The following is a 57671-nucleotide window of genomic DNA, read 5'->3' as shown; positions in this document are numbered from 1 at the left end:
GAACTGCAGGCAAGCGTCTTCCCAAGGCAGACCGAGGAAGCTGACCAGGCGTTTTGCTTCGCCTTCCAGGTCATCCACCACGTGCTCATAGTCCACTTCGATGAATCGATCGGTTGGCAGGACCTGGGCCCAATGGGCCATCAGCTTCTGATAGTCGGTGTAGAACGCACCAAGCTCCGCCAGATCGTAGGCGAACGGCTGTTCACCGCCGAATTGCTTGGTGTAGCACGATAGGCACGTGTCCACCGGATCGCGCCGGCAATGGATGATGCGCGCGCCCGGCAGGATCAGCGGAATCAGCCCCGCATAGATGAAATTGCCCGGCATCTTGTCGATCAGGCGTCGCCGACCTTGTGCCAACGGTTCGATACGGTTCAGGTAGGTTCGGCCCATGCGCTGCATGTCCTCCGGGGTCAGCACCTGCGCGATGTCGGGAAACAGACCGGCGCCCTCCACCACCTGCCGCAGCGCTGAAAGCTCGCCCGCACCCATGACCTGCGAGTGCGACGACAGGATCTGCTCGACCAGCGTGGTACCAGAGCGCGGCATGCCGATGATGAATACCGGCAGGTCAGACTGCGTGCCAGCGGGAGCCAGGCGCTCCATCCGTTCGGCGGTGAAGACTTCAGAGATGCGCTGCATCCATTGCCGGGTCGCCCTGGCGTCGTAGCTAAACGTCGCACGCTTGCGCTGGTTCGCGTTATGCAGGTGCACGAAGGCGCGCGGCGCATCGTGCAGGTCGAGATAGGCCTTGCCCAACGCGAAATGCGCCGAGATGCGTTCGTTCAGCGGCTTCGGTGTTTCGTTGGCAAGCCAGCCTTCAATGGCCCCGACATCCGGATCGTCAGCACGGAATGTCTTAGCCTCGGCGCGAGCCGTGAGCACTCGAATGGAACCGGGATACATCGACAGCGCCCGATCGAAGGCTGCCCGAGCGGCCTCCTTCTGACCGGATTCCATCCAAAGCGTGGCGCTTCCCACCAACGCCTCTTCGGCCACCGTGCCTGGCAACGTTGCGGCCTGCTCGAAATGCGCGAGCGCCTCGTCGGCTTTGCCCTGCGCCTGAAGCACCTGCGCCAGTGCGTGATGGGCTTCGGCACTGCGCGGCGCCAATGTCATGGCTTGCTGCGCGCAAGCGAGGGCGGCGTCCAGGCGCTCAAGTTGCATCAACGCTTTCGCACGGGCGGTCAAACCGGCGGGATGCTGTGGCGCGAAGGCCTGCAACGCGTCCAGCACCTGGAGCGCTGCGGCATGCCGATGGCGCGTCACCTCCACATCGGCCAGGTTCAAGTAGGCATCGATCAGACGCGGGTTGAGCTCGATGGCCAGGCGCGCTTCTGCGGCAGCCTGGTCGTACTGCCCTTGCGCGGTCAGCAGGAAAGCGAGATTGCTGTGTGCCTCGGCATAGTGCGGGTTCAGCGCCAACGCCTGGCGGTAGTGCTGCTCGGCTTGGCCGAGCCTGTCCAACCGTCGATACGTATTGGCCAGATTGTTGTGCGCCTCGGGTGCATCAGGCGTGAGCTTCACAACCCGTTCCAGACATGCGAGGCTCTGCTCCAGCTTGCCTGCTTCCTGCAACAGGATGCCGAGATTGCTCCAGCCCGGAACGAGCGATGGGTCCAGTGCCACCGCGCGTTCGGCAGCTTCCTGTCCTTCAGCCAGCATGCCCTTCTGGCGATACATCTCTGCGAGGTTGCTTGCGTAGATGGCGGGCGCACGTGGTGCCATGCAAGCCTGGCGCAGGTGGGCAATGGCCAGATCCAGGTTGCCGTAGGCATGCGCCATGAGCCCGAGCAGATGCAGGGCATCGGCCTGGCCCGGCCATGCGGCCAGCACATGCTGGCAATAGATTTCCGCTTCCGCCGCCTGGCCTGCGTTCCAGTGCGCATGTGCACGGTTGAGCGCTTCGGGAATGCTGATTGGATCTGTATTGGGCGCGCTCGACATGCGGGACTCCAAGGGCTCACTCGATGAGAGTAAGAGCGTGATCGTACTAGAAGGAAAGGCGCGCCTTCCCGCAAGAAAACGCGCTCTTCGGTACCTCTTTTCCCTGCTTAGAACAACTGGCGCAGACGCACGCTGCCCGTCTGCAAAACGAAAACCCCTGCCCGCCTGCGGCTCATAGCGCGCGCTCAGTTGGTTACCGGAAAGAGTCCGCGCCCACCGAGCGAGAGCGTTGATGCAACCGGGTGCTCATTGTTTGATGGGGGACGCGTCTACCACCCCATAAAGCAATGAGCGCGCTCTCCCTTTCGGGAGGCGCGCCATTGGCGTATCACTTCAAGTCGTTAGAACAACTGACGCAGTTGCAGGCTGCCGGCATGCGACACGTACCCGCTACCCACTTGCAGCGAGTAGCGCGCGCTGATGCTCAGGTTGTTCGCACGCAGCAACTTGACACCGGCAGAGAGCACAGCCGAATCCGTCACTGGGCTGGCACCCAACGACGTGAAGCTGGTCTGGCCCGTCGGGTCTGCCGCAAAGCTGGCCTGCGTCTGAGTGCGCGTGTTGTTGTACTCATGGCGCCATGCGACCTGCAGTTCCGGCACGAGCGTGCCGTACGAGGTTGCGAGCTCGCGCGAGAACTTCACGCCAAGGTCGCTGGTAACCGACGTCGTGTGCGACGCGCCCACCGATAGCGCCGCGCCATTGCCCCCCGATTCGGTGTAGCCGTTCTGGCGCAGGTAACCATACGTCAGGCTTGCCAGCGGCGTAACCGTGGCAACAGCCGTGGCGAACGGGTAACCGGCTTCTGCTCGCGCCACGTACTGCGTGCCGCTGAAGCTGCCATTGGCGTTGCCCGAGAAGCCGGCAAAGTTGACGGCGCGGGTGGTGTCGTAGTGCTGCTGCACGGCACCCGCTGACAAGTTTGCATACCACGGGCTGCCCGTGTAGCTGGCGTAGCCCATCAGGCCGAACGAATTCACACGCGTCGAGTTGCCATCGGTGTCGCCCGTGTTGCTGATCTTGGCGTTGCTGTAGCTGAACACACCGCCCGCACGCCATGCGTCGCTGACCGCGTGATCGACGCCGAACAGCAAGCCGCCGAAGTTGGCGCTGTAGCCGTCCACCTGATCGCGCTGGCCCTGGTGTGCGTGGCCGCCAAATGCCTGGCCCCACACGCCCCATGCCGGAGCCGCTTCACCGGTCGAAACACCGCTCAGGCCACCGGCCTGGGCAAGGCGCATGCTGTCGGCATGCGTGGAGATGATGTTGAGCACATCCAGCGTCGGTGCCAGTGCGGCCTGGGCCGTCGACCCCTGCGACACCGGGTTCAGTTGCTTGCCGGCGTGGTTGGCGGCGTCGCTGCTGCCCAGGTTCAGCGCCATCGAGGCGTTGTACAGGTTCAGCAGACCCGGATCGCTGATGCCCGTGTACTGCGACAGACCCGTGAGCGCCGCTTGGGCGTTCGGCACAGTCGCCAGGCTGGGGACCGGTGCAGGCGCGGGAGCCGGAGCAGGTGCCGGCGCAGGTGCCGGCGTGGGGCTCGTGGTCGGGATCAGATCTGCGCTGACCACGGTCACCACCAGATCGCTGCGGCCGTTGGCTGTAACGTTGGTGCCTGTCAGGACACTGTTGTAGCCGCGGATCCCATACCGCAGCGTGCCTTCGTTGTAGTTGGTGCCGGTGCTGGACGCATCGACGATCACATAACGCTGACCCGCGGCAAACGGATACGGATTGACCTGCGCAAACGAAACGGCCGAACCCGCGGCAAGATTCACTGCACCCGAAACCACCAGTCGACCGTAGCCACTGTCGCCGGTGAGCGAGCCGTTGGTCACCGCACCAGTGTTCACGCCAATCTGCAGCGTACCGGCCGCACTCTGGCTGTAGGTGCCGGTAATGGTGATCGGGTTGTTGACTTGCAGGACCGCGCCCGTGTTGCTCACCGCCACCGAACCGGTGGAGGCGGCACGGGCCGTGCGAACGCTGGCCGGGTTGATGGGAGAGGGGAGCACGACACCGATGTTGTCATTCAGCACCAGGTTGCCCGAAGCGAATACGACGCCCGCGCTGGGGCTGACGATGCTACCGATCGTTCCGCCAAAGCCGGTCAGGGTGCCGAATGTCGTGCCCGTTCCACCATTGATGTTCAGATCTTGAGGGCTCCCGTTCGTGATATTGCCGGCAATCACGCCTGAGTTGGTGATCGGGCCGATCGACCCGGCGTTGTTGATGGCATTGCCAGCGCCGGTGATGGTGCCGCTGTTGTCCAGCGCGCCGATCGTCCCGCCGTTGAGAATGCCGGCGACAAAGGGCATGGTGCCCACTGTGCCACCGCTGATCGTTCCGCGGTTGACCAGCGCGCCGATCGTGCGTGTGTTGTAGAGGCCTGGGGCGCGACCGCTGATCACACCGCTGTTGGTCAGCGAGTTGATCGTTCCTTCGTTGCTGACGCCGACACCGCCACCACTGATGCTGCCGCTATTGGTGAGCGAACCGATCGAGCCCCCGTTGAAAACGCCGGCATTCTGGGGACCGGTGCCCGAGGGGAGGCCAAGAATGGTGCCGCTGTTGCTCAGCGTCTGGATCGTGCCGAAATTGTTGATACCTTCGATGCCACCGCTAATGAGGCCGCTCGCGTTGTTGGTCAACCCGATGATCGTACCGCCGTAGTTTGCGACGCCAACGGAGTTGGCACTGGTACCACTGATGGTGCCGCTGTTCGTCAACGTACCGATCGCGGCACCGTTGAGGATGCCGTTCACACCACCTTGGATAATGCCGCTCGCAGCGTTGTTCAGCGTGGTGATCGCACCGCTGTTGGAAATGCCTAAGCCGCTACCCGTACCCGCGCCATTGGTGCCGGTTCCGTTGGTGCCGCCGGTTCCGCTGATGATGCCGGTGTTGCTGAGCGAGACGATGGTCCCTTGGTTCTGAATGCCGAAGCCGTTGCCGCCGCCGCCGCCGGCAGCGCCCGTGCCGCCAGCGCCACCGTTGCCACCCTGGCCAAGGATGGTGCCCCCGTTGTTCAGCGTCGTGATCAGCGCGCTGTTGATCAGGCCCGTGCCGCTACCGCCAGCGCCGCCTACACCGCCGGGCACGCCAGAACCGCCGGCGCCGCCGTTACCGCCGACGCCCATGATCGTGCCGTTGTTGTTCAGCGTGGTGATGTTGCTTGCCGCCAGGCCAAACGCGTTTTCGCCCCCACTCCCTGCCCCGCCGGGCCCCGGCATTGGCGGCATGGGAGGCGGCATTATGATTCCGCCGGCCTTGCCGTTGCCCCCCGCCTGGCCGATCGCACCGATAACGCCGCCGGCCGCGTTGTTCAACGTATCGATCGAGCCACCGTAAGAGGAAATTCCGGCATTGCTCCCGACGATCGAGCCGCTGTTGCTGAGCGTGCCGAGCGTGCCATCGGTCCCCAGCGCAGTGCCAGCGCTCGAAACGCTGCCGCTGCTGGTTACCGTGTAGTTGCCGGCGCCCCAGAACTGCGAGGTGGTGAGCGCAGTGCTGACGGTCGTATCGGCCGCAGCGATGGCCGGGACCATGCTGGAGAGCGCTGCCGCGATTGCCAGCGTCAAGGTGCTCTGTTTAGGAAACTGATTGCGTTGAGCCATTGTTTTCGTACCTGAGATAGGCGGTTGAACGGCCAATTCGAGCGGCGCCCCGCCACAGGTGTTGAGGCTCAAGGTCTGCCTGTCGGTTTCCCCCGAGCCTCAACACTGTGCGGTTTGCTTGCGTCGAACGACTTCCCCGTTTCGCAATCCGGTACGTTCCGGCAAATGGCGCTGTTATGTTCTGCGCGCCTCTGCAAGCCACGTTCTTGGATCAGGCAAACCTGCCGGCTGGCTCTGTTCTGACGCGGCACCGGATGCCGCACGCGAGCGTTTGACCGACAGCCCTGAGCCGCTACCGACTCCCCCCGGACTGCTGACACATGTGTGTCGGACCCGATAGTGACGATTTTTTTTGGGCCAGTCTTGACCGTGCGTCTCAGTTTTTGAAAAGTTCCGCGCGGCGTGGAAATATCGATAAGATCCGAGCGCCATCGCCCGGAACCCTTTGCATGCACCCACGCACTCCCGCGACGCCAACGCGCACCACCACGCACCAGGACCGTGCATGAGCCGGATCATTTTTGCGTGGGAGTTGGGTGAGAACCATGGGCATCTGTGGCGCCTGCTGCCGATTGCCCTGGCGCTACAAGCGCGTGGCCACGAGGTGGTGTTCGGGCTGAAATCGATGGCCTCGGCCCAGCGCTATCTGGCGCCTCACGGCATTCGCTGGTTTGCCTGCCCAACGCCGACGAACGTCACAACGCTGGGCCGCGAGATTGCGACCTACGCCGACATTCTCGCCACCTATGGCGCCACGCAGCCCGATCTTCTGGGGGGCATGGTGCAAGCCTGGCAGTACCTGTATGCCACGCTCCAACCGGATCTGGTCGTGGTCGACCACGCGCCGCTTGCGCTCCTGGCCGCCAAGCGCGCAGGCATCGGCACTGTCCAGGTCGGCACTGGCTTTACCATCCCGCCCACGCTCTCTCCGGCACCGTGTTTCCGCCCCTGGGAAGCGAGCAACGCTGAAGCGCGCGCGCAAACGCAGGCTGCGGTGGAGCGCAACATCCAAGCGTTGTTCGATTTGCCACAACCGCTCACGACGTTACTCACCGCTGACCACACCCGGCTGTTGACGCTACCGGAGCTGGACCACTACGCCCTGTTGCGGCCGCCTGGCACCACCTTTCTCGGCCCGATACCCGAGCCGGACACGGGCGAACGCGTGCAATGGCAGCAACCCGACAAGCCGCACGTCTTCGTGTATCTGCAAGTGCAGCCCTGGCTCGATACCGTGCTGACAGCGCTGGAAGCCTCCGACGCCGAAGTGATTGCGGTCATCCCCGACCTCAGCACGGAGACGGCAAACCGCCACCGCGGCCTGCGGCTCTATCGGCAGCCCGTCCGGCTGCTCCCCTTGCTTGCCGGCTGCACGCTGGCCATCACCCACGCGGGCCACGGCACGGCATTGAACTGCTTGCTGGCCGGTTTGCCGATGCTGCTGCTCCCGCAGCACATCGAGCAACTGATGGTCACCGAGCGCGTGGCCGCCATGGGCGCAGGCCTTGGCATCCTGCCCGCGTATGTGGAGACCGGATTCCGCGCGGTGCTCCACGATCTGTTGGGCAATCCAAAATACCGTGACGCAGCACGCACCATTGCGGTGCGCTACCACAGCTTGCCGCGCGATCGCACCTTGGAAGAGGTGACCGGATTGATGGAGGATGCGCTGGTGCAGCGCCGTTAGGTGCCGCCAAGCACTGCGGAGTGTTGGTCCCGTGCCTCACCCTTTGTGGGGGAGCGCTGCGTCGCACGCGATTTATTCGATACAGTCCCAGCGATAAAAAGCGGTACATAAAAGCAGCACCACAAAATACTCACGGGACGGGGACGCTCTTGCATGAAACACTGCCCGCTCACGGCTGACGTTCGCCTGCCGTGTGACGCGCCGCCATGGTGGGCCGATTTCGAGACTCCGCGATGCGCGCTGCATTGAACGACGATGCGCTCCACACTGCGCCACCACTCAGCCGCCTGTTGTTGCCCGGGCAACCGACGCTCGCGCCCGGCATCGTGCACAGCGATTTCAGCGTTCAAGGCGACGCACGAAAAAGCTTTCTGGCATGGCAGGAGCGGATGAGCCCGGTCTACGACATACGGCCTCCGGGCAAGCAAGCCGAGGATACGTTTGATGCATCACTGTCCCGCTACACGATCGACAACCTGAGCCTCATCGACTTTCTCACCGCGCCAAATCTGGCCGTGCGATCGTTGGGTCGGGTCTCGACCGAGAGCGTTCGCGATGTCACGTTCAGCATCTTTCTTGAAGGGCCGCCGTCGCAGTTTCTGGGCAACAAGCCGCGCACTGAAACGCAGCCCGTTCCGGGCGTGCCAAGCATCCTCGCACTGGACATGGATCAGCCCTGCACCATCCGAAGCTTTGAGGGCCGGCTCCTTCTTCTTTTTGTGCCGCGCGCGCTGGTGGAACAGTTGTTTCCTGATGCGGCGTCGCTACATGGCCGCTGGATTCACGCCGCCACCCCGCTGACGCGCCTGCTGATCGAGCATGTCATCGCGCTCAGGCGGCAAATCGTTGGGCTGAATAAGGAAGAAGCGCATCAGTCTTTTCTCACGGCGGTGGAGCTGATCCTTGCGGCCTTCGCCCAGCAGGCGGGCTTTGCCGGCAACGCCCGCGCGGCGGTACGCGCTGCCGTCTATGGCAAGGTGCGGCGGCATGTGGAAATGCATCTGCGTGATCCGAATCTGTCGCCTGAAAGCGTGTTGGCATCGCTGCATTTCTCACGCGCCAGCGTCTATCGACTCTTCGAGCATGAAGGCGGCCTGGCCGCGTATATCCGCAATCGCAGGCTGCGGATGGCGGCCGACGAGTTGGTGCGCCTGCCGCACCGGGGCATACAGGACGTTGCCTCGGGATTGGGGTTCAACGATGCGTCGAGCTTTACGCGTGCATTCCGTCGCGCGTTCGACATCGCGCCGCGCGAATTGCACGAATACGCACCGTTGCTCCGGCGCGATCACACACAACAAACGCGCTTCATATAGAAGCATCGTCAGTGCCATAAAACGCCTGCAAGGTCACTTTGCGCCCAAGGTGTTGGTCCTGAGCCTCACCCTTTGGTGGGGGGCGCCGCGCTGCGCGCGGTTTCTTCGATACAGTCCCAACCATAAAAAGCCGTACATAAAAGCAGCACCACAAAATTCTCACGGGGCGGAACTCTCTTGCATGGAACAGTGCACGCTCACGCCTGACGTTCGCCCGCCGGGTGAATCTTCCATCGTTCACAGCCACTTCGACGTGCGGACGCAAACGCATCAGCAGCCGCTGCTGGCGTGGCGAGAGCGGGTCGGCCACGTCATCGACGTCCTCCCGTCGCGCGCCGATCTTGAGAGGCCGTTTCACGCTGCCATCGATCGCTACAAGGTCGACGATCTGGTGTTCACCAATTGCCGGTCCGATGCGATGGTGCTGGACCGTTCGCTCGCGCGCATCTCGACCGACCCGATCCGCGACTACGCGTTCCACGTATTTCTGGAAGGCGGTGTCACTGATGTCGCCGTGCGTTCGTCTTCGTCGCGCGGCAACATGCCGACGGCTGGCAGCATCCTCACACTGCACATGGGCCAGCCTGTGCGCATGCAGCGCAGCGCTTGCCGGGTCGCCACCATCTTTGTGCCGGGCGCACTGGTCGGAGAGATCTTTCCCGACCCCGAAGCCATCCACGGCCGCGTGATCGCGAACACGACGCCGCTCACGCAACTGATCTTCGAGAACGTGATCGCACTCAGTCAGAACATTGCAGACATGAGCGCACACGCGGCGGGCAATGCCATTCGCACGAGCACGCAACTCATGGTCTCTGCATTCGGCAAGCAAGCCCAACTGAGCGGCAATGCGCGCGCGGCAGCGCGGGCTGCCATGTTCGGTCGCGTGCGGCGCTACATTCAAGCCCATCTGCGTCAGGAAGACCTTTCGCCAGAGAGCGTGCTACAGGCGCTACAACTGCCTCGCCAGACGTTGTATCGCCTGTTTCAGCACGAGGGCGGCCTGGGTGCCTACATCCGCCACCTGCGTCTGCGCGAGGCGGCAAGCGAACTGGTCCGGCACCCCTACCTGACCGTGACAGACATCGCGTTCGGGCTTGGCTTCAAGAGTTCGTCCGATTTCACGCGCGCGTTCCGTCGTGCATACGACATGGCACCGCAAGACTTCCGGGCGCTGTCCGGCAAAACGTCTTACGCGCGGCCAAAGGTTTCGCGCAACGAGCCGATTGCAATCAGTACATAAGCAGCGGTTTCAGGCCGCAGCGCGGCGCTCCTTGAACGCGAGCACGGCAACGAAGCTCACCAGGCATGCGGGCGCCACATACCAGGCAGCGGATACCGGGTCACCCGTCCACTTGATCAGCCCGGTGATGATGAATTGCGCGGTGCCGCCAAACAGCGTGACGCCCAGGGCATGCGAGATCGCAAAGCCGCTGGCACGCACCCGCGCCGGAAACGCTTCAAGAACAAGCAACGCGCCGATGCTGGTGCCAAGCGCCAGCAAGACGCTGATCACCGCAGAGCCGAGCAGGACGGCCCGCGGACTCTGTGCATGCGTCATCATCGCGAAGACCGGGTACGCCAGGACCGCCGTCGTGCCCGATGTGATGAGCACCATTGGCTTGCGGCGTGGTAACCGGTCTGCCAGCAGGCCCGACAGCGGCGACACCACCACCAACAGCAACGTCGATAACGTCGACGACATGAACCCGATGATGGGGGGCATGTGCAACACCCGCGTCACGTAGCTCGGCATATACGTAATGACTGCGTAGACCGGTACCGTGCTCCAGATTTTCGCCAATGTGGCCAGCGCCAGCGTGCCGCCGTGCTCCCGGCACAGTTCGACAAACGGTATGGCAGTGCCGCGATTGGAGGCGGCAGGAACGGGACTATCGACAAGCCGACGACGCAGGTACAGACCAGCGGGCACGATCGACAACCCGATCAGAAAAGGGATGCGCCAACCCCACTGCGTCAGGCTTGCCGGCGACATCGTGCTCGTGAGCAGTGTGCCGAGCAACGCGCCAAGCAACGCGGCCGCAGCCTGACTGGCGTATTGCCAACTGACCAGAATCCCGCTTCGTGATGGTGGCGCAGCTTCCATCGCGAACGTCACGGCCGTCCCCACTTCACCGCCGGCGGCAAAGCCTTGCAGCAACCGCCCGACGATGATGATGAACGGTGCCGCCACGCCAATCACTGCAAACGGCGGACATACGGCAATCGCGGCCGTCCCGATGGCAGTCAGCCAGATGGTGATCGTCATGGCGGCTCGGCGGCTGACCCGGTCGGCGTAAGCGCCGATCACCATGGCACCGAGCGGTCGCATGAAGAAGCCGACGCCAAAGGTACCGACTGCCAACAACAGCGACGTCATCGGATCGGTGGCCGGAAAGAACTGGTCTCCGATCATCACAGCGAAGTAGCTGAACACCGTGAAGTCGAACAGCTCAAGACAGGTGACCAGCGACGTCGCAATGACGACCTTGAGCATCTCGCGGTGGGAGTTAGCGTGTGCGGCGCGCAAATCGCGTGTCATGGGTGGAAGGCGCCATCCGTATTGTTGTTCTCGATTCAGCTCGCGCGAGAAGTCTTGCTGTGGTCGCTGTATCCGAAACCAATCGATACCTTACACGCCGCCACTGCAGGCGCAAAGTATCAATTCTCTGGCGCTGTCGGGGTACCGCTGCTCAACGTCCAAAGACACTGGACAAGCCGGTATCGGGAGCGAATCAAGCGTCTCAGAGTTTGTTGACCAATCGCAGCAGCACCACATGCACCGGCCTCAAAACCCGGCCCTCACACTGTCGAAATCGAATGTTTGAGATCGACACACGCGCCGAAAACTGCGGCACTCAGCCGAGGGGCGATCGCCGCATGCATTGGACCGACATGCGCCGTGCGTGCGCGCTGTATGGAGCATTTCTGGCAGGCGAGTACGGCGGCGCTTCGTTGTAAGTCAACCCCATTCGATCACGGAGCCAGATCGGCGGGCGTGTCGACATCGCGCAGGATGCCCGCGTCATCGGAGTCAATGCGGACGAGCTTGGCGGGATCGATCAGCCGCCGAGCGCCCTCGTCGCCGTCGAGCGACGTCAGGCCAGCGAAGAAGTCGGCGCCGAAGCCGATGGGGTGGCCCCGCTGCCCGGCGTGAAAGGGCGCCACACAAGAGTGCGAGTCAAGTGCGTTGGCAACTTGGGTGATGGTCTCGGGTGCAATCCACGGCATGTCGGCCAGGGCGATGATCCACCCGCCGGCTTGCGGGCGCGCGGCCACACCGCCTGCCAGGCTGGCGCCCATGCCACGAGCAGCATCAGCACAGCGCAGGACTTCGCAGCCTGCTTCGCCCAGTAGCGCGGCCAACTGATCGACCTGCGCGCCATGCGTAGCAGCGGCGGGCACTACTGCCACCACGTCACCCAATGCCTGCTTCAGATGGCGCGCGGCCTGGACCGCCACAGGGGTTCCGTCGGGCAGCGGGGCAAGCAGCTTGTTGGCCACGCACGCCGCATCAAAACGGCTGCCGCGGCCTGCGGCCAGCAACACACCAACAACAGGCCGCTGCTGCATCAGACCACCTCGGTCTTGAGGGTGACTTCCACGTTGTTACGCGTGGCGTTCGAATACGGGCACACCTGATGCGCCTGGGCCACCAGTTTCTCGGCATCGGCTTGCGACAGACCGCTGATCCGTGCGGTCAGGCCCACCTTCAGACCGAAACCGCCCTCCTCCCGCGTACCGATACCCACATCGCAGTGGATCTCGATGTTGCTCGGATTGAGCTTGAGCATGCTCTTCGCGACGAAGTCGCACGCCGAGCCAAAGCAGGCGGCATAGCCGGCGGCAAACAGGTCTTCAGGCGTGGTGGTGTTGGGCTTGCCGGGGCCGCCCATGGCCTTGGGCACCGACAAGTCGTGCGAGACCTGGCCATCTTCGGTCTGTGTGTGGCCGTTGCGGCCGCCTGTGGCTTTGGCGTGGGCGGTGTACAGGATATTCAATGCCATGACATGCTCCTCCGGTGGGTGAACAACGCAATCGCGGACGCAAGAATCGGTCCGCAAAACTGAGCGGATACGGCTGCAAGAACAAGAAAGCCGGCACACATGACTGCATGCCGGCTTCCATCACATCACGCGATGATGGCAACTAGACCGTGTCGAACGGCAGCTTGCGCTGACGCTTGCCGGTCAGGGTGAACAACGCGTTGGCTACCGCCGGTGCAATCGGCGGCGTGCCGGGCTCGCCCAGACCGGTCGGGTTGTCTTCCGACGGCACGAAGAACACGTTCACCGGCGGCGCGTCCGGCATGCGCACGGGCGGGAAATCGGTGAAGTTGCTGTTCTTGGTGGCGCCGTTCTCGATGTCGATGGCAAAGCCGGGTTGAATCATCGCCAGACCGAACACGCACGCACCCTGGATCTGCGCTTCCGCGCCCATCGGGTTGACCACGCGGTTGGCATGCACGCCGGCCGTGACTCGATGCACGCGCGGCTTGCCCTGGTCGACCGACACCTCAACCACATACGCCACCACAGATTCGAACGACGCATGCACCGCCACGCCCCAGGCCTGGCCCTTGGGCAGCTTGCGCTTGCCGTAGCCGGACTTGTCGACGGCGAGTTGCAGCGCCGCACGATGGCGTTCGTGTTCTTTGCCGGTAAAGCGCGCAAGGCGGAAGGCCACGGGGTCTTGCTTGGCCGCGTGCGCAACCTCGTCGACCATCGTTTCCATCACGTAGGCCGTATGCGTGTGGCCCACGGAACGCCACCACAGCACCGGCACGTTCACGTCCGGGTGATGCACCGTCAATTGCATCGGGAAGCCGTAGTCGTTTTCGACCACGCCCTCGACCATGGTTTCATCCACACCGTTCTTGACCATGAAGGCCTCGAACGGCGTGCCCTTGAGGATCGACTGACCGACGATCACGTGGTCCCAGCCGACGACCTTGCCGCTGTTATCCACGCCCACGTTGACGCGGTGCAGATGCATCGGGCGGTAGTAACCACCGCGGATGTCGTCTTCGCGGCTCCAGATCACCTTGACGGGGCCGTTGTGCCCGGCTGCCGCATAGGCCTTCGCCACGTTGGCCGCTTCCACTACGTAGTCCGACGTGGTGATCGCGCGCCGGCCAAAGCCGCCGCCCGCCATCATCGTGTTCAGCTCGATCTTCTCGGGCGATACGCCGAGCACCTTGGCGATTGCGCCCTGGTCGATGGTCTGGAACTGCGAGCCCACCCACACCTTCGCGCCCGTGGTCTTGCCACCGTCTTTCTGCAGATCGATCGTGCAGTTCAGCGGCTCCATCGGCGCGTGCGCGAGGTACGGGAATTCGTAATCGGCCTGGATGCGCGTGGCGGCAGATTGGATTGCGCTCATGTCGGCAGCCTTGGCCACCGTGCCGGGTTGGCCGGCGAGCTTCTTGTACTCCGCCATCAGCGCGGGCGTGGACACCGTCGAGCCTGCGTCTTCCCACGTGACTTGCAGCGCGTCACGGCCCTGCTTGGCGGGCCAGTACCCGTCAGCAATGACGGCCACGCCCGTGCCGCCCCGATCGGTCGGGATCTGAAGCACATCGACCACGCCCTTCACTGACTTGGCCGCAGCCACGTCGTACTTGGCCACCTTGCCGCCAAAGCGCGGCGGGCGGGCCAACACGGCGACCTTCATGTTGGGCAGGCGCGTGTCGAGGCCAAATTTGAGCGAGCTGTCGAGCTTCGCACGTGCATCCAGACGTGGCGTCGGCTTGCCGACAATGCGGAACTGCGACGGGTTCTTCAGCGTGACCTGCGCGGGCACGGGCAGCGCCATCGCCGCCTGGGCCAGTTCGCCATACGTGGCGCGGTGGCTGCCAGATGTGACCACGCCATTGGCCGTGCGGCATGTCGACGGATCAACCTTCCAGCGTTCCGCCGCCGCCGAGATCAACATCGCACGTGCCCGGCCGCCCAACTCGCGGTATTGCTGGAACGAGTGGTTCAGCGCGGTCGAACCGCCCGTCATCTGAATACCGAAGCCCGGGTCCTTGTACGCGTCGGCTGCAGGCGCCAGCATGCCGCGCACGTTGCGCCAGTCCACGTCGAGCTCTTCGGCCAGCGCCATCGGCAATGCCGTGTGCACGCCCTGACCGAACTCAAGCCGGTTGACCGCCACGGTGACTGTGTTATCCGGCGCGATGATGATGAACGCCTGCGGCGGTGAAGGCGGCTTGGCCTTGGCGTCCTGCGCGCCGGCCAGCATCGGAGCCACACCCAGCGCCAGGCCGCTGCCGGCCAGCGTCGTGAGTTTCAGAAAGCTGCGGCGATCAAACGTTGCCGAACCAGCATCCGCAGACGCCGGTTGATGTTGCGCGCCGCCACCGGCCAGCGCTTCAAGATTTCGAATACGCATCGTGAATTCTCCGGTGGGGCTCAGGCCAGCGATTTCGCTGCATCGTGAATGGCCGCGCGAATGCGTTGGTACGTCGCGCAGCGGCACAGGTTACCGGCCATCGCGCTATCGATATCGGCGTCGGTCGGCTTCTTCTTGGTGCGCAGCAAACCCACCGCGCTCATCATCTGGCCGCTCTGGCAGTAGCCGCATTGCGCCACATCGTGTTTGACCCACGCATCGAGCACGGCCTTGCCGACCTTGTCATCGGCGATGTGTTCAGACGTGGTGATCTGCTGGCCGGCCACCGCAGAGATCGGCAGCACGCAACTGCGCGTGGGCTGGCCGTTCAGGTGCACCGTGCAGGCGCCGCACGAGGCAACACCGCAACCGAACTTCGTGCCAGTCAGACCGAGGTTGTCGCGCAGCGCCCAGAGCAGCGGCGTCGACGGATCAGCATCAACTTCCACTGGTTTGCCGTTGATGTTCAACGTGACCATTGGGGGATTCTCCTTGTGGGGCGTGAGGGAGTCTTGCCGTTATAGCCCCTTTGATATAGCGGGCGGGCGGCATGGACGGGGTGTATTAAAGCAGGTTCGGATGGGTTCTGCTGGCGCCCACGTCACATGGTTCCTAGCGGGTGGCACACGTTTTCGTCGGCTCTCGACCCGGCGTTTCATCTGCCCCAAAAAACCGTCCAGAACCCGCCCAGCCAGCTTGACAACACCCCGCCTTCCCCATCAGTATCGCCGCATGCACTTCCAGCAGACCACCCTCCCAACCGCTCCTGCCCGCACCCTCTCGTGCGTGCGCGGTCTGCTATCCGCTTCTCTACTACGCGTGTAAGCGCGTAGATCTCTCTTCCCCCTCGTTCCGGTATTTGACCGGTCCGTGCCGTAACCGGCGACGGACCTTGTGTGTGGCGCAGTCTGTGCGCCGAATCGTTGGAGCCTCTCATGCCTGCCTCGATCCCGCTTTCGCTACGACTACCGATCGGTTGCCAGACCACGCGCCCGTGGCTGTCTGGCCGCCACATCCCAAACCCGATTCCGGCCACCCTGGACGCTGCCCGCGCGGCCGTCCCCGTTGTACGAAACCGATCTCGATCTCCTAGGACGCACAGACCATGTTGAAGAACCCCAACACCAAATACCGCCCCTTCCCCGCCATCGCCATCGCCGATCGCACCTGGCCCAACAAGACCATTACCCGTGCCCCGATCTGGATGAGCACGGATTTGCGCGATGGCAACCAGGCCCTGTTCGAGCCAATGAACGCCGAGCGCAAGATGCGCATGTTCAAGATGCTCGTGCAGATCGGCTTCAAGGAAATCGAAGCCGCTTTCCCCGCCGCCTCCCAAACCGACTTCGACTTCGTTCGCGAACTGATTGAAGGTGGGCATATTCCCGACGGCGTGGCCATCGAAGTGCTCACGCAGGCGCGCGAAGACCTCATCCGCCGCACGATGGAATCGCTGCGCGGCGCCAAGCGCGCCATCATCCACGTCTACAACGCAACCGCGCCGGTGTTTCGCCGCACGGTGTTCAATACCGACCGCGAGGGCGTCAAGCGCATTGCCATGCAAAGCGCCAAGCTGATCCGCGAGATTGCGGAAACGATGCCCGAGACGCAGTGGACGTACCAATACAGCCCGGAAGTGTTCAGCGGCACCGAACTGGATTTCGCGCTGGAGGTTTGCAACGCGGTAACCGAAGTATGGGAGCCGACGCCCGAGCACAAGATCATCTTCAACCTGCCGGCCACGGTGGAGATGGCTACGCCAAACATCTACGCCGACCAGATCGAATGGATGCACCGCAACCTGGCGCGTCGCGATTCAATCATCCTCTCCGTGCATCCGCACAATGACCGCGGTACGGCCGTGGCAGCGGCTGAACTGGCCGTGATGGCCGGTGCCGACCGCGTGGAAGGTTGCCTGTTCGGCAATGGCGAGCGCACCGGCAACGTGGATCTCGTCACGCTTGCGTTGAACCTGTACTCGCAGGGCGTGGATCCGGAGCTGGATTTCTCGCACATCAATGACGTGGCACGTACCTGCGAAGAGTGCACGCAACTGCCGGTGCATCCGCGTCATCCGTACGTGGGCGATCTGGTGTTCACGGCGTTCTCGGGCTCGCACCAGGACGCAATCAAGAAGGGCTTTGCGGTGCAGAAGCCCGATGCACTGTGGGAAATGCCCTACCTGCCCATCGACCCGGCTGACGTGGGCCGCACGTATGACTCGATCATTCGCGTGAACAGCCAGTCGGGTAAGGGCGGCATCGCGTATCTGCTGGAATCCGGCTATGGCGTTGCCATGCCGCGCCGACTGCAGGTGGAATTCAGCAGCACCGTGCAACAGCTGACCGATGAGAGCGGCCGCGAAGCCACGGGCGCCGACATCTGGGCGCTGTTCCAGCAGACCTATCTGCGCGGCGACGGCGCGATCGGCTACGTATCGCACCGCCTGACCGAGCGCGATGACGGCAGCCAGCACATCCGTCTGGTGGTCAACATTGACGACCACGAGCACATCTGCGAAGGCACCGGCAACGGGCCGCTGGACGCGCTGGTGCATGCGCTGTCGCACGTGCTGGCGGCCCCCGTGTCGATCCACCATTACGAGGAACGCGCGCTGGGCCAGGGTGCCAATGCCGATGCCATCGCGTTTGCAGAAATGGCCGCACCGGGCGTGGCGGGCAGCGTATTCGGCGTGGGCGTGGATGCCAACCTGACAACGGCATCGATTCGCGCCGTGGTGGGCGGCGTCAATCGCCTGATCGCACGGGCCGGTAACGGCATGCTGCGCAGCGGCAAAAGCGAGGCGCAAGCGGTGTAACGCACAAGTCGGGCTCACGCTGTGGAGCGCGAGTTGCTAAATTGGAGAGATGGGTCTCGGGCCCTGCCCGGGCTCATCCCTTCCCAAGCGCGCCAGCGTGCACATCCACTGCCACAGGAGAACCGACATGACCACTCGTCCGACCGCGAAAGAGAATGCCAAGCGTTTTGCCAGTGTGATCCAGGCGCTGCAGGCATGCGAGGCCGCTTGCACTCATTGCGCGACGGAATGCAGCAAGAATGGCCACGCCGAAGCCATGGCCCGCTGCATCAGCTTGTGCACGGATTGCGCGGAATACTGCGCCCTCACGCGCAAATTCCTGGAGCGCAACAGCGAATTCGCAGAGCTGCTGCTGGAAGACTGCGCCGAGATCTGCTCTCAATGCGCGGAAGAATGCGATCATCACGGCCAAGGCCATTGCAGCGCCTGTGCAACTGCCTGCCGCGCCTGCCTGGACGCCTGCCTGAAAGTCGCGGGCGTTGAAGCGGTCACTGCCGAGCCGACTGTTTTCTGATTCTTTTTTCAACGCGTATGAAAATTGGCGAACTCGCCCAGCGCACGGGCATCAGCATCGAGACCATCCGCTTCTACGAAGCGCAGGGCCTGCTGCCCCCGCCGGCGCGCGCCGCCAACAATTACCGCGTCTACACGCCCGAGCATGTCGAGCTGCTGGCCTTCATTGCGAAGTGTCGGTCGCTCGACATGGCACACACGGAAATCCGCCGCTTGCTCGAGTTGCAGGCCAATCCGCAGGCCTCGTGCGAAGAGATCAACAACCTGCTGGACGAACACCTGCGTCACGTTGAAGCGCGCATCGCCGAGCTGACCGATCTCAAAGGCCAGATCGAGGCGATCGGGCAACGCTGCACGACGGCCGCATCGGTGGCTGAGTGCGGCGTGCTGCAATCGCTGCACGAAGAGCCCGTCGCCGCCAATCATCACGGCCTCAGCCACGAACATGGCGAGGGCGAACACGCGCACCGGCATATTCGCGGCGTGCATCGCTGAGCTGTCTTTTCCCATGCCGGGCACATCACTTTGACGTGCGCTTTGACGTGCGATACTCGCCGCATTTCACGACACGTGGGTGAGGCGGATGAAGACGAAACCGGCTGCGGCGGCACGATTCCAGCATCGACAACGCGCAGCCTGCGCGGCGCTTGGCGCGATTGCGTCTGCCGCGGCAGTCACCGCGCAGGCAGCGACGCCTTCGCGCATCACCGATGTCACGTTGTATCCGGATAGCGCCACGGTCGTGCGCACGGCCACGGTGGCCGCAGGCGCCCGCACCGTAGAACTGACCTGCCTGCCGATGACATTCGACGCAGACAGCCTGCGTGTGGAAAGCGACAGCAGCATCCGCGTGGGTGATGTGCGCGTGGAGAGCATTCCCAGCGAAGGCAGCGGCTGCGCCAGAACGACGCTGGACACACAAATCCGCACGCTGGAAGACCAGCGCGCCGCGCTTGGCGTGCAGATCCAGGCGAATGCACTGTCAGCCAGCTATCTGAAAGCCGTGAGCGAACGCACCGGCGGCGATGGCCGCGCACCGGCCACGGATTTTTCCACGCTCGGCCGCGCGACCGACGCACTGGCACGCAACGCGCAAGACATCTTTACCCGCCAGGAACAACTGAAGAAGCGCGATGCCGAATTGAAGGCGCAGCTCGACGCGCTGCAACGCACACACGGCTCGGCATCCAGCACGCTGCGCACGGTGCGCATTGCGGTGGCGGCACCGCGCGGCGGTGAGTTGCGCGTCAGCTATCAGACCTCGCGTGCAGGCTGGCGTCCGGCGTATCAGGCGAGTGTGGATTCTGTGCGCTCGAATGTCGTTGTCGAGCGGCAGGCCACGCTTGCGCAATCCACCGGCGAAGACTGGCGCGGCGTGCATCTGCGCCTGTCAACGGGCCAGCCGCGCAACACTCCGCGCGGGCCGGAACCGTACGCGTGGCAATTGGATATTCAACCGCCGCCGCAGGCGATGCCCTACCCCGCTGCACCTGCAGCGGCGATGGCGCCAGCGCCTAAGGCCAGATTCAGCCGGAACAATGAGCAACGCGAGGCCGATGGCGAACCGCTGTTCGAAGTGAACGCCGTCCAGACCGCGTTTGCCACCGAGTTCGATGTGCCGGGCGCAGCCGAACTGCCATCCGACGCGCAGAAGATCACCCTCACGCTGGCCAGCGAAACGCTGCCCGCCAAACTGGCGGCACGCAGCACCCCGCGCATGGATACCACTGCGTACCTCGTTGCGACGGTGGACCGCCCAGAGGGCATCTGGCCCGCAGGCAACATGCAGTTGCGCCGCGATGGCGCGGTAGTTGGCAGCACACAGTGGAATCCGGCTGGCGAGGACCAGAAGGTCACGCTGCCCTTCGGCCGTGACGATCTCGTGAACGTAGTGGTGGAAACGCCGAAGACCTTCCAGCGAAGCGTGGGCCTGCTCGACAACCGCAACGAGCGCCAGCTGGCGGCGCTCTACACGGTGCATAACCGGCACCGTGACGCGATCGACGTGCAGATCCTGGAAGCCACGCCGGTCAGCCAGTCCGACGACATCAAGGTGCGCTCCACCTTCTCGCCGGAGCCCGCCAAGCGCAACTGGGAACGCCGCCGCGGCGTGATCGCATGGGAGCAGACGATCCCGGCCGGCGAAAGCGCGCGCTTTTCGGCCGACTACCAGATCACCTACCCGAAAGACGCGCGCATCACCGGCTTGCGCTGATCGCGTTGCCCCGCGCGTGCCGGCAAATCAGGCGCGCGTGCGCATCACGCGCAGGCCGTTGAACACTACCAGCAGGCTCGCGCCCACATCGGCGAAGATCGCCATCCACAGCGTCGCGTCGCCCATCACGGCCAGCGCCAGAAACACCGCCTTGATGCCCAGCGCCAGCACAATGTTCTGACGCAGCACGGCCACCGTGCGACGGCTGATGCGGATGAAGCTGGCGAGCTTGCGCGGGTCGTCGTCCATGATGGCCACGTCGGCCGCTTCCAGCGCGGTGGCGGTACCGGCGGCGCCCATGGCGAAACCGATATCGGCACGCGCAAGTGCCGGGGCATCGTTGATGCCGTCGCCGACCATGCCGACGAAGCCGTGTTGTGCGGCCAGCTCGCCCACCACGCGTTGCTTGTCGGCGGGGAGCTGCTCTGCGTGCACGTTGTCGATGCCGACCGTCTTGGCGATGGCCCGTGCGGCGCGGCGGTCGTCGCCGGTGAGCATGACGGGCGTCACGTCCAGTGCGCGCAATGCGGAGATGGCTTCGGCGCTTTCGGCGCGCTCGCGGTCACGCACGCCGAACAGCGCCACGACACCGTTCGCATCGCACAGCGTGACAGCGGACATGCCCACCGCTTGCAACGACTCGGCAGCAGCACGCCAGGCCGACGTGTCGAAGCCACGCTCTGCGACAAGCGCCGCGTTGCCAAGATGCCAGCGCACACCGTTGAGCGTGCCCGCCACGCCACGGCCCGGCAGCACCGACAGGTCTTCCACCGCATTCGCATCGACCGCACCGTGCGCCGCAGCGGCCTGCACGATGGCCACGGCAATCGGGTGCGTGGTGTTGGCATCCAACGCTGCGGCCACTGCCAGCGCATGCAACTGCGTGGCGTCGGGTGCGGCGTTCAGATCTGCGACGGCGCGGCGTGTGCCGTCGGGCAACATCACCGTATCCAACACCGGGCGGCCGGCGGTGAGCGTGCCGGTCTTGTCCAGCGCCAGCGCGCGCAGGCGCCGGCCGCTTTCCAGATACACACCGCCCTTCACGACGATGCCGCGGCGCGCAGCAGCGGCCAGGCCACTGACCACCGTGACCGGGGTGGAGATCACCAGCGCGCACGGGCAGGCGATCACCAGCAGCACCAGCGCGCGATACGTCCACGCCAGCCAACCGTCGGCCGTGACCAGCGGGCCGATAACGGCCACCGCGAGCGCCAACAACATCATTGCGGGCGTGTAGATCGAAGAGAACTTGTCGACAAAGCGCTGCGTGGGCGCGCGCTGCGATTGCGCTTGCTGGATGGCCCCGGCGATACGCGCCAGCGTGCTGTCCGCAGCCACTGCCGTGGCTTGCGCCTCGACCACGCCGTCGGTCACGATGGTGCCGGCGAGGATGCTGTCCCCAACGGCTTTTTCCACCGGCAGGCTTTCCCCCGTGACGGGCGATTCGTCCAGCGCCGCGCGACCGCTGACGATGCGCGCGTCGACCGGCACGCGGCTGCCGGTGCGCACACGCAGGCGCGCGCCAACGGCAACGGTGTCGACAGCCACGTCGCGCCAGCCGCCCGTACCATCGGCCAACTCCGCGGTGTCTGGCGCGATGGCGGTGAGAGCGCGCACAGCGTCGCGAGCACGCACCAGCGCGCGCGCCTCAATGGCTTCTGCCACGGCAAACAGAAAGATCACCATGGCGGCTTCGGCCCACTTGCCGATCAGCAGCGCGCCGATGACGGCCACCGCCATCAGGAAGTTGATATTGAACGTGAGCGCGCGCAAGGCAATCCAGCCCTTGCGCAGCGTCGGCCCACCCGCCAAGGCGATGGAGGCAAGCGCCAGCGCCAGCACAGGCCAGGCGTGATCGCCAAGCGACCAGGCGATGGCCTCCGCCCCGAACGCGGTCACGCCGCCGATACCGAGCAGCCACGTCCGGCGCGAGATGCGGGCCGGTTCCGCAGGTGCTGCGGCCAGGCGATCGTGCTGTTCAAGCACCTCGCCATCCATGCCGATGGCACGCAGCGCCTCCAGGAAGGGAGCCACATCGTCAACGGTGTGGTGGATGGTGAGATGACGCTCCAGCAAGTTGAAATCCAGCGCGACAACGCCGTCGGCGCTGCCGAGCTTGGCGCGGATCATGCGCTCTTCAGTCGGGCAATCCATCTGCTCGATGCGCACGACGGTGCGGCCAGTGGCGGCTGCGCGTGCCTCGACATCGACGGGGGCCGCGGCTTCGGGCGCGTGGTCGTGATCCTGATCGTCGTGGTCGTGACCGTGATGATCGTGGCCATGATCATGCGCATGTTGGGCGGCGTCCCTTGCGACCGGTTGCGCATGACCGCAGCAACCGCCGCAGCCAGAGGCTTCCGGCGTGGCGTGGTCGTCGACAGGCAGGGTGGAGGCGAGATCGGGTTTCATGCCTCCATTCAAAACCCTGAAGAAGCTTCAGGGTCAAGCCCCCCATTCCGCCGATTTCAGATGAGGTCCTTCATCCACTTGGTGACGATGGCGCGGGCTTCCGGCCAGTCACCGAGACCCGATTCGGCATTGATATGGCCGCGCGCGCCCAGGTTGACGGGCTCCGCACCCCACGTTTCGGCTTGGCTGTGGCTCCACGCTGCGTCGCTGAACGGGTCGTCGGTGCTGAAGACGAGCACCGCGGGAAATGGCAAACGCTGTTGCGGAATGGGCCTGAAGTCGGCCAGCTCCGGCGGCATGTCGGCGCGATCGAGCTGCGGTGGAGCAACCAGCAAGGCCCCGCGCACCCGCACAGCACGAGCCGACGTGGCCGCCCAATGCGCCGTCAGCACGCAGCCCAGGCTGTGCGCCACCAAAATGACGTCGCCGGGCGCCGCGCTGACTTCGGCTTCCAGCGCGGCCACCCAATCCGCACGCTTGGGGGCAAACCAGTCGCGCTGTTCGACACGGCGATCACCATGCAGGCGTTCCCAGCGCGATTGCCAATGCTCGACGCCGGAGTTCTGCCAGCCGGGGAGGATCAGGACGGTCGGGGTAGCGCTCACGGTGTCTCCGGCAGGGATGGGTGGAATTGGGGATGCGAGACATTCTGCCGGGATTTGGCGCGCGGCGTCGGCGGCACTGATCGGCGAATCCGCATAATCGATCCAAATATTCTGTTTCACAGGCAGATCACCAACTTCTACAGTCGCTCCTAAATCCCGCCAACAGGGATTCCGAATCCTAGGGTCCATCGACCCCTCACTCGGAGGAGACCATGCTCGCACTGCTCGGGCTGCTGACCATCGTTGCGCTGTTTGTCGTCATCCTGACCAAACGCATGTCGCCGCTGGTCGCGCTCATCGCCATTCCCGTCATCGCCGCGCTTGTGGGCGGCTTCGGGCTCAACACCAGCAAGTTCATCATCGGCGGCATCAAGGACGTCGCGCCCGTGGCGGGGATGTTCATCTTCGCCATCCTGTATTTCGGCATCGTCACCGACGCCGGCATGCTGGACCCGATCATCGACCGCATCCTGCGCACCGTGGGCAGCCGCCCGCCGCGCATCGTGGTGGGCTCGGCGCTGCTGGCGCTGCTCATTCACCTGGATGGCTCAGGCGCGGTGGCGTTTCTGATCACCATTCCCGCCATGCTGCCGCTGTACGACCGGCTCGGCATGGACCGCCGCATCCTTGCGTGCGTGACGTCGATGGCGTGCGGCGTGAACTTCCTGCCGTGGACGGGGCCGATGATCCGCGCATCCGCATCGCTGCATATGCCCGTCACGGACATCTTCAATCCGTTGATTCCGGTGCAGATTGCGGGGCTCGTTTTCGTGTTTGCGTGCGCATGGCTGCTGGGCAAGCATGAGGAAAAACGCCTGGGCTTGGCCAACCAAGCCGGCGGCGCGCAAGTCGTCGCACGCCCGCTGTCGGACGCGGAACAAGCGCTGCGCCGCCCACGCAATTTCTGGATCAACCTCATCCTCACCGTCGTGGTGATGGGCGTGATGGTGAGCGGCAAGGTCGATCCGGTGGTGATGTTCATGCTGGGCGTGGTCGCCGCGCTGTTGATCAACTACCCCAACGTCGACGAGCAACGCCAGCGGGTGGACGCCCACGCCAAGGCCGCCCTGATGATGGCGAGCATCCTGCTGGCGGCGGGGGTGTTCACCGGCATCATGAGCAAGTCGGGCATGCTCACGGCAATGGCGAAGACGGCGGTCGATTTCATTCCGCCCGGCATGGCGCACCACATTCCGGTGGTGCTGGGCGTGTTGTCGATGCCGCTGTCGCTGCTGTTCGATCCGGATTCGTTCTACTTCGGTGTGCTGCCCGTTGTGGCCGAAGCATCGAAGATGCTGGGGGTTGCGCCGGTGCATGTGGCGCAGGCCGCCGTGCTCGGCCAGATGACCACCGGCTTCCCCGTCAGCCCGCTCACACCCGCCACCTTTCTCGTGGTCGGCCTGTGCGGTATCGAGCTGGCGGACCACCAGAAATTCTCGATCCCCTTCCTGTTCGGTGCCTCGCTGCTGATGACTGCAGTGGCCGTGGTGCTGGGCGTGCTTCCATGGTGATGGCATGAAGACCGAGTTGAAGACATTCCGCATCGGCGGCGGCGCCGGTTATTCGGGCGACCGCATCGAACCGGCGCTGGAACTGGCAGAGCACGGCGACATCGACGTGCTGATGTTCGAATGCCTGGCCGAGCGCACCATCGCGCTCGCGCAGCAGGTGCGCCGCAAAGACCCATCGAATGGCTACGACCCACTGCTCGAAGCGCGCATGCGCGCCGTGCTGCCCGCCTGCGCGGCACGCGGCATCCGCATCGTCACCAACATGGGCGCCGCCAACCCGCAGGCGGCTGCCGAGCGTACGCGCGACATCGCACGTGAGCTGGGCCTCAAGCTGCGCGTGGCGGCTGTGACCGGCGACGATGTGTTCGATCTGCTGCAGGCCCGCGGCCAGGATTTCACGCTGATGGATGGCGGCGCACCGGTCGCATCGCTGCAGGCACACATGGTGTCGGCCAATGCGTACCTCGGCGCGCAGGGCATTGTCGATGCGCTGGCGCAAGGCGCGGACGTCGTCATCACCGGGCGCGTGGCCGATCCGGCGCTCGCGCTCGGGCCGCTCATCCATGCGTTTGGATGGCGCATGGACGACTGGCATCGCCTGGGCTGCGGCACGCTCGCCGGGCATCTGCTCGAATGCGCGGGGCAAATCACCGGCGGCTACTTTGCCGACCCCGGCATCAAGGACGTACCCGACCTCGCACGTCTGGGCTTCCCCATTGGCGAAGTCGGTGAAGACGGCTCGGTGCTCATCACCAAGGTCGCCACGGCCGGCGGCCTCGTCACCGAAGCCACATGCAAGGAGCAGTTGCTGTACGAGATCCATGACCCGGCGCGGTACCTGACACCTGACGTGGTGGCGGACTTCTCCAACGTGTGCATGCACGGCGGCGGCAAAGACCGCGTCGTCATTGAAGGCGCCAGCGGCACACCACGCACGGGCCAGTTGAAGGTGTCGATCGGCTATCTCGACAGCTACATCGGCGAAGGCCAGATCAGCTATGCCGGCCCGAACGCGGTCGCCCGCGGCAAGCTGGCACTCGACATCGTGCGCGAGCGATTGGCGCTCACGGGCGTGCAGATGACGGAAACGCGCTTTGAACTGATCGGCGTGGATGCACTGCACGGCGCTGCCCTTTCCCGCACCGATGCCGAACCGTATGAAGTGCGCGTGCGCGTGGCCGCGCGCACCGAGTCGATGGCCGAAGCCGTACGCATCGGCAACGAAGTGGAAACCCTGCTGACGTGCGGCCCGTCCGGCGGCGGAGGCGCGACCAAGAGCGCGCGCGAGATCATCGCCGTCGCATCGACGTTGATTCCCGCTGAACTCGCCCCGCACGCCGTGCACATTCTGGAGAGCTGACATGCCCCGCACCCTCCGCGACCTCGCCCACACCCGCGCCGGCGACAAGGGCGACATCTCGTGCATCTCCGTCATCGCGCTTCGTCCGGAATGCACGGAAGAATTTGCCTTGCTTGAACAACACGTCACGGCCGAGCGCGTGCGCGCGCATTTCGCTGACCTTGTTCGCGGCGATGTCGAGCGCTACGTGCTGCCGCAGCTTGGCGCGCTCAACTTCGTGCTCCACGGTGCCCTGGCCGGCGGCGTGACGCGATCCCTGGCGCTGGATGCGCATGGCAAGTCGCTCGCAAGCGCGCTGCTCACGCTGGAGATTCCAGGCTAAGCTGGCGCACCACGCCCGGCATCGCCATGAACCTCTCCGTCAAGCAGCTCCGCGCCTTTGCCGCGCTGCGCGAGCACAAGAACTTCACGCAGGCGGCACAGACGTGCCACTTGTCGCAATCGGCCTTCAGCGCGCTGATCCAGAACCTGGAGGCCGACGCCGGCGTGCGCCTGTTCGACCGCAACACGCGCCATGTTGAACTGACCCCGGAGGGCGAAGCCTTTGCCGAATCGGCGCTGCGCCTGCTGGCTGATTTCGAGGCGACGTTCTCGGAGTTGCGCGATCGCGCCGCCGCACGCACGGGGCGCGTGACGGTGGCCGCCTTGCCGTCGATCGCGGCGGGCATTCTGCCGGGCGTGCTGGCCGCGTTTTCTGCCCAGCATCCGGGCATTCAACTGGCGCTGCACGATCAACTCTCGGACCCGTGCATCGACATGGTCCGGCGCGGCGCGGCGGACTTCGCCATCGCGGCCATGGGCGCCGACATGGCGGGTCTGGCCGCACAACCGTTCTGCACCGACGACTTCCACCTCGTCTGTCACCAGGATCACCCGCTGGCGCGCAAGCAGGCGCTGGCCGTGGGCGATCTCGTCGATACGCCGTTCATCCACCTCGCGCGCAACACGAGCATCCGGCAATACCTCGATGCGGCGTTGCACCCGACCAAGCTGCGCAGCGGCATGGAAGTCGAACACCTGGCCACGGCGGCTGCGCTGGTGGCGGCCAACCTGGGCATCACCGTCATTCCCGCGCTGGCGCTGTTCCAGTTCCGCCTGCCAGAGCTGGTGGTGCGGCCGCTGCCCCTGCCGGGGCTGGTGCGCACGCTGTATGTCATCCGGCGCGACGGACGCAGCCTGTCGGTGGCGGCGCAAGGGCTGCTGGACTTGCTGCTGGCGCACCCCGCGCGCACGACAGCGCCCGTTTGATGCGACGCAACCCGGGCACATCCGGGGTGCAGCATCGCCCACCTGCGCTGCTACAGTGAGGCATTCCATTCCGATTCTGCGGAGCGCCCCATGCATCAACGCATTCTTGCCGCTTTCGACGGCACCCATGAAGCCCACCTGGCGGTGGAAGAAGCCGCCGCCCTTGCCCGTGCATTCAACGGCCGGGTCCGGGTCGTCTGGGCGATCGGATCGCCGGCCATGCCGGAGTCGCGCGAAATCTACAGCGTCGACAAGTTGCGCGAAGAGGCGCACCGGACGGCCAGCGCATCGCTGGTCGAATTGCAGCGCCTGTTCGACGCTGACGGCACCGCTGCTGAAACCGGCGTGCTGATGCTCGACTCCACCGACGACGACATCGGCCACGCGCTCGAGCACGAGGCCGAGCGCTGGCAGGCCGACACCATCGTGGTGGGCTCGCACGGCAAGCACGGGCTCGCGCGCCTTCTGCTGGGCAGCGTGGCCGAGCGCACGGCGCGCCTGTCGCACCGCACCGTCATCGTGGTACGCGCCCAGCACCCGGACCACGCTGCCGGCTGATCTTGTCTGAAGTCGAATAGCCCCACTATGCAACTTGTTGCATAGAAAAACGCGGCTGTGCTATGTTGCGTCCCACGTTGATGCAATCCGTTGCACTTTCTGCTCAGGAGCCAGCATGCCGCAGCCGATTCCCCAGACATTGAACGCCCCCGCGCAAGCCACGCTCGAGGCCTGGCATGCCATGCTCGACAGCGGCAACATGGACGATCTCGACCGGCTGTTCGCCGACGACGTGGTCTTCCGCTCACCCGTGGCGCATACGCCCTACCCGGGCCGCACGGCGACCACGCTGGTGCTGCGCACCGTCAACACCGTCTTTGAAGACTTCGAATACCACCGCAGCTTCGCCACCGACGACGGCGCCAGCGTGGTGCTGGAATTCAGCGCCAACGTGAGCGGCAAGGCGCTCAAGGGCATCGACATGGTGCGCTTCAACGCTGAAGGCAAGATCGTCGAGTTCGAAGTCATGGTCCGCCCCGCCACCGGCTTGCAGGCACTCGGCGCTGCCATGGGTGCAAAGCTGGGCGACAAGATCGGCATGCTCAAGGCCGGCGCCTGAATACCCATCCCCCAATTCCGAATTCCAACCAAAACCAACGGAGACTGCCATGTCGCTGCCCCCGATCCTGCAAAACCGCCTGTCCGTGCCCGTGGTGGGCTCGCCGCTGTTCATCATTTCCAACCCCGACCTCGTGATCGCGCAGTGCAAGGCGGGCGTGGTCGGCTCGTTCCCGGCGCTCAACGCACGGCCGGCCGAGCTGCTGGAGACCTGGCTGCAGCGCATCACGACGGAGCTGGCCGAATACGACGCGCAGCACCCCGACAAACCATCGGCACCGTTTGCCGTCAACCAGATCGTGCACAAGTCGAACGACCGTCTGGAGCACGACCTGGCGCTGTGCGTGAAGTACAAGGTGCCCATCGTCATCACCTCGCTGGGTGCGCGTGAAGACGTGAACCGCGCGGTGCACAGCTACGGCGGCATCGTGTTGCACGATGTCATCAACAATAAATTTGCGAAGAAAGCGATCGAGAAAGGCGCGGATGGCCTGATCGCGGTGGCGGCGGGCGCGGGCGGCCATGCGGGCACGACCTCACCTTTTGCGCTGATCCACGAGATACGCGAATGGTTTGACGGCCCGCTGCTGCTGTCGGGTGCGATCGCCAACGGCAATGCGATCCTGGCGGCATTGGCAGCCGGTGCGGATCTGGCCTACGTCGGATCCGCGTTCATCGCCACCGAAGAAGCCAACGCGATCGAGGGCTACAAGCAAGCGATTGTGGAAAGCACCGCCAGCGATATCGTCTATACGAACCTGTTCACTGGCGTGCACGGCAACTACCTGCGCAAGAGCATCGAAGGCGCCGGCCTGGACCCAGACGCGCTGCCGGAATCGGACCCAAGCAAGATGAACTTCGGCTCGGGCGGCGGCGCAAAGGCCAAGGCATGGAAGGACATCTGGGGCGCCGGCCAGGGCGTGGGCGCGGTCAAGCGCGTGGTGCCGGCGGCAGAACTCGTCAAGCGATTTGCCGAAGAGTTCGAAGTGGCCCGCCGTCGCCTGAACAACATCGAAGCCCTGCGCGCTCCGGCGGGTGACAAGACGACGGTGTAAGCAGTTAGGCCATCAGGCCGTCACAGGGGCTGGCTCCAGCAACGGCAGCACATCGTCTGCCCACGCGAGCCAGCCTTCTTCGTAAACGATGCCGCGCTGAAGCACCGCGTGCTGCAACTGCTGCGCACGTGTGAGATCAGCCCGCGAAAAATCGCGCTTCTCGATCTCGCGGAAGGTGTTCAGGCGCGTGCGGTGCTGCTCGATCAGGCGCTGCATCTCGTCGGCAAAACCGAGGGGGCCGATCACCGCTTCGGCACGCAGCTTCACCAGCACTTCCTCACGGTTGTCCGACGACACGGTCGGCTCCAGCACCCAGCGTGCGAGTTCGTCCCGGCCGGGCGGCAGCACGGTGTACGTCTTCTTGCGGCTGTCCTCCTCTTCTTCCACGCTCACCCAGCCAGCCTCGGCCATGCGGCCAAGCTCGCGGTAGATCTGCTGATGCGTGGCGCTCCAAAAATAGCCCATCGACTTGTCAAAGCGTCGAGCAAGCTCGTAGCCCGACGAGGGCTTTTCCAGCAGGGATGTCAGCAGTGCGTGTTGGATGGACATGGTGGAGTTTTTTTTGTAAGCCGTTGATTCTAAATGCAGAGCGCCCCTCAGGTGGAAGATTTTTTCCCACCAGATCAGGGCTTTCCTTGGTAATAAAATCAATGACTTGCCACGGCGTTTTGAACGCTGATTGCGCCCCCGCTCACGCTCGGACTCTTCGCACGGATGGGACGTATTTGGCAGTCCCTCGCCACCAACGTTAGTGCAACGTTCCCACTTGGCAGGCCCCTGCGGCCGTATTACGTGCATCCAGCAGCCACGTGAGCAAAGCCCGGCGTTACCCACCCTGCGGAACACCACCACAAGTTGCCGCCGTTACGATTTCAGAGGTTTGATCATCAGTCGTCGCGGCCCGGCCCCCTCCTGGGCTAACTTGTCCAGCGGATTGCGCAGGCGGCACCGGTCGATCGACAAGCAGCCACAGCCGATGCAATCATCCAATGTGTCGCGCAGCTTCTTGAGTTGAGCGATGCGCTCGTCGAGATCACTGCGCCATGTCGTCGACAATCGCGACCAAGCTTCGCGGTCCGGAATGCTGCCCTTCGGCAGTTTGTCCAGCCCGGCCGCTATCTCAGCCAACGAAATTCCGACACGCTGCGCCACACGCACAAACGCTACGCGGCGCAAAACGTCGCGCGAATATCGGCGCTGGTTGCCGCTCGTCCGGTGACTCTCGATGAGGCCCTTGGCTTCGTAGAAATGCAGTGTTGATACAGGCACGCCGCTGCGGCGGGATACCTCTCCCACGCTCAACGAGAGCGAAATACCCATTTCTTCCAAGGGATGTTTTTTCATGCGCGAACCTCTTGACCTCAACCTGACTTGAGATTTTAGAGTACGGCGGTATCTCCTAGCCATTCCTAATGACGAGGTTCCGCATGACATCCGCACAAGCTTCCTACGACTCACATACAGCGGTTTTCCGCATCAGCCGCTTTGCCGTACCGCCTGCCGCGATGCCGGCTTTCATGGAGCGCATCCAGCAAGCGAGAAACCTGCTTGCAGCCCAACCAGGTTGCTTGAAAAGCTCAGTGCTGACGCACCCCCCTGGCACCGTCGAGTTCAACGTTGTGTCCATCGTCGAATGGGCCAGTCTCCAAGCCATGGAGAGCGCCAAATCCGCGATTGAGGCGCAGCAGGTTCAGGAGGGGTTCGATCCGGAAACGTTCCGACGTGACCTCGGCATCAGCGCCGATACGGCTGTTTATACGGCCGCCACACATTAAAGAAATCGCGGCGCTGAGCACCTCGGGTGTTTTTGCGCTTTGCGAGAGCGCAGCGCCTCACTCTGCAGGCTGCGTGGACATGAAATCCTGCGCCGCTTTCACCAGCCACGTCCGCAGGGCTTGCAGCGGCGGATAGTCAGCACGGCTCGTGGGCCAGGCGAGGTAGTAACGCTCGGCGCTTTCCATCTCGGGCACATGCGGCAACGCCCGCACCAGGTCGCCTTGCTGCAGCTCGTGGGTGATCAGAAAACGCGGCAGTAACGCCACGCCCAGGCCGGCAACTGCAGCTTGCGCGGCCGTGGCAAATTGGTCGAACAGCATGCCCTGGGGTTCGGCACCTGTCACGTGGTGGCTGGCCAGCCAACGCGGCCAGGCATCGGGGCGCGAGGCCAGGTGCAACAGCGGCGCATGCAGCAGATCGCGCGGCTGCGCAAAGTCGTAGCGGGCCAGCAATGCCGGGCTGCAAGCAGGCACGACGGTTTCGCTCATCAGCAAGGCCAGTTCCGCCCCCGGCCAGTGCGGTGTACCGAAATGGATGGCCGCGTCCACCGCTTCCAGTTGAAAGTCGAACTGCGACAGCCGCGTCGTCAGATTGATGGTGATGCCGGGGTGCGCGTCAAAAAACGCCGGCAGGCGCGATGCCAGCCAGCGGGTGCCGAACGTCGGCAGGATGGCCAGATTCAAGCTGCCGCCCTGCGGATTGGCGCGGAACCCGACCGTGGCGCTGGAGATGCGCATCAACGCACCGCGGATTTCCTCCGCATACGCCTGGCCCGCCGCGCTCAGCCGCACGGTCTGGCGTTCACGCACGAATAGCTCAGCGCCCAGGCGATCTTCCAGCGCGCGGATCTGGCGGCTGACGGCGCTCTGCGTCAGGTGCAGCTCGGCAGCGGCAGCCGTGAAGCTCTGGTGGCGCGCGGCGGCCTCGAACGCGCATAGCAGGGACATCGGCGGCAGAAAGCGGCGGGACAGGAACATGGGGCGCAGGAGTTGTGCGGTGCAGAAGTCGCTCAATCATTCTAGTTTGGAATGACCTAGGGCCGGATTATCGTTTGACCGGCGTTCCTTGGCCAACCTAGCATGGCCTCGTCCCTGCCAAACCCCATTCAGTCATGAGCACTGTGCATCAACCTCCGGCGTCGAACTTCATCCACGCGAACGAAATCCGCTCCCGCTTTTCGCGCGCCATGTCCGCCATGTACCGCGAAGAAGTGCCCCAATACGGCACTCTGGTCGAGCTGGTATCCGACATCAACGCTCGCACGCTGGACGCCCAGCCCGCGCTGCGCGCGCAGATGGCACAGTCGGGCGAGCTGGAGCGGCTGGACGTCGAGCGCCACGGCGCCATCCGCGTCGGCACGGCAGCCGAACTGGCCACGCTGCGCCGGCTGTTTGCCGTCATGGGGATGGAGCCGGTGGGTTACTACGATCTTTCGGTGGCTGGCGTGCCCGTGCATTCGACGGCGTTTCGCCCGGTGGCCGATGCCGCGTTGCTGGCCAATCCGTTTCGCGTGTTCACGTCGCTGCTGCGGCTTGAACTGATTGCCGACGCTGCCCTGCGCGACAAGGCCACTGCCATCCTGACGCAACGGCAGATCTTTACGCCGCGCGTGCTGGAACTGATCGCCCAACGCGAAGCTGACGGCGGTCTGGCCGACGCGGATGCCGACGCCTTTGTGCGCGAGGCGCTGGAGACCTTCCGCTGGCACAGCACCGCCACGGTCGATGCCGAGACGTATCGCGCGCTGCAAGCCGCCCACCGCCTGGTGGCCGACGTGGTGTGCTTCCGCGGCCCCCACATCAACCACCTGACGCCGCGCACGCTCGACATCGACGCCGCACAGGCCGCCATGCCCGCACGCGGCATGGACGCCAAAGATGTGGTGGAAGGTCCGCCGCCCCGCAACTGCCCCATCCTGCTGCGCCAGACCAGCTTCAAGGCGCTGCAGGAAGCCGTGCGCTTTACCGACGATGCCGGCGCCCACACGGCGCGCTTTGGCGAAATCGAGCAGCGCGGTGTGGCCCTCACACGCAAGGGCCGCGCGCTATACGACCAACTGCTGGCCGAGGTGCGCAGCATGGGCAATGCCGGCAGTGCCGCACCCAACTACGAAGATCGGCTAGCCCAGGCGTTCCGCGCCTTTCCGGATACCCATGAGGCGTTGCGTGCGCAAGGGCTGGCGTTCTATCGCTACACCCTCACGCCAACGGGCCATGCACACGCCGACAGCGCAGCGGCGGCCGATGCGTCGTTGGATGAACTTCTGGCCAAGGGCTGGGTACAAGCCGATCCCATCACGTATGAAGACTTCTTGCCGGTGAGCGCGGCAGGCATCTTCCAATCCAACCTGGGTGGCGAGGAGCAAAAGCAGTACCAAGCCCACGCCGCACAGCAAGCGTTTGAGGCTGCGCTGGGTGCACGCGTGCATGACGAAATCGCCTTGTACGAGGCGGCGCAGCAGCGCTCGATCGATCAGGTGCGCGCCGTGCTGCGCGGCACGGCCCTCGTGGATGCCGCATGACCGGCCTGCACACACCCGCCGCCATGCCGGGCTTTGCCGCCCCGTTTGCAAACCCGGCCGGCTCACCCATCCGCGAACTGTTTCCGTACCTCAGCCAGCCGGGGATGATCTCGCTGGCAGGCGGGTATCCGTCGCCGAGTCTGTTCGATGCCGAAGGGCTGGCGCAAGCCGCCGCCCAGGCCGTGGCGGGCGATGCGCAAGCCCTGCAGTACGGCGCCACTGAAGGACTGCCCGTTCTTCGCACGGCCCTCGCAGCGCTGATGGGCGCACGGGGCATCCAGGCCAGCGCCGAGCAGATGATGGTGACCACGGGCTCGCAGCAAGCGTTTGACCTGCTGGTGCGGGCGTTGATCGAACCCGGCGATACGGTGTTGGTGGAAGTGCCCGCCTACCCTGCCACGCTGCAAGCCTTGCGCCTGGCACAAGCCCGTATCGTGCCCGTGCCGATGGACGAACACGGCCTGCAGACCGATGCGCTGGCCGACCTGCTGCACCGGTTGCCCGCCACGCAGCGCCCCAAGCTGCTCTACACGGTGCCGAATTTTTCCAACCCGCGCGGCACGCTGCTGTCTGCACAGCGGCGCGAAGCCCTCGTGCAGTTGGCCTGCACCCACGGCTTCTGGGTGGTGGAAGACGATCCCTACGGCGAGCTGCGCTTTGAGGCACCGGAGGGCAACGCCGCTGCGATGCCTCCAACCTTGCGTGCCTTGGGCGATCGGCTGGCAGCAGACGGCATGAACCCGGTGGTGTATCTCTCCAGCCTGTCCAAGACCGTTGCTCCCGCGCTGCGGATCGGCTGGATGCTGGCCGACAGCAGCCTGCTGCGCCGTTGCGCCATCGCCAAACAGACGGTGGATCTGTGCACGTCGCCGCTGGCGCAAATGGTGGCGGCCCGCTATCTGGCAAGCGGCCGCTATCCAGCCACGGTGCAGCGCGCCCGCATCGAGTATCAGCGGCGCATGTTGGCCCTGGTGCAAGGCATCGCCACGCAGCTGGATGGCCATGTGCAATGCGCCGCGCCGGCAGGCGGCATGTTTGTCTGGGCGACGTTCGCGCAGTCGATCGACCCGCAAGCGCTCTTTGATGCCGCCGTGTCGCAGCAGGTGCTCTATGTGCCGGGCACGGCGTTCTACCCGGACAACGCACAACTCAACACCATGCGCTTGTCGTTTGCCGCGCCCGAGGTGCCGCAGATCGAGCAGGCCGTGCGGCGGCTGGCTGGGGCGGTAACGCTGTCCATGCGTTGATAGCGCCCTCAAACTGACAACCTTCATCGCCATTGCCATGACACCCGACAACCTGATTCCGGCCTTGCGCGACATCGTGGGCCCCGCCCATGTTCTGACCGGCGACGACTGCGCCGAATACGAATCCGATTGGCGCCAGCGCGTGCGCGGCAAGGCGCGGTGCGTGGTGCGGCCGGGCTGTACGGCGGAAGTGGCCGCGGTCGTGCGCGCGTGTGCGCAAGCTGGAGCGTCCATCGTGCCGCAGGGCGGCAATACGGGCCTCGTAGAAGGCTCGGTGCCCAATGCCAGCGGCGGGCAGATCGTTGTGAGCCTGCGCCGCATGCAGACCGTGCGCGCCATCGACGCGGCCAACATGACGATGACGGTGGATGCCGGTTGCGTACTCCAGTCACTGCAGGACGTGGCAAGCGAGGCGGGCATGCTGTTCCCGTTGAGCCTGGGCGCGGAAGGCAGTTGCACGATCGGCGGCAACCTGGCGACCAACGCGGGCGGCACACAGGTGCTGCGCTATGGCAATGCGCGCGAGCTGTGCCTGGGGCTGGAAGTTGTTCTGGCTGACGGGCAAATCTGGGAGAGCCTGCTAGGCCTGCGCAAGGACAACACCGGCTATGACCTGCGCAATCTGTTCATCGGCAGCGAGGGCTCGCTGGGCATCATCACGGCGGCCACGCTGCGCCTCTATCCGCAACCGGCCGCGCAGTTGACAGCGTGGGCAGCCGTGCCTTCGCTGCAAGCAGCCACGGCGTTGCTGGCCTTGTCGCACCGGCATCTGTCTGCCGCGCTCACAGGCTTTGAAGTGATGAGCCAGGAAGGGCTCCGGCTGGTCGACTCGCACTATCCACATCTGCGCGTGCCGATGTGGCGCGACACGATGTGGTGCGTCTTGCTGGAAGCCTCCGACAGTGAGTCAGAGGCGCACGCCCGGGCGCAGTTTGAACACCTGCTGGAAACCGCGATGGAAGACGGCATCGTGACCGACGCGATCATCGCCGAGAACATCCGGCAGGCGCACGACCTGTGGCACATCCGCGAGAGCATCACCCTGGCCCAGGCGGCCGAAGGGCCCAACATCAAACACGATGTCTCGGTGCCGATCTCGCGCATTCCCGACTTTGTGGCGCAGACCGATGCGCAACTGCAGGCTCTGGCGCCCGGGCTGCGGCTCATCAACTTCGGGCACCTGGGCGACGGAAACCTGCACTACAACGTGCAGCCGCCGGCGGGGGCGGATGCCGCGGCCTTCGTTGCCGCGCATGAGGCTGCGATTGGCGATGCGGTGTACCAGTCCGTCCACCGATTTGGCGGTTCGATCTCAGCCGAGCATGGCATCGGCTCGCTCAAGCGCGATCACCTTCCGCATTACAAGGCGCCGGTGGCGCTGCAATTGATGCGGACCATCAAGCAGGCACTTGACCCGCAAGGCTTGCTGAACCCGGGTCGCGTGCTCGCATGATCGCCTGGTCAGATCAGATGGCGCGATAGGTGTCGCTCACGGCCATTGATTGCATGGGCCGGCGCAGCGTCGGATCAAACGGATTGATCTGCGTGGTCAGCCGATTGGCCTCGCGCAGCAGCATGTCGTAGACGATGGGCAGGCGCTCGGCGCTCAGGCGGTTGGCGAGCGTCCCCACAGAAAGCGCGGCGACGACATTGCCATTGCGATCGAACACCGGCACGGCAATGCCGGCCATGCCTTCGAGCAACCCGTCCGTCTTGGCGCTGTAGCCGAGTTCGCGCGCCTTTCTGACCTCGGAGCGCAGATAGACCTCGTCGTACACGCTGTAGTGCCGGATGCGCGGCAAGTTGTAGCGCAGCACCTCCTCCTGCTCGGCCTCGGGCAGGTGCGCCAGGATCACCAGGGCGCCCTGCCCCACTCCGAGTTCGATCCGGCCGCCCACGTCGCCGGTGAAGGTGCGAATCGGATATTGGCCTTCCACGCGATCCAGACACACCGCATCAAAGCCCGAGCGCACCAGCAGCAACACTGTGTCGCCCAGGCTGGCATTCAGCCGCAGCAGGGCCGGCCGGGCGACCGAGCGCAAGTCGTTCACCGCACCGGCCTGGGCCGCCAGGCAGAACAGGTCCAGGCTCAGCCGGTACAGCTTGTTCTGCTGATCCTGCTCGACCATGCCTTCTTGCGTCAGCCCCTGCAGCAGGCGGTGCGTGGTGGCGGGGGTCATTCCCAGGGTTTTGGCCAGGTAGGTGACGCGCACACCTTGGTGCTGCTGCTCCGCCATGGTGCGCAGGATCTGGAAGGTGCGGTGCATGGCGCTGCGCTGATGCGCATCGTCTTCGGAATCTACGGACATAAAGCTGGAACGGACTGAATTCGGTTGATCGATTGTATTCCGATAGTCGGAATAAATACGATAAATATTCCAACTACAGCGTATACACCTAGGCTGGAACGATGTTTTGGCACAGGTGTTGCAATAGCATAGCCATATTGTTCAAACAGAAGCGTCTGGCGACGCCCCCAAGTCGCAAAGGATGACCGATGAGTTTTCTGCGCCTCAACCATGTCTCCAAGCAGTACGGCGACCTGCGGGTCGTTCAGGACTTCAACCTGAACGTGCACAAGGGCGAGTTCGTCTCGCTGCTGGGCCCATCGGGCTGCGGCAAGACCACGACCCTGCAGATGATTGCGGGCTTCGCGGAGGTGACGGAAGGCTCGATCGAGCTGGACGGCCGGGACATCACCCGTGCCAAGGCCAACGCGCGCGGCCTGGGGATCGTGTTCCAGACCTACGCGCTGTTCCCGCACATGACGGTGCGCGAGAACGTGGAATTCGGGCTGGAGATGCGCAAGTGCCCCGCAGCAGAGCGCCGTGAGCGCGCCATGCAGACGCTGGCACTGGTGCACCTGGACAAGCACGTTGATCGCTACCCGCGCGAGCTGTCGGGCGGCCAGCGCCAGCGCGTTGCCCTGGCGCGGGCGCTGGTCATCAAGCCGCCGGTGCTGCTGCTGGATGAGCCGCTGTCGAACCTGGACGCCAAGCTGCGCGAAGAGATGCAGTTCGAGCTGCGCGAGATCCAGCGCAAGGTCGGCACGACCACCATCATGGTCACCCACGATCAGGCCGAAGCCATGTCGATCAGCGATCGCGTGGTCGTCATGGAGGCGGGCCGCATCACCCAGGTGGATACACCGCTGGCGGTGTATGAGCATCCGCGCAATGCGTTCATCTCCACCTTTGTCGGCAAGGCCAATCTGCTGCATGCCGCGGTGGTGTCGGGCACCGACGGCGAACTTCGCGCATCGATCGGTTCCGTGCAACTCGCGCTGCCGCCGGGCATGCCGGTGGGCAGCAAGGTTGTGCTGGCGCTGCGCCCGGAAAAGATGACGTGCACCGCCGACGGCGCCGGCCGCTGTGAAGGCCGCGTGACCGAACGCTTCTTCCTCGGCAACCAGTGGATGTACACCGTCGACACGCCGCTCGGCGCGATGCTGGTATCCGCCGTCAACGATGGCGATGCCCCGCGCGAAGTGGGCCAGACCGTCGGCGTGGATTGGCAGGACCGCTATGTCCGCGTGATCGGTACCGAGGGGCATGCAGCATGAGCCGCAGACCGACCTGGGTGCCATGGAGCATGACCGGCCCAGCGCTGGCCCTCTTTGCCGTGATGCTGTTCGTGCCGCTCGCGCTGAGCGTGATCCTGTCGTTCAACGTGTTCGATGCCGACAAGGGCCCCATTGCGGGCACCTTCACGTTCGTGCACTACCTGCACGTGGTGCAAGACCCGTACTACTACGAGATCTTCTGGCGCACGCTGCGCGTCTCGGCACTCGTGACGCTGGTCTGCATCCTGATTGGCGCGCCCGAGGCCTACATCCTGAGCCGGATGCGCAAGCCGTGGCGTTCGATCTTTCTGCTCGTCATTCTGGCGCCGCTGCTGATCTCGGTCGTGGTGCGCGCCTTCGGCTGGAGCATGCTGCTCGGGCCCGAAGGCCTGATCAACGCCGCGTTCAAGGCCGTTGGCATCGGCCCGGTCAAGCTGCTGTACAACGAGACGGCCGTCGTGATTGCGCTGGTGCACGTGATGCTGCCGTTCATGGTGATCCCGGTGTGGACCTCGCTGCAAAAGCTCGACCCGTGGGTGGAAAACGCCGCGCTGTCATTGTCCGCATCGCACTTCACCACCTTGCGCCGCGTGGTGCTGCCGCAGGTCATGCCGGGCATTCTGTCGGGCAGCCTGATCGTGTTCGGCCTGGCGGCCAGCTCATTCGCCATTCCGGGCCTGCTGGGCGGGCGCCGCGTGAAGATGGTCGCCACGCTCATCTACGACGAATACCTGAACGAACTGAACTGGCCGCTGGGCGCAGCCATCGCGCTGATTCTGCTGGCGGCCAACCTCGTCATCATGCTGGGCTGGAACCGCATGATTGAAGGGCGCTACAAAAGAACGCTGGGCTGAAGGAGCGCACATGCAAAAGAACGGACCGCTCGCGCTCATCTTCAACGCGCTCGTCATCATCTTCATGCTGGCACCGCTGGTGATCGTGTGTATCGTCGCCTTCACGCCTGAAGAAACGCTCACACTGCCGACCCATCATTTCTCGCTGCGCTGGTTCGATCAGGTGCTGCATCACCCCGACTTCGTGCAATCGTTCTGGAACAGCCTGTGGCTGGGCCTTGCGGCGGCCACGCTGTCTACCGCGCTGGCAGTGCCGGCCGCCATGGCCATCGTCCGCTACCGCGCGCCGGGGCTGCAGTATTTGCAAGCCGTGTTTCTGTCACCGCTGATCATTCCGCACCTGGTGCTGGGCGTGGCGCTGCTGCGCATGTTCTCGCTGGTGGGCGGGCAAGGCAGCTTCGGCTGGCTGATCTTCGCCCATGCACTGATCGTCACGCCGTACACCATGCGGCTGGTGATGGCAGCGCTGGTGGGCTTTGACCACTCGGTCGAGCACGCCGCTTATTCGCTGGGTGCGAGCAGCTTCACGGTGTTCCGCCGCATGACGTTGCCGATGATCCTGCCGGGCATCACGGGCGGGTGGCTGCTGGCCTTCATCAACAGCTTTGATGAACTGACCATGTCGATCTTTGTGGTGTCGCCCGCCACCGTCACGCTGCCGGTGCGCATGTACATGTACGCCACGGAATCGCTCGACCCGATGATGGCCGCCGTCTCGGCGCTGATCGTCTTCCTCACGCTCGCGCTGATGCTGCTGCTGGACAAGGTCTACGGCCTGGACCGCATTCTGATCGGCAAGCATTGAGACACAGATCACGATGAACGCTCCTGCAAATCCATCTGCCCGCGCGCAGCTCCAGCGCCTCAAAGAGCGCAATCGCCCCGCGGTGCCCTTTGTGCTGGATGGCCGCCCCGCCGAAGCGCTTGCCGGCGACACCGTCCTGACGGCCGTGCTCACGCAAACACGCCAGTTGCGCTTGAACGAATTCAGCCAGCAGCCGCGCGCCGGTTTCTGCCTGATGGGCGCATGCCAGGACTGCTGGGTGCGTCTGGCCGATGGCAAATCGCTGCGCGCGTGCCAGACCATGATCGAACCCGGCATGCACATCTGCACGCAACCGGCTGGCAGCGAGGGAGCCGCGTGATGACGCAACCCGCCCCCACGCTGCAGCGCCAGTCGCAGGCGGATCTGCCGCCCGTCATCATCGGTGCGGGGCCGGCAGGTGTGCGTGCGGCGCAGACGCTGCTGGCGCACGGCCTCAAGCCCATCGTGCTGGATGAAGCTCCGCGCGCCGGCGGTCAGATCTATCGCCGCCAGCCGGATGGCTTTGCCCGGAGCGCGGCCGATCTGTACGGCACCGAAGCCGCGCGTGCGCAGGCCGTACATGCCGCCTTTGACCAGCTCCAGCCACAGATCGATTACCACCCGCAGACCCTGGTGTGGAATGCCCAGCCCGATCTGCTCGACCTGCTGCATGTGCCTACGCGCGCGGTCAGCAGCCTGCCGTGGCGCGATGTGATTGTCGCCACCGGCGCCACAGACCGTGTGCTGCCGATCCCGGGTTGGACACTGCCGGGCGTCTATACGCTGGGCGGCGCGCAAGTCGCGCTCAAGTACCAGGGCTGCGCGATTGGCGATGCCGTCGTGTTTGCAGGCGCCGGCCCGCTGCTGTATCTGGTGGCCTGCCAGTACGCCAAGGCCGGCGCAAACGTCGTGGCGGTGCTGGACACTGCCCCGGCCACCGCGCGCTACAAGGCGGCGCCGGCCATGCTGGGCCAGCCTGGCGTCATGGCCAAGGGCATGGCGCTGGTGGGCTGGCTCAAGCTGCACGGCATCCCCATGCATCACGGCGTGCGTTTGCTGCGCGCGGAAGGCGATGCGGCGTTCGAGCACCTCGTCTGGCAAGACAGCGCAGGCCGCGAACAACGCACGGCTTGCTCTGCTGTGGGCATGGGTTACGCACTGCGGCCCGAAACACAGCTCGCCGATCTGCTGGGCTGCGCGTTCGAGTTTTCTGCACTGCACCGCTGCCATGTGCCGCGCATCGACGCCATGCGGCGCAGCTCGGTCGCGGGCGTGTATCTGGCAGGCGATGGCGCGGGCATCATGGGCGCCGATGCAGCCGAGTACTCGGGCGAATTGGCAGCGCTCGCCCTGTTGCAGGATCGGCAAATCACCGTCGACACCAATCGCTTGGCTGCGCTGCGCCAGCGTCTGCAGAAGATCGAGCGGTTCCGCCACGCGCTGGAAGTTGCCTTCCCCTTTCCCGATGACTGGGCCGCGCACGCCAGCGACGACCTGGTGGTCTGCCGCTGCGAAAACGTCACCGCGGGCACCCTGCGCCAAACGGCCGCCGAATGCGGCGTGCACGAGCTGAACCGGCTGAAGGCGCTGTGCCGGGTGGGCATGGGCCGCTGCCAGGGCCGGATGTGCGGCGCAGCGGCAGCGGAAATCCTGGCGCACGCGCAGTCCGTTCCGCTGGCACAGGTGGGCCGGCTGCGCGGTCAGGCACCGATCAAGCCGCTACCGCTGGATGTGACCGAGGCAAGCGAACCGGAGGGCCACCATGCGTGAGCAGCTTGCGTGCGACGTGGCCATCATCGGCGGCGGCATCATGGGCAGCGCCACCGCGCTGTTCCTGCGCCGGCGGGGGCTGGCCGTCACGTTGCTCGAGCGCGACCTGTGCGGTTCGCGCTCAAGCGGCGTCAATTTTGGCGGTGTGCGGCGTCAGGGGCGCTCCATTGAGCAATTGCCGCTGGCCCAGCGTTCGCACCAGATCTGGGGGCGTCTGACCGAGTTGATCGGCACCGAGGCCGAGTACGAGCGCAGCGGGCACTTCAAGATCGCCCGCAGCGTGGCCGACATGGAATCGTTGGCGAGCTATGCAGCACGCAGCGAGGGCTTTGGCCTCGGGTTGCAGCTCATTGAAGGCCAGGCTGCGCTGCAGAAATATTTTCCGATGGGCGGCGATCAGATCGTCGGCGGCTCGCTGTGCCCTGAAGACGGGCAGGCCAATCCGCGCCTGCTGTCGCCCGCATTTGCGCGCGCGGCGCACGCGGCAGGCGCCGATGTGCGCGAGCACGCGCCGGTGCAATCGGTCGAGCACGATGGCGCCCGCTTCGTCATTCATGCACGGCAGCATGACCGCGATCTGGAGGTCAAAGCCTCCGCGCTCGTCAACTGCGCCGGCGCCTGGGCAGCGCAGTTTGCAGCGCAGTGGGGCGAGCCCGTGCCGATGTTCACCATCCCGCCCACCATGGGCGTGACCGAGCCGCTGCCGTTTTTCCTGCCTTGGAGCCTGGGCGTGGAAGGCGGCGGCATCTACTGCCGCCAAGTGCGGCGCGGCAATGTGGTATTCGGCGGCGGGCGCGGCTACGTGTTGGACGACCAGCGCGCGCGCTCGTCGCACGTGGCGATCCTGCGCCAGTTGCCGCAGTTGGCTGCCCTGCTGCCGCAACTCACAGGCGCCCACATCATCCGCACGTGGAGCGGCACGGAAGGCAACCTGCCCGACGACCAGCCCGTGATTGGGCCCAGTGCCCGCCGCCCCGGCCTGTTCCACGCCTTTGGCTTTGCCGGCGCCGGCTTCCAGCTCGGGCCAGGCGTGGGCGATGTCATGGCCGAGCTGATTGCCGAAGGCCGCACCACCACGCCGATCGAACCCTTTTCCATCCAACGCTTTCTGCAACCCGCAGCTTGATGCACTTGATGCCCCAGGAGACCACCATGCTTGTGAAACACGCGAAAACATCGTTCACGTCCATCATTGCAGCGGCTGCCGGAACCGCGCTGCTCGCCGCCGGCGCCGCCCACGCCGAAACCAAGACGCTGTACATCGGCATGAACGGCGGCAACATGGAACGCACCTACACGCAGTTCGTATTCCCGCCGTTCGAGAAGGCCAACAACGTCAAGGTCGTCGTCGTGCCCGGCACCTCGACCGACATCCTCGCCAAGGCCCAGGCGACCAAGGGCAAGGCGCAGATGCACGTGATGACGCTGGACGACGGCGTCATGTTCCGCGCCATCGGCATGGGGCTATGCGAAAAGCTCAAGCCTTCGGCCAACCTGTCGGCCGTGCCCGCCATTGCCCACCTCAAGGGGGACTACGCCGTGGGCCTGTCGATGGGGCTGACCGGCCTGGCCTACAGCACCAAGATCTTTGCCGACAAGGGCTGGACGCCGCCGACCTCGTGGGGCGATCTGGCTGACCCGAAATACAAGGGCAAGGTGGTCGTGCAATCCATGCCGGCTTCGTCGTTTGGGCTGGATGCCTTCCTGATGTTCAACCGCCTCAAGGGCGGCACGGAAAAGAACGTCGATCCGGCCTTCAAGGCATGGCCCACCACCATCGGCCCGAACGTGGTCGAGTACATCCCCAACTCGTCGAAGGTGGTGGAGATGATGCAGGCCGGCGATGCCGCGCTGTTTCCCTACACGCTCACGCAGGTCGAGCTGATGAAGTCCAAGGGCATCCCGATGGAATTCGTCGCCCCCAAGGAAGGCGCCGTCGTTCTGCTGACGGCGCAGTGCGTGCTGGCCAACAACCCGGATGCCGATCTGGCGCAGAAGCTGGCGGACTACCTGATCAGCCCCGAGGCCCAGGCGCTCGCCATGGAAAACGGCTCCTACAATCCAGTCAACCCCAAGGCGCCGCTCAAGGGCAAGGCGGCGGACGAGCAGAACAAGATGAACAACATCCTGAAGACGGCCGTTGCCCTGGACTGGGACGTGATCAACGCCGAACGCCCCGAGTGGAGCAAGCGCTGGAACCGCACCGTCGAGCGTTGAGTTGAGCGCTGCCGCAACGCAACAGTTTTTGATTGAACACGAGAGAACAGCAAGGATTCGCGCCATGTCAGATTCACGAACACGATTGCAGACCGTACTGAAGGCCCTCGGCCTGGACCTGAAGGCCTACGAAGGGTCGGACTGGACGAGCCGCGCCCCGCGCGATGGCGCGGTCTTGGCGACCGTGAAATCGCATACCGCCAGCGAGGCCGAGGCTGCCGTCCAAGGTGCGCATCAGGCGTATCTGGCCTGGCGTACCGTGCCGGCACCCGTGCGCGGAGAACTGGTGCGCCGCTTGGGCGAGGCCCTGCGCACGCACAAGGCGGCGCTTGGCGAACTGGTCTCGCTGGAGGCAGGCAAGATCACCTCCGAGGGCCTGGGCGAAGTGCAGGAGATGATCGACATCTGCGACTTTGCCGTCGGTCTGTCGCGGCAACTGCATGGCTTGACCATCGCCAGCGAGCGCCCTGGGCACCGCATGATGGAAACCTGGCACCCCATGGGGGTGGTGGGCATCATCTCGGCGTTCAACTTTCCGGTGGCGGTGTGGTCGTGGAACGCTGCGCTGGCCCTGGTGTGCGGCAACGCCATCGTGTGGAAGCCGTCGGAGAAGACACCGCTGACGGCCATTGCTTGCCAGCACCTGATGCAGCAGGTTGTCGACGCGTTCAATGCGGAAAAGCCAGGGGCCATTCCTGCCGGGCTGAGCCAACTGCTGATCGGCGGGCGCGATGTGGGTGAGGCGCTGGTTGCCAGCCACCTTGTGCCGATCGTCAGCGCCACGGGCTCGACGCGCATGGGCCGTCAGGTGGGCGTGAAAGTGGCGGAACGCTTTGGCCGCTCGATCCTGGAGCTGGGCGGCAACAACGCGATGATCGTCACGCCTTCGGCGGATCTGGAGCTGGCGGCACGCGCCATCACCTTTGCCGCCGTTGGCACGGCGGGCCAACGCTGCACGTCGTTGCGCCGCCTGATCGTGCACCGCTCGGTGGCCGACACACTCCTCGCCCGTCTGGAAAAGATCTACCAGAGCATTGCGATTGGCGACCCGCTGGCCGACGGCACGCTGGTCGGCCCGTTGATCGACCAGGCTGCCTTCGACGGCATGCAGCAGGCACTGGCGCAGGCCCGCGCTGAAGGGGGCGAAGTACTGGGTGGCGAGCGCGTGCGCGAAGACATGGGCACCGACGCCTGGTACGTGCGCCCCGCGCTGGTCAAAATGCCGAAGCCGACGAAGGTGATGGAAAGCGAGACCTTCGCACCGATCCTCTATGTCGTGACGTATGACGGCGACACCGAGCAGGCCATCGCCATCCAGAACGGCGTGCCGCAGGGCCTGTCGTCCGCCATCTTCACGGCAAACCTGAGCGATGCCGAGCGCTTCATGTCGTCGGCGGGCAGCGACTGCGGCATTGCCAACGTCAACATCGGCACATCGGGCGCCGAGATCGGCGGTGCATTCGGCGGCGAGAAGGAAACCGGCGGCGGGCGCGAATCCGGCTCGGACGCATGGAAGGGTTACATGCGCCGCGCCACCAACACCGTCAACTACAGCGGCGCGCTGCCGCTGGCGCAGGGCGTCCGGTTCGACGTTTGATCGGCACTTGATCGACGTGATGATCAGGCGGCGGCGCGGAATGCTCCGCCGCCTTGATGGTCAACGCGCGCTCAACGCGCCGCGCCACCTACATCCGTGATCGCGCTATAGACAAGCGTGCGCAATTGCCGACGCACGGGGTAAGCAGACGACGGCAGGACCTGCGTCAGGAACAGGCCGATCAGATCCTCCTGCGGGTCCACCCAGAAGAAGGTGCCGGCCGCGCCGCCCCAGAAGAAATCGCCCGTGCTGCCGGGAATCAACGTGGCCGCCTGGGAGATCGTGGTTGCAAAGCCCAGCCCGAACCCCACGCCGTCATAGGCTGCCTCGCTGAACATCGAAGGCGACGATAGGCTCGACATGTCGCGCCCGCCCGGCAGATGGTTGGCCGTCATCAACGCCAGCGTTTTCGGCCCCAGCAGGCGCACGCCATCCAACTCGCCGCCCTGCAGCAGCATGCGTGAGAAGCGCAGGTAGTCCGCTGCGGTGGAAACCAAACCACCACCACCGGAAATGAAGCTGGGCGGCTTCAGGTACGGGCTGGCGCGCGGATCGTCCTGCAAGACCGGCCCACGATCGGACACCGTCTTCGACCCCATCGCCCCCACGGCATAGCACGCGCAGAAGCGCGACGCCTTCTCTTCCGGCACATGAAAGGCCGTATCGACCATGCCGAGCGGGTCGAAAATCCGCTCCTTCAGGAACGTCTCGAACGGGATGCCGCTGATCTTGCCGACCAGGTAGCCGAGCACATCGGTGGAGACGGAGTAGTTCCACGCGTCGCCCGGAGAGAACTCCAGCGGCACGCCGGCCAGCTTTTCGATCATCTCGTCGAGCGTGCCATCGGTGGCGATGTCGCCCAGCTTCAGCCGGCGGTACGCCGCGTCGATATTCGTGTTCTGGTGGAAGCCATAGGTCAGGCCGGAGGTGTGGCGCAGCAGGTCGACCATGCGCATGGGGCGTTTGACCGGGCGAGACTGGAAGCCCTCCATGAAGCCGCCGGCGTGCACGCCCAGGTTCGCCCACGCGGGGATGAACTTGCTGACCGGATCGTCCAGCGCGACCTTGCATTCCTCCACCAGCATCATGAACGCCACCGACGTGATGGGCTTGGTCATCGAGTAGATGCGGAAAATCGAGTCTTCGGCCAGCGGCACCTGGCGCTCGCGGTCGGCCAGGCCCAGCACGGAGTTCAAGGCCAGTTCGCCGCGCCGCCATACCTGCACGAGCGCGCCGGGCAGCTTGCCCGTCGCAATGTAAGCGTCATCGATGAAGCGCTCGACCCGTGCGAGCCGATCGCGGGACATCCCCTGCGTTTGCGTGCCTTGCCTGTCCATGCCTTCTCCTTGCATTGATGCCCGCGCCGGGCGCAGGCTTGCCAGACTCCGATCCGGTCTGCGCGGTATTCCGACACGCGCAGCCCCGCCCAGCGACACTGTACAGCGCTGATCCATTGCCCGCGACAACGTCCGGGCAGCGCCTATGCTTCAATGCGATTCGACCGCAACCCTGTACCACCATGAAGCGATTCGACGACCTGTACCTCTTCACGCGCGTCGTGGAAGCCGGCGGTTTTTCCGCTGCCGAGCGCGCCACGGGCATCCCCAAGTCACGTCTGAGCCGGCGCATTGCCGAGTTGGAGGTGCAGCTCGGCACGCGGCTGCTGCAGCGTTCAAGCCATCGCGTATCGGTCACGCCGGTGGGCGAAGCGGTGTATCGGCACGCGCGCGACATGGCCGATGCGTCAGCGGCCATTGAAGCGCTGGCCGGCGCAGCACGCAGCGAACCGGCCGGCGTGCTGCGCGTCGGCACGTCGCCTCTGCTGGCGGAAACGCTGGTGGCCGGCTGGCTGGCCGAATTTGCCGATGCGCATCCGAAGCTGCGCATCGAGCTGGACTTGTCCAACACCTACGTCGACCTGATCGAGCAGCGCATTGACGTGGCGATCCGCGCAGCCACGGGGCCGCTGCCCTCACGCGATGTGGTGGCGCGGCATCTGGTGGTCTCGCCGCGCGTGCTGGTGGCCAGCCCCGCGTTGATTGCCCGTGTGGGTGAGCCCGACACGCCCGCCGCGCTGGAAGATTTCCCTTGCCTGGGGCAAGGCTCGCTCGCCCGCAGCCGCGATTGGATATTGCAGGATGCGCGCGGCCATCGGCTCGCGCTGCCGATTCGCCCGCGCTTTGCCAGCGACAACATCATCGCCCTGCGCGAAGCCGCCATAGCGGGGCTTGGCCTGGCCATCCTGCCGCAGCATTGCTGCCATGCGGCGCTTAACAGTGGCCACCTGCGCACGGTGCTGCCGGGGTGGACACCCGAGCCGGCCGACCTGCACGCACTCTATCCATCGCGTGCAGGCGTGCCGCCTTCGGTGAAGGCGCTGGTGGCGTTCCTGCGCGAGCGCTTTGCCGCGGAAGCCACCATGCAACCGATGACGTGAACCCGCGCGTTACTTCACCACGCGACCAAGAAAGTCGAGCATGCGCGCACCAATTTCCGCATGGTGCGTCTCCAGCGCAAAGTGGCCGCTATCGACAAAGTGGATCTCCGCCTCCGGCAGGTCGCGCTTGAAGGCCTCCGCGCCGGGCGGAATGAAGATGGTGTCATTGCGCCCCCACACCGCCAGCAGCGGTGGGCGATGCGCGCGAAAGTACGCGTGCAGTGTCGGATACAGCGCCACGTTGCTCGCGTAATCCAGGAACAGATCCATCTGGATGTCGAGCTGGCCCGGGCGGCTCAGAAAATACTGGTCGAGCAGGTAGCCATCCGGTGCCACGCGCGTCGGGTCTGGCACGCCATTCAGGTATTGCCACTGGGTCATCTCATCCGAAACGATCGCATGCAACTCACGGCGATGCGCTTCGTCCGGGTTGTCCCAATAGGCCTTGACTGGCGCCCACGGCCCCTCGCCCAGGCCTTCCTCATAGCCGTTGCCGTTTTGCGTGACGATGGCGCTGATGCGCTCCGGATGCGCCGTCGCCAGGCGCCAACCGACCGGCGCGCCGTAGTCGAACACGTAGATTGCGTAACGCGACAAACCGATCGCCTGCGTAAAGCCGTCTACCACGCGCGCCAGGTTGTCGAACGTGTAGCGGAAGCCGCTCGGCACCTGCGTCAGGCCAAAGCCGGGAAAATCCGGCGCCACCACGTGATAGCGCTCCGCCAACTGGGGGATGAGGTTGCGGAACATATGCGACGCGCTGGGAAAACCGTGCAGCAACAGCACGGTCGGCGCATCGGCGGGGCCGGCCTCCCGATAGAACACGCGCACACCCTCGACATCCACCGTGCGGTGGCGCACGGCGCTTGGGGCATACGCATCGACAACCAGATCAGCGGTTCGGGCAGGGGCGTTCATGGCAAGGCTCCGGGATGGGTTTCGGGGAAACAGCAGCGAAACCATCGTAACCTTTGAAATTACATTTCACAAGTTACATGAAATTTTCCCATCGCTCGCATACCGATTTGTGATGCGAAATAAAACGGGCACGCCGTCTGGCGTGCCCGCGCGGGAGACGATGCAACAGAAAAACTCAGGTGAGCCGTTCGAGCGCCTGGGCGGCAATGCGCCGCGTGATGGCTTCTGCCGAGTCTTCCGTGGCCAGCCGGCCGGCCTGGCCCGACCACAGGTTGATGAAATCGCCCGAGCCGGTGGGCTCCGTCTTGGCGCGCAACGGCGCCAATGCACCGCCGGCCGTGGGGAAGGCCGGGGCAAACGTGCTCATCGGGCCGATCTCACGCATCAGCCGGTTGACGATGCCGCGCGCCGGCCGTCCGGTGAACAGGTTGGTGAGGGCGGTGTCGGCATCCGTTGCCTGCTTGAGCGCCGCGCGATGAATGGCCGAAGTCTTGGCCTCCGGCGACAACATATAGGCGGTACCGATCTGCACTGCCGATGCCCCCAGCGCCAACGCCGCCACCACACCGCGCGCATCGCCGATGCCACCCGCTGCGATGATGGGCACCTTCACCGCATCCGCCACCTGCGGCACCAGCGCGAACGTGCCGACCTGCGATTCGATCGTCTTGGCGAGGAACATGCCGCGATGGCCGCCCGCCTCGTTGCCCATCGCGATGATGGCGTCTACGCCGCGCGCTTCCAGCCAGCGCGCCTCTTCCACGGTGGTGGCGGCGGCGATGACCTTCGCCCCCGCGGCCTTCACGCGGGCCTGCAACGCCGTCGAGGGCAGGCCGAAATGGAAGCTCACCACCTCCGGCTTCAGTTCCTCCACCAGCGCGCAGGTGGCTTCGTCGAACGGCGCGCGGTTCACGGCCGGCGCTTGCGCGTTCAAGTCGATACCGAACTCGGCGTAGTAGGGCGCCAGATGGGCACGCCATCTGGCATCGCGCTCGGGGTCCGGCTGGGGCGGCGTGTGGCAGAAGAAATTCAGGTTGACGGGGCCGCGCACGGCCGCCCGAAACTGCTCGACCTGCTGGCGGATCTGCTCGACGCTGAGCATCGCGCAAGGCAGCGAACCAAGGCCGCCGCCACGTGCCACGGCAATCGCCAACTCCACGCCGGCCACACCCGCCATCGGCCCCAGCACGATGGGCACTTCGATATTGAACAACTCCAGCACGCGTGCATCGGGCCATGCGCTCATGATCATCTCCGGCAAGAAACGTGGACGACACATGGTAATGCGGCGGGCTTTTCACCGGATTGGGCCGTTGAAACGTGCATGCAACAAGTAACTGGAATATCACGTTAAATTGGTTACAATTCCACCGTCCGTTTGCTTGCAGACCAGCATGTCCTCACCTGCCGCCGCCCCCGCCCCCGCCGCCGATAAGCCCCTGCTGATCGCCGACGATCCGGTCCTGGACATGCTCAACACCGTGGCCAACATCAACGGCCACCCGCACGATTTCTGGCAGAACGACGCCGATGTCTCCGATTGGCTGGTGCGCGCGGGCTGGCTCGTTGAGCCGGTGGCAGGCCGCTACCCTCCTGGCGTGCTGCTGGCTGTGGCGCGGCACCTGCGCGAGGTGATTCGCACATTGGTGGAAGCACGCAAGGCGGGCCGTGCAGCCAGCGCCGATGCGCTCAACGTGTTCCTGCGGCAGGCGCCGAGCCATCCAGTGCTGGTATGGGAAAGCGGCACCCCGCGTGTCGAACGCGTGCGCCCGACCGATTCAGTCGAACAATGCCTGGCGCCGCTGGCCGAAGCCGCCGCGCACCTGCTAGCCGAGGGCGATTTCCAGCTCGTGCGCGTATGCGAACACCCCGAATGCACGCTGTGGTTTTACGACCGTACAAAGTCGCACAAGCGCCGCTGGTGCAGCATGGCGGTCTGCGGCAACCGCCACAAAGTGGCCGAATACCGCAAGCGGCAGCAAGGCTGATCGCACTTCGCTCGTTCCAATGCTGGAACGCCGCGTCGCGGCCAAACGGGCTGCGCATCAGCCCGCCGGTTCGTAATCTGTTCTCCCGAAACATTCAGCGCCTCAGGAGAACAGCATGTCTCAAACTCAATCCACACCCGCACAACGCCTCGCAGGTCGCACGGCTATCGTCACCGGAGGCTCTCGCGGCATTGGCGCCGCCGTGGCGCATCGACTGGCGGCCGACGGCGCACGCGTGGCCGTGGTCTATCGCAGCAACGCTGCGGAAGCCGACGCCGTGGTCAACGCCATCCGCGGCACCGGCGCACAAGCCATTGCCGTACAAGCCGACGTGAGCGATGCCCTGTCCGTCGACGCAATGGTGAGCACCGTGCGCGAGGCCTTCGGCGCCATCGACATCCTCGTCAACAACGCCGGCATCCTGGAAAGCCAGTTGGTCGGCAGCATCGATCTCGCATCATTCGACGCGCAGTTCCGCACCAATGCCTTCTCGACGATTCTCGTGACGCAGGCGGTGCTGCCGCATGTGCCGGCACGCGGCGGGCATATCGTGAACGTGTCGTCGAGCCTGGTGTACCGGCCCCGATCGGGGCTTGCGGTGTATGCGGCAAGCAAGGCCGCCGTCAGCGCCCTCACCCACGCGTTTGCGGTGGAACTGGGCTCGCGCAACATCACCGTCAACGCCGTGGCACCCGCGCTCACGCGCACCGACATGACCGCCCCGATTCCCGATGAAGTCAAAGCGCGCATGCGCGAATCGACACCGATGGGCCGTCTGGCGGAGCCGGACGACATCGCCGACGCCATCGCCTTCCTGGCCTCCGACGACGCCCGCTGGATCACCGGCCGCACCTTGATGACCGACGGCGGATTCATCTGAGAAGTAACCACCCAAAACGCGCGCCGTGCCGCCAACTCCCGCACGCAGAGGGTGTGGCCGTACCCTGCCCTGGATGGCGCCTTGAATTTCTGTTGCAGGGAGGAAAAAGAGAGGAGGCTGTCTGAGCGCAGCGAGTTTGCCTCCTCTCCCTCTCTGCGACAGAAATTCAAGGAGTGGGTCGCCATCTCGGGCGCGCCTTTCTTTGCCTACCTTTCTTTGGCAAGACAAAGAAAGTAGGTCGGCCCCGGCAGGGGACGAAACCCAACACAAACCAGCACCAACCAGCCGCGCCCGCAAAAAAAGCAAGCGCAGCGCCCAACAACTCACTCAGCCAACTGCCTCACAAGCCGATAAAGAAACTCCCGCCCGTCATACAAGCGCGCAATCTCGATACGCTCATCCAGACCATGCGTGCGCAGGTCCGCCGGCTCGGTAAACAGCCCCGACACGCCATACATCGGAATGCCCGCATTGCGCATGAACCGGCTGTCGGTCGCGCCCGTGCTCATCGCCGGAATCACCGGCACATTCCACATCTGCTGCGTCAGCGCCTCCACCGTCTTCACCAGGTCGCCATTGAGCGGCGACGCGGGGCTCGCAAGCGGCTTGTTGACGTAGCGCACGCTGATCTTCTCGTTGCCGATCACCTGCTTCAACTGACGATCAATATCGGCCGGATCATCGTGCGGCAGGATGCGGCAATTGACGGTGGCCTTGGCCGATTGCGGCAGCGCATTCTCTGCATGGCCGGCATTGACCATCGTGGCCACGCAGGTGGTGCGCAACTGCGCGTTGTAGAACGGAATGGCCGAGAGCCGATCGATCGCAGCCTGGTCCGGCCTGCCGGTGCCGACCGAACGCATGTCGTCCGCCAGTTGCCCCGTGGCCAGCGGCGCGCTGCGTGCGAAGTAGGTCTGCGTCACGTCGGCCAGCTTGAGCGGAAACTGATACGCCCCCAACCGATCCAGCGCGGCTGACAACGCATAGATCGGGTTCGTCTTCGTCGGCACCGAGCTGTGGCCGCCCACGTCACGCACTTCAAGCTCGTACGTCGTGTACATCTTCTCGGCCACCTGAATGCGATGGAGCACCGGCTTGCCATTGCGCAACTCGCCACCACCGCCTTCGTTGATGCCGAACTCGGCCTTCACCAGCTCGGGCTTGTTGTTGACGATCCAGTACGCGCCGTTGGTCGGCACATCGCCGCGCTCCTCATCGGTGGTCAACGCCAGGATGATGTCGCGCGATGGCTTGAAGCCTTCCTGTTTAAGCTGCCCCAGCACCGACACGAAGGCCGAGGCCATCGCCTTGTCGTCAATCGCGCCACGCGCGGTGAAATAGCCGTCAGTCTCCTGCAGCTTGAAGGGGTCGGTCTTCCAGTCTTCGCGCTTGGCTTCCACCACGTCAATGTGGGCAAGCAGCAGCATCGGCTTCTTGGCGCCGCTGCCCTTGAAGCGCAGCACCAGGCTGCCCTTCTTCGGGAACGGCTCAAGCACCTGTATGTCGGCAGCGGCAAACCCCGCGTCGCGCAGGCGCTTTTCCATCGCATGCGCAGCGTTGGTTGTGTCACCGGCCGAATGCGTCGTGTTGATCTCGACCAGCTCTTTGTAGATGTCGTGATAGCGCTGCTGCTCGGGCGTGAGCGTGGTGGGCGCGGGCTTGCTGGCGGGGATGGTCTGAGCGAACGCGCCAGCGCTGCATGCCAACACAGCTGCAGACACCAAGGCGCGAACGGGAACACGACGACACTGGAAACGCATGACACCTCCGGATAATCGTTATGTGAACCGGCTCATGGCGCGTAGCGAGCGGCTCGGGGGGCGTGGCAGGACCATGAGCGGCTTCTGAGTGCACCGCATAAAACAAAGCGGGGCCGACCCGAAGGCCGACCCCGCAGTGTAGCGCCGCGGCAGCCATTTCGCTGCCAGGGCAACCCATCAGGAATCGTGCGTTACATCGCCACGCGGAACACCGCCACAGCGCGGCGCAGCTCGTCCGCTTGTTCCTCCAGTGCCTGTGCAGCGGCTGCGGCCTGCTCGACCAGCGCCGCGTTCTGCTGCGTCACGTCGTCCATCTGCGTGACCGCCTCATTGATCTGCTCGATGCCGGTGCTTTGCTCAGCCGAGCCCGCGCTGATCTCGCCCATGATGTCGGTCACGCGCTTCACGGCCACGACGATCTCTTCCATCGTCTTGCCTGCACGCGCCACCAGTGTCGAGCCCGACTCCACACGCGTGGCGGAGTCTTCGATCAGCGATTTGATCTCCTTCGCGGCACCCGCACTGCGCTGCGCCAGCGTGCGCACTTCACCGGCCACCACGGCAAAGCCGCGGCCCTGTTCGCCTGCACGCGCGGCTTCCACCGCAGCGTTGAGCGCCAGGATGTTGGTCTGGAACGCAATGCCTTCGATCACGGCGATGATGTCGGTGATCTTGCGCGACGATTCGCTGATCTCGCCCATGGTGGTTACCACATCCTGCACGACGGCACCGCCCTCCACGGCAATCTCGGAGGCGCTGACCGCCAGCGTGCTCGCCTGACGCGCGTTGTCGGCGTTCTGCTTCACGATGCTCGTGAGCTCTTCCATGCTCGATGCGGTTTCTTCCAGCGAGCTGGCCTGCTCTTCCGTGCGCTGCGACAGATTGGTGTTGCCCGCTGCGATCTGCTGCGTGGCCGAGGCGATCGACTCGCTGCCGCGACGCACCGTCACCACGGTCTCCTTCAGCTTGGCTTGCATCTGTTGCAGGCCTTCCATCAGCAGGCCCATCTCGTCACGCGAGTGGATGCGTACGTTGGTGGTCAGGTTGCCGCCCGAGATCTCATGGAAGTGCACCAGCATCTCTTCAAGCGGGCGCGAGATGGCATGCGAGAGCACGAGGTAGCACGCAGCCGCCAGCGCCACACCCACGGCAATCACGATGATGAATGCCCACACCAGGCCGTCGAAGAACGACTGCGCCTTACCGTAGGACGAAGCGGCCACCTCAGCTTGAATGGCGCTCAGTCGATCGGCCTTGATGGCGTACGGGACGAACAGTTCGTACAGCTTGTCGAGCACCAGCGGGCGCGCGGCAGCGTAATCGTGGCGGTCGAACGCCGCCAGAGCCGGCTTCAGGCCGTCGTTGAAGAACGCATCGCGCAGGCGCTTGGCCTCGCCGGCGGTCTGCTCTTCCTCGGGCGTCGCAAACGGCAGGGCGCTGTAGGCATTCCAACCGTCGTCGCTTGCCTTGACCTGTTCGCGGGCGGCCTTCACCAAGTCGGCGATCTTCGCGTCATCCGTTTCATAGACGGCACGATCCAGCGCCGTACGGACTTGCACCAGCCGAGAAATGGCCTGACCCAGCGCACGTGTGGATGCGAGCTGATTCGAATAGGTTTCCTTCAGCGCGTTGTTGGAGCGCATGTTGCCGTACAACCCGAGCGCGCCGACGCCCGCCAGGAATACAGCCAAAACAAACAGGACCAGCGCCAGCCGGGCCTTGATGGAGAGCGTCTTCATATCTGCCGTGGATTGCTAAGAACAAAACGTCGCGAGCCCAGACGGGGCGCCGACTTTAGCCAAATTAACGACAGATACTCAGCGTTCTTTAATCAATATGTCCGGGTTTGTACTGAATATACGGCGCATACAGCGCACTGCTGAACGCACTTCGCACACTGCACGTACGCGCGTTCAACGGGTGAAACATTCGCGCTGCTTTCACGATCATTGCCCCGCGTGCGGCATGTCCATCGACGCGAGCACATCCTTGATGTGCTGTGCCGCCTGCTGGGCATTCTGCGCAGCGGGGACGGGCGGCTGTTGATCGGTCGACAAGTTGCGCACGTGGTCATCGATGCTGATGCCGGTGCCCAGCGGCGCCAGCATCGCCGCCGATTCGTGCATGGCCCATTGGAAGTCATTGAGCGGCGCGTTGCGGGCGGCCTGCAAGCCCGCCGGATTCGCAGCCATGGCACGCGCGACGACGGGCTCGCGGTTGTCATCGGGCGCGCTCAACTCCAGCACCTGCCCCAGGTTGGGCGCGCTGGCATCGCGGGCGGTGAGCGGCGTCCGGATGTTGTACCGCACGCGCAGTGTCTTGATGATGGCGGTGTGGTCGTACGGCTGCGCCACCGTCGAGCGGAAGATCGTGCCTTTGGGAATCCACGGCGACACCACCACCGCCGGCACGCGCACGCCCAGCCGGTCGAACGCGAAGAGCTGCCCCGGTTGCGGCGGGCTGGGCGGCACCACGGCGGGCGGAGGCACGTGGTCGAAACAGCCACCGTGCTCGTCGAAGGTGATGACGAGCATGGTCTGATGCCACTGCGGCGAGCTGCGCAGCGCGTTGTACACCTGCGCGACGAGCGCATCGCCGTAGCCGACGTCGTGCGGCGGATGCATATCGTTGGGCCAGTCGAGATCGGCAAAGTAGCGGGGCTCGATAAAGCTGTATGAGGGCAGCTTGCCGCTGGACGCATCGTCGAGAAAATCGTCGAACAGGTGAAAGTGGTCCAGATGCAGCCACAGCCGCGTCAGCGTGAGCGACTGCGCGAAGTCGTGGTAATAGACGGCCCAATCGTCGGGCACCGCGCCGTCGAGCACATTGAACAGCGTCGGCATGAGATACGGAAAGTGCACCGGCGAATTGTTCGGATAACCGTGCGCGGTACCGGTGTGCACAAAGAACCGATTGGGCCACGTCTGGCACGGCGCCGAGGCAAACCACGCATCGCACACGGCATAGTTGCGCGCCAGCGTGCTGAGTGCGGGCACCTGGTCCGACGTGAAGAAATGCATGATGTCGCGCGGGTCGCCACCGTTCTTGGCGTAGTTGGTGGTGAAACCCTGCATGGTGGGCGTCTGGCCCAGCGGCATCTGCTGACCGAAGAGCTGCTGGTTGATGTCGGTGAACAGCTCGCCCGGGTCGGGGTTGGGCAGCGTCATCACGTTGGGCGGCGCGGGCGATGTCCATACGCGGATGGGCTGGCCGCCGCCGTCGGGGTTCGTCTCTTCGCCCGACAGGCCGTCGAACTCCGCGCTCTTTGAATACAGCGTGCCGAACAGGTTGTCGAACGACCGGTTCTCCAACATCAGCACGACCACGTGCTCGATTGCATCCAAGCCTGCCATGGCGGCCCCCTCGTTTCGTTGCGTTGCTTCGTTCTGCAGGCCCGCGCGGGGCGGCGCCCTGCGGGTCACTATAGGAAGAAACGAAGGGGATTGGCGTGGCGCGCGCCTACTGACGGTCCGCCGGCAGCACACGCCAAGCAATCAGCGCGCTCCCCGCTGTCACCAGCCACACCACG

At 64.7% G+C, this 57671-nt stretch carries 49 protein-coding genes (2 of these 49 running past the window's edge); 29 read left to right on the top strand and 20 right to left on the bottom strand.

The genetic code is table 11. The features are described 5' to 3' along the window. Positions 1-1947: the 5' portion of a tetratricopeptide repeat-containing sulfotransferase family protein gene (locus M1D44_RS17875; RefSeq protein WP_316853556.1), read on the bottom strand. The gene continues 141 nt to the left of window position 1, outside the view; 1947 of the gene's 2088 nt are visible here — the first part of the coding sequence; it begins with the start codon at positions 1945-1947; its stop codon lies beyond the left edge, outside the window. A gap of 341 nt (positions 1948-2288) precedes the next feature. Further along, positions 2289-5528 (bottom strand): autotransporter outer membrane beta-barrel domain-containing protein, encoded by a 3240-nt coding sequence (locus tag M1D44_RS17870; RefSeq protein ID WP_316853555.1) that lies wholly within the window; start codon positions 5526-5528, stop codon positions 2289-2291. 541 nt (positions 5529-6069) lie between these two features. Between M1D44_RS17870 and M1D44_RS17865 the strand changes: the two genes are divergently transcribed. From M1D44_RS17865 to M1D44_RS17855, 3 genes are all read left to right on the top strand, one after another. After that, on the top strand, positions 6070-7251 hold the full coding sequence (locus M1D44_RS17865) for a glycosyltransferase (protein ID WP_316853554.1): 1182 nt from the start codon (positions 6070-6072) through the stop codon (positions 7249-7251). 245 nt (positions 7252-7496) lie between these two features. Next, positions 7497-8567, top strand: a complete 1071-nt coding sequence (locus M1D44_RS17860) for a helix-turn-helix domain-containing protein (RefSeq protein WP_439004618.1) — start codon at positions 7497-7499, stop codon at positions 8565-8567. 181 nt (positions 8568-8748) lie between these two features. Next, positions 8749-9810 carry a helix-turn-helix transcriptional regulator gene (locus M1D44_RS17855; protein ID WP_316853552.1) on the top strand — a complete coding sequence of 354 codons (1062 nt, stop codon included), beginning with the start codon at positions 8749-8751 and terminating at the stop codon, positions 9808-9810. Between the two features lie 9 nt (positions 9811-9819). Here the strand turns inward: M1D44_RS17855 and M1D44_RS17850 are convergent, their stop codons facing one another. The 5 genes from M1D44_RS17850 to M1D44_RS17830 all read right to left on the bottom strand — a co-directional run bounded on the left by M1D44_RS17850 (position 9820) and on the right by M1D44_RS17830 (position 15439). After that, on the bottom strand, positions 9820-11109 hold the full coding sequence (locus M1D44_RS17850; RefSeq protein ID WP_112187004.1) for an MFS transporter: 1290 nt from the start codon (positions 11107-11109) through the stop codon (positions 9820-9822). 434 nt (positions 11110-11543) lie between these two features. Next, entirely contained in the window at positions 11544-12140 is a 597-nt protein-coding gene (locus M1D44_RS17845) for a nucleotidyltransferase family protein (protein WP_316853551.1), read from the bottom strand. Then, positions 12140-12574 (bottom strand): organic hydroperoxide resistance protein, encoded by a 435-nt coding sequence (locus M1D44_RS17840; protein ID WP_009240025.1) that lies wholly within the window; start codon positions 12572-12574, stop codon positions 12140-12142. Before M1D44_RS17840 ends, M1D44_RS17845 begins: the two co-directional genes overlap by 1 nt. A 142-nt stretch (positions 12575-12716) precedes the next feature. After that, complete coding sequence (locus M1D44_RS17835) at positions 12717-14960, bottom strand: xanthine dehydrogenase family protein molybdopterin-binding subunit (RefSeq protein ID WP_024977542.1); 2244 nt, start codon at positions 14958-14960, stop codon at positions 12717-12719. A gap of 20 nt (positions 14961-14980) precedes the next feature. Beyond that, entirely contained in the window at positions 14981-15439 is a 459-nt protein-coding gene (locus M1D44_RS17830; protein WP_004631388.1) for a (2Fe-2S)-binding protein, read from the bottom strand. Between the two features lie 626 nt (positions 15440-16065). Here M1D44_RS17830 and leuA point away from each other — a divergent pair. The 4 genes from leuA (at position 16066) to M1D44_RS17810 (ending at position 20506) form a co-directional block, all read left to right on the top strand. After that, entirely contained in the window at positions 16066-17778 is a 1713-nt protein-coding gene (gene leuA, locus M1D44_RS17825) for a 2-isopropylmalate synthase (protein WP_316853550.1), read from the top strand. 127 nt (positions 17779-17905) lie between these two features. Further along, a complete protein-coding gene (locus M1D44_RS17820) occupies positions 17906-18292 on the top strand; it encodes a four-helix bundle copper-binding protein (RefSeq protein WP_024977540.1) in 387 nt (128 codons plus the stop codon). 17 nt (positions 18293-18309) lie between these two features. Then, complete coding sequence (cadR, locus tag M1D44_RS17815; protein WP_024977539.1) at positions 18310-18786, top strand: Cd(II)/Pb(II)-responsive transcriptional regulator; 477 nt, start codon at positions 18310-18312, stop codon at positions 18784-18786. Positions 18787-18874: 88 nt separating this feature from the next. Further along, positions 18875-20506, top strand: a complete 1632-nt coding sequence (locus M1D44_RS17810) for a DUF4139 domain-containing protein (RefSeq protein ID WP_316853549.1) — start codon at positions 18875-18877, stop codon at positions 20504-20506. A gap of 27 nt (positions 20507-20533) precedes the next feature. Here M1D44_RS17810 and M1D44_RS17805 read toward each other — a convergent pair whose 3' ends face one another. Both M1D44_RS17805 and M1D44_RS17800 read right to left on the bottom strand, forming a co-directional pair. After that, positions 20534-22915, bottom strand: a complete 2382-nt coding sequence (locus M1D44_RS17805; protein WP_316853548.1) for a heavy metal translocating P-type ATPase — start codon at positions 22913-22915, stop codon at positions 20534-20536. A gap of 56 nt (positions 22916-22971) precedes the next feature. After that, positions 22972-23520: an RBBP9/YdeN family alpha/beta hydrolase gene (locus tag M1D44_RS17800; protein WP_316853547.1), complete on the bottom strand. Its 549-nt coding sequence runs from the start codon at positions 23518-23520 to the stop codon at positions 22972-22974. 212 nt (positions 23521-23732) lie between these two features. On the opposite strand from M1D44_RS17800, the gene M1D44_RS17795 reads away from it, so the two are divergent. The 7 genes from M1D44_RS17795 (at position 23733) to M1D44_RS17765 (ending at position 29810) form a co-directional block, all read left to right on the top strand. Continuing rightward, positions 23733-25031, top strand: coding sequence for a CitMHS family transporter (locus M1D44_RS17795; RefSeq protein WP_316853546.1), 1299 nt, complete (start codon positions 23733-23735; stop codon positions 25029-25031). A gap of 4 nt (positions 25032-25035) precedes the next feature. After that, entirely contained in the window at positions 25036-26391 is a 1356-nt protein-coding gene (locus M1D44_RS17790) for an acyclic terpene utilization AtuA family protein (protein ID WP_316853545.1), read from the top strand. A gap of 1 nt (position 26392) precedes the next feature. Further along, positions 26393-26713 carry an AtuA-related protein gene (locus M1D44_RS17785; protein ID WP_316853544.1) on the top strand — a complete coding sequence of 107 codons (321 nt, stop codon included), beginning with the start codon at positions 26393-26395 and terminating at the stop codon, positions 26711-26713. 26 nt (positions 26714-26739) lie between these two features. After that, positions 26740-27639 carry a LysR family transcriptional regulator gene (locus M1D44_RS17780; protein ID WP_024977532.1) on the top strand — a complete coding sequence of 300 codons (900 nt, stop codon included), beginning with the start codon at positions 26740-26742 and terminating at the stop codon, positions 27637-27639. A 90-nt stretch (positions 27640-27729) separates the two neighbouring features. After that, positions 27730-28197 carry a universal stress protein gene (locus M1D44_RS17775; protein WP_024977531.1) on the top strand — a complete coding sequence of 156 codons (468 nt, stop codon included), beginning with the start codon at positions 27730-27732 and terminating at the stop codon, positions 28195-28197. A 115-nt stretch (positions 28198-28312) separates the two neighbouring features. Continuing rightward, positions 28313-28756, top strand: coding sequence for a nuclear transport factor 2 family protein (locus M1D44_RS17770; RefSeq protein ID WP_024977530.1), 444 nt, complete (start codon positions 28313-28315; stop codon positions 28754-28756). 49 nt (positions 28757-28805) lie between these two features. Next, positions 28806-29810, top strand: coding sequence for an NAD(P)H-dependent flavin oxidoreductase (locus tag M1D44_RS17765; protein WP_316853543.1), 1005 nt, complete (start codon positions 28806-28808; stop codon positions 29808-29810). Positions 29811-29822: 12 nt separating this feature from the next. Here M1D44_RS17765 and M1D44_RS17760 read toward each other — a convergent pair whose 3' ends face one another. After that, the gene (locus tag M1D44_RS17760) at positions 29823-30359 is read right to left on the bottom strand and encodes a PadR family transcriptional regulator (protein WP_024977528.1); all 537 of its coding nucleotides are present in this window, start codon (positions 30357-30359) and stop codon (positions 29823-29825) included. Between the two features lie 315 nt (positions 30360-30674). Continuing rightward, positions 30675-31154 (bottom strand): redox-sensitive transcriptional activator SoxR, encoded by a 480-nt coding sequence (gene soxR / locus M1D44_RS17755; RefSeq protein WP_316853542.1) that lies wholly within the window; start codon positions 31152-31154, stop codon positions 30675-30677. A gap of 83 nt (positions 31155-31237) precedes the next feature. On the opposite strand from soxR, the gene M1D44_RS17750 reads away from it, so the two are divergent. After that, positions 31238-31585 carry an antibiotic biosynthesis monooxygenase family protein gene (locus M1D44_RS17750; RefSeq protein ID WP_316853541.1) on the top strand — a complete coding sequence of 116 codons (348 nt, stop codon included), beginning with the start codon at positions 31238-31240 and terminating at the stop codon, positions 31583-31585. A 57-nt stretch (positions 31586-31642) separates the two neighbouring features. On the opposite strand, the gene M1D44_RS17745 is transcribed toward M1D44_RS17750, so the two are convergent. Next, positions 31643-32563, bottom strand: a complete 921-nt coding sequence (locus tag M1D44_RS17745; RefSeq protein ID WP_316853540.1) for a LysR substrate-binding domain-containing protein — start codon at positions 32561-32563, stop codon at positions 31643-31645. A gap of 134 nt (positions 32564-32697) precedes the next feature. On the opposite strand from M1D44_RS17745, the gene hglS reads away from it, so the two are divergent. From hglS to M1D44_RS17730, 3 genes are read left to right on the top strand one after another with little or no spacing between them, the layout of a single operon-like run. Beyond that, the gene (gene hglS / locus M1D44_RS17740) at positions 32698-34107 is read left to right on the top strand and encodes a 2-oxoadipate dioxygenase/decarboxylase HglS (RefSeq protein WP_316853539.1); all 1410 of its coding nucleotides are present in this window, start codon (positions 32698-32700) and stop codon (positions 34105-34107) included. Next, complete coding sequence (locus M1D44_RS17735; RefSeq protein WP_316853538.1) at positions 34104-35354, top strand: aminotransferase-like domain-containing protein; 1251 nt, start codon at positions 34104-34106, stop codon at positions 35352-35354. Before hglS ends, M1D44_RS17735 begins: the two co-directional genes overlap by 4 nt. A gap of 37 nt (positions 35355-35391) precedes the next feature. After that, positions 35392-36807, top strand: a complete 1416-nt coding sequence (locus M1D44_RS17730; RefSeq protein WP_316853537.1) for an FAD-binding oxidoreductase — start codon at positions 35392-35394, stop codon at positions 36805-36807. A gap of 13 nt (positions 36808-36820) precedes the next feature. Here M1D44_RS17730 and M1D44_RS17725 read toward each other — a convergent pair whose 3' ends face one another. Next, on the bottom strand, positions 36821-37663 hold the full coding sequence (locus M1D44_RS17725) for an IclR family transcriptional regulator (RefSeq protein WP_112186974.1): 843 nt from the start codon (positions 37661-37663) through the stop codon (positions 36821-36823). A 188-nt stretch (positions 37664-37851) separates the two neighbouring features. Here M1D44_RS17725 and M1D44_RS17720 point away from each other — a divergent pair, with 188 nt between their 5' ends. The 8 genes from M1D44_RS17720 to amaB all read left to right on the top strand — a co-directional run bounded on the left by M1D44_RS17720 (position 37852) and on the right by amaB (position 46159). Beyond that, positions 37852-38916, top strand: a complete 1065-nt coding sequence (locus tag M1D44_RS17720) for an ABC transporter ATP-binding protein (RefSeq protein ID WP_316853536.1) — start codon at positions 37852-37854, stop codon at positions 38914-38916. After that, on the top strand, positions 38913-39770 hold the full coding sequence (locus M1D44_RS17715; RefSeq protein ID WP_024977519.1) for an ABC transporter permease: 858 nt from the start codon (positions 38913-38915) through the stop codon (positions 39768-39770). Before M1D44_RS17720 ends, M1D44_RS17715 begins: the two co-directional genes overlap by 4 nt. A 10-nt stretch (positions 39771-39780) precedes the next feature. After that, positions 39781-40575, top strand: a complete 795-nt coding sequence (locus M1D44_RS17710) for an ABC transporter permease (RefSeq protein ID WP_316853535.1) — start codon at positions 39781-39783, stop codon at positions 40573-40575. Between the two features lie 13 nt (positions 40576-40588). After that, positions 40589-40915 (top strand): (2Fe-2S)-binding protein, encoded by a 327-nt coding sequence (locus tag M1D44_RS17705; RefSeq protein WP_024977517.1) that lies wholly within the window; start codon positions 40589-40591, stop codon positions 40913-40915. After that, positions 40915-42345: an FAD/NAD(P)-dependent oxidoreductase gene (locus M1D44_RS17700; RefSeq protein ID WP_316853534.1), complete on the top strand. Its 1431-nt coding sequence runs from the start codon at positions 40915-40917 to the stop codon at positions 42343-42345. Before M1D44_RS17705 ends, M1D44_RS17700 begins: the two co-directional genes overlap by 1 nt. After that, positions 42338-43471 carry an NAD(P)/FAD-dependent oxidoreductase gene (locus M1D44_RS17695; protein WP_316853533.1) on the top strand — a complete coding sequence of 378 codons (1134 nt, stop codon included), beginning with the start codon at positions 42338-42340 and terminating at the stop codon, positions 43469-43471. Before M1D44_RS17700 ends, M1D44_RS17695 begins: the two co-directional genes overlap by 8 nt. A 26-nt stretch (positions 43472-43497) precedes the next feature. Then, on the top strand, positions 43498-44562 hold the full coding sequence (locus M1D44_RS17690) for an ABC transporter substrate-binding protein (RefSeq protein WP_024977514.1): 1065 nt from the start codon (positions 43498-43500) through the stop codon (positions 44560-44562). Positions 44563-44626: 64 nt separating this feature from the next. Further along, positions 44627-46159, top strand: a complete 1533-nt coding sequence (amaB, locus tag M1D44_RS17685) for an L-piperidine-6-carboxylate dehydrogenase (RefSeq protein ID WP_316853532.1) — start codon at positions 44627-44629, stop codon at positions 46157-46159. Between the two features lie 71 nt (positions 46160-46230). Here the strand turns inward: amaB and M1D44_RS17680 are convergent, their stop codons facing one another. Next, complete coding sequence (locus tag M1D44_RS17680; RefSeq protein ID WP_316683595.1) at positions 46231-47496, bottom strand: serine hydrolase domain-containing protein; 1266 nt, start codon at positions 47494-47496, stop codon at positions 46231-46233. A 182-nt stretch (positions 47497-47678) separates the two neighbouring features. Between M1D44_RS17680 and M1D44_RS17675 the strand changes: the two genes are divergently transcribed. Next, positions 47679-48596, top strand: a complete 918-nt coding sequence (locus tag M1D44_RS17675) for a LysR family transcriptional regulator (protein ID WP_024977511.1) — start codon at positions 47679-47681, stop codon at positions 48594-48596. A gap of 9 nt (positions 48597-48605) precedes the next feature. On the opposite strand, the gene M1D44_RS17670 is transcribed toward M1D44_RS17675, so the two are convergent. Together M1D44_RS17670 and M1D44_RS17665 are read right to left on the bottom strand one after the other, a co-directional pair. Further along, complete coding sequence (locus tag M1D44_RS17670) at positions 48606-49514, bottom strand: alpha/beta fold hydrolase (protein WP_024977510.1); 909 nt, start codon at positions 49512-49514, stop codon at positions 48606-48608. Positions 49515-49689: 175 nt separating this feature from the next. Further along, entirely contained in the window at positions 49690-50760 is a 1071-nt protein-coding gene (locus tag M1D44_RS17665) for an NAD(P)H-dependent flavin oxidoreductase (protein ID WP_316683594.1), read from the bottom strand. Between the two features lie 148 nt (positions 50761-50908). Here M1D44_RS17665 and M1D44_RS17660 point away from each other — a divergent pair, with 148 nt between their 5' ends. Both M1D44_RS17660 and M1D44_RS17655 read left to right on the top strand, forming a co-directional pair. After that, on the top strand, positions 50909-51502 hold the full coding sequence (locus tag M1D44_RS17660) for a CGNR zinc finger domain-containing protein (RefSeq protein WP_316853531.1): 594 nt from the start codon (positions 50909-50911) through the stop codon (positions 51500-51502). Between the two features lie 115 nt (positions 51503-51617). Beyond that, the gene (locus M1D44_RS17655; RefSeq protein WP_024977507.1) at positions 51618-52382 is read left to right on the top strand and encodes an SDR family NAD(P)-dependent oxidoreductase; all 765 of its coding nucleotides are present in this window, start codon (positions 51618-51620) and stop codon (positions 52380-52382) included. A gap of 323 nt (positions 52383-52705) precedes the next feature. Here the strand turns inward: M1D44_RS17655 and M1D44_RS17650 are convergent, their stop codons facing one another. The 4 genes from M1D44_RS17650 to M1D44_RS17635 all read right to left on the bottom strand — a co-directional run. Continuing rightward, a complete protein-coding gene (locus tag M1D44_RS17650) occupies positions 52706-54142 on the bottom strand; it encodes a M20/M25/M40 family metallo-hydrolase (protein WP_316853530.1) in 1437 nt (478 codons plus the stop codon). A gap of 191 nt (positions 54143-54333) precedes the next feature. Next, complete coding sequence (locus M1D44_RS17645) at positions 54334-55881, bottom strand: methyl-accepting chemotaxis protein (RefSeq protein ID WP_439004617.1); 1548 nt, start codon at positions 55879-55881, stop codon at positions 54334-54336. Between the two features lie 207 nt (positions 55882-56088). Continuing rightward, positions 56089-57495, bottom strand: a complete 1407-nt coding sequence (locus M1D44_RS17640; RefSeq protein ID WP_024977504.1) for an alkaline phosphatase family protein — start codon at positions 57493-57495, stop codon at positions 56089-56091. 106 nt (positions 57496-57601) lie between these two features. Beyond that, positions 57602-57671 carry the end of an MFS transporter gene (locus tag M1D44_RS17635; protein WP_316683589.1) on the bottom strand. It continues 1190 nt past the right edge of the window, so only the last 70 of its 1260 coding nucleotides appear in the window; its start codon lies off the right edge, out of view — the gene reads right to left on this strand; it ends in the stop codon at positions 57602-57604.

Source organism: Ralstonia sp. SA306, from assembly GCF_054792405.1.
The sequence above is the reverse complement of the archived record's forward strand: the minus strand, read 5'-3'. Positions and strand labels throughout refer to the sequence as shown.

Coding starts and splice junctions, on each gene's coding strand:
- M1D44_RS17865 (WP_316853554.1), top strand. CDS start 6,070: ATGAGCCGGATCATTTTTGCGTGGGAGTTGGGTGAGAACCATGGGCAT.
- M1D44_RS17855 (WP_316853552.1), top strand. CDS start 8,749: ATGGAACAGTGCACGCTCACGCCTGACGTTCGCCCGCCGGGTGAATCT.
- M1D44_RS17850 (WP_112187004.1), bottom strand. CDS start 11,109: ATGACACGCGATTTGCGCGCCGCACACGCTAACTCCCACCGCGAGATG.
- M1D44_RS17845 (WP_316853551.1), bottom strand. CDS start 12,140: ATGCAGCAGCGGCCTGTTGTTGGTGTGTTGCTGGCCGCAGGCCGCGGC.
- M1D44_RS17840 (WP_009240025.1), bottom strand. CDS start 12,574: ATGGCATTGAATATCCTGTACACCGCCCACGCCAAAGCCACAGGCGGC.
- M1D44_RS17835 (WP_024977542.1), bottom strand. CDS start 14,960: ATGCGTATTCGAAATCTTGAAGCGCTGGCCGGTGGCGGCGCGCAACAT.
- M1D44_RS17830 (WP_004631388.1), bottom strand. CDS start 15,439: ATGGTCACGTTGAACATCAACGGCAAACCAGTGGAAGTTGATGCTGAT.
- leuA (WP_316853550.1), top strand. CDS start 16,066: ATGTTGAAGAACCCCAACACCAAATACCGCCCCTTCCCCGCCATCGCC.
- M1D44_RS17820 (WP_024977540.1), top strand. CDS start 17,906: ATGACCACTCGTCCGACCGCGAAAGAGAATGCCAAGCGTTTTGCCAGT.
- cadR (WP_024977539.1), top strand. CDS start 18,310: ATGAAAATTGGCGAACTCGCCCAGCGCACGGGCATCAGCATCGAGACC.
- M1D44_RS17810 (WP_316853549.1), top strand. CDS start 18,875: ATGAAGACGAAACCGGCTGCGGCGGCACGATTCCAGCATCGACAACGC.
- M1D44_RS17805 (WP_316853548.1), bottom strand. CDS start 22,915: ATGAAACCCGATCTCGCCTCCACCCTGCCTGTCGACGACCACGCCACG.
- M1D44_RS17795 (WP_316853546.1), top strand. CDS start 23,733: ATGCTCGCACTGCTCGGGCTGCTGACCATCGTTGCGCTGTTTGTCGTC.
- M1D44_RS17790 (WP_316853545.1), top strand. CDS start 25,036: ATGAAGACCGAGTTGAAGACATTCCGCATCGGCGGCGGCGCCGGTTAT.
- M1D44_RS17785 (WP_316853544.1), top strand. CDS start 26,393: ATGCCCCGCACCCTCCGCGACCTCGCCCACACCCGCGCCGGCGACAAG.
- M1D44_RS17780 (WP_024977532.1), top strand. CDS start 26,740: ATGAACCTCTCCGTCAAGCAGCTCCGCGCCTTTGCCGCGCTGCGCGAG.
- M1D44_RS17775 (WP_024977531.1), top strand. CDS start 27,730: ATGCATCAACGCATTCTTGCCGCTTTCGACGGCACCCATGAAGCCCAC.
- M1D44_RS17770 (WP_024977530.1), top strand. CDS start 28,313: ATGCCGCAGCCGATTCCCCAGACATTGAACGCCCCCGCGCAAGCCACG.
- M1D44_RS17765 (WP_316853543.1), top strand. CDS start 28,806: ATGTCGCTGCCCCCGATCCTGCAAAACCGCCTGTCCGTGCCCGTGGTG.
- M1D44_RS17760 (WP_024977528.1), bottom strand. CDS start 30,359: ATGTCCATCCAACACGCACTGCTGACATCCCTGCTGGAAAAGCCCTCG.
- soxR (WP_316853542.1), bottom strand. CDS start 31,154: ATGAAAAAACATCCCTTGGAAGAAATGGGTATTTCGCTCTCGTTGAGC.
- M1D44_RS17750 (WP_316853541.1), top strand. CDS start 31,238: ATGACATCCGCACAAGCTTCCTACGACTCACATACAGCGGTTTTCCGC.
- M1D44_RS17745 (WP_316853540.1), bottom strand. CDS start 32,563: ATGTTCCTGTCCCGCCGCTTTCTGCCGCCGATGTCCCTGCTATGCGCG.
- hglS (WP_316853539.1), top strand. CDS start 32,698: ATGAGCACTGTGCATCAACCTCCGGCGTCGAACTTCATCCACGCGAAC.
- M1D44_RS17735 (WP_316853538.1), top strand. CDS start 34,104: ATGACCGGCCTGCACACACCCGCCGCCATGCCGGGCTTTGCCGCCCCG.
- M1D44_RS17730 (WP_316853537.1), top strand. CDS start 35,392: ATGACACCCGACAACCTGATTCCGGCCTTGCGCGACATCGTGGGCCCC.
- M1D44_RS17725 (WP_112186974.1), bottom strand. CDS start 37,663: ATGTCCGTAGATTCCGAAGACGATGCGCATCAGCGCAGCGCCATGCAC.
- M1D44_RS17720 (WP_316853536.1), top strand. CDS start 37,852: ATGAGTTTTCTGCGCCTCAACCATGTCTCCAAGCAGTACGGCGACCTG.
- M1D44_RS17715 (WP_024977519.1), top strand. CDS start 38,913: ATGAGCCGCAGACCGACCTGGGTGCCATGGAGCATGACCGGCCCAGCG.
- M1D44_RS17710 (WP_316853535.1), top strand. CDS start 39,781: ATGCAAAAGAACGGACCGCTCGCGCTCATCTTCAACGCGCTCGTCATC.
- M1D44_RS17705 (WP_024977517.1), top strand. CDS start 40,589: ATGAACGCTCCTGCAAATCCATCTGCCCGCGCGCAGCTCCAGCGCCTC.
- M1D44_RS17700 (WP_316853534.1), top strand. CDS start 40,915: ATGACGCAACCCGCCCCCACGCTGCAGCGCCAGTCGCAGGCGGATCTG.
- M1D44_RS17695 (WP_316853533.1), top strand. CDS start 42,338: ATGCGTGAGCAGCTTGCGTGCGACGTGGCCATCATCGGCGGCGGCATC.
- M1D44_RS17690 (WP_024977514.1), top strand. CDS start 43,498: ATGCTTGTGAAACACGCGAAAACATCGTTCACGTCCATCATTGCAGCG.
- amaB (WP_316853532.1), top strand. CDS start 44,627: ATGTCAGATTCACGAACACGATTGCAGACCGTACTGAAGGCCCTCGGC.
- M1D44_RS17680 (WP_316683595.1), bottom strand. CDS start 47,496: ATGGACAGGCAAGGCACGCAAACGCAGGGGATGTCCCGCGATCGGCTC.
- M1D44_RS17675 (WP_024977511.1), top strand. CDS start 47,679: ATGAAGCGATTCGACGACCTGTACCTCTTCACGCGCGTCGTGGAAGCC.
- M1D44_RS17670 (WP_024977510.1), bottom strand. CDS start 49,514: ATGAACGCCCCTGCCCGAACCGCTGATCTGGTTGTCGATGCGTATGCC.
- M1D44_RS17665 (WP_316683594.1), bottom strand. CDS start 50,760: ATGAGCGCATGGCCCGATGCACGCGTGCTGGAGTTGTTCAATATCGAA.
- M1D44_RS17660 (WP_316853531.1), top strand. CDS start 50,909: ATGTCCTCACCTGCCGCCGCCCCCGCCCCCGCCGCCGATAAGCCCCTG.
- M1D44_RS17655 (WP_024977507.1), top strand. CDS start 51,618: ATGTCTCAAACTCAATCCACACCCGCACAACGCCTCGCAGGTCGCACG.
- M1D44_RS17650 (WP_316853530.1), bottom strand. CDS start 54,142: ATGCGTTTCCAGTGTCGTCGTGTTCCCGTTCGCGCCTTGGTGTCTGCA.
- M1D44_RS17645 (WP_439004617.1), bottom strand. CDS start 55,881: ATGAAGACGCTCTCCATCAAGGCCCGGCTGGCGCTGGTCCTGTTTGTT.
- M1D44_RS17640 (WP_024977504.1), bottom strand. CDS start 57,495: ATGGCAGGCTTGGATGCAATCGAGCACGTGGTCGTGCTGATGTTGGAG.